The following is a 57,671-nucleotide window of genomic DNA, read 5'->3' as shown; positions in this document are numbered from 1 at the left end:
TGGACGAATTGACTGCGCAGGCGTTAACGGCCTTTACGACACGCTATTGCGATGCATGGCATGAGAAAAATAACAGCTGGCCTCTCAGCGAAGAATTATATGGCGTACCTTCCCCATGCATTATTTCCACGACCAGCGATGCCGTGTACTGGCAGCCTCAGCCGTTTGTGGGCGAAACGAATGTAAACGCGGTTGAACGCGCCTTTGATATTGTGGTACAACCCGCCGTTCACGCTTTTTATACCACCCAATTTGCCGGGGACATGCACGCGCAGTTTGCCGATGAAAAGCTCACGCTGCTGCAAACCTGGAGCGAAGATGACTTCAGGCGCGTTCAGGAAAACCTGATTGGCCATTTGGTCACGCAAAAGCGGCTCAAGCTCTCGCCGACGCTGTTTATTGCGACACAGGAAAATGAACTGGATGTCATTTCGGTGTGTAACCTGTCCGGGGAAGTGTGCAAAGAAACGCTGGGGACTCGTAAACGAACGGTGCTGGCGGCCTCTCTTGCGGATTTCCTGACTCAACTTAAGCCAGTTCTGTAATCCATTTTGCCCGCATGCGTGTGAGAGATCTCTTACAAACCCTGTAGGAGATCGCCAGGTAATAAGTGAAAGCTTAATGCAGGGCCTTCATAGTAAATGTATGTAATTCAGTTAGTTGATGTTTTATTCTCTGCTTTCATATGAAAAAAACCTTAAAGGAATGTCTGTAAGTATCTTGTAAGACAAAGCGAAACAGGCGATTCTATCTCCGTCGACAAGGAGTCGCACAAAGAAGTGAACATCAGGATGATTACACTTCTGCAGGACACACCAGGATGGTGTTACAAGGATAGGCTTCAGGACGAAGCAAAGAGGAAAACGCCGGATGCGTTAAGGGACACCTCCAGGAAGGAGAATGAGAGCCGGGCAGGATGGTCGGCGGGTCAGGATGGCCACGGACACTTCAGGATGAAGTTTTCACATCGGGGTGATGTGAGCAGGATGCAAACGTTCAGGATGAACAGATCGCAAGACCACAGGAAAAGTTGTCATGGATGAGCAGGGAGCACTAAAAGTAGCTGGAATGCTGCGAAACGAACCGGGAGCACTGTTTTTTACAGTGCTCCCTTTTTTTATTTCCTGCCCACAAATGCTATTCTTCGCGCCAGATTTTTCATCAATGAGGTTAATTTCATGACGACTCATGACCGTGTGCGCCAGCAACTCCACGCGCTTGAAGCGCTGTTGCGTGAGCATAATCACTGGCGAATGGATGAGCCTGAGGCGCATTTATTTACCAGCACGCAGCCTTTTTGTATGGATACCATGGAGCCGGTTGAATGGCTGCAATGGGTATTGATTCCCCGCATGCATGCTCTGCTTGATAACGCGCAGCCGCTTCCAGAGGCGTTTGCCATCGCACCGTATTACGAAATGGCGCTGACCGCCGACCATCCACAGCGTGAAGTGCTTCTCGTTGCATTACAGGAGCTGGATGCACTGTTTACCAGCGATAAATCCTGATGCTTGAGATCCTCTATCAGGACGAATGGCTGGTTGCTGTTAACAAACCTTCTGGTTGGCTGGTTCACCGCAGCTGGCTCGACCGCGATGAGAAAGTGGTCGTGATGCAAACGGTGCGTGACCAGATTGGTCAGCATGTTTTTACCGTGCATCGCCTCGACCGACCGACATCCGGCGTGCTGCTGATGGGATTGTCCAGCGAAGCCGGGCGTTTGCTGTCGCAGCAGTTTGAACAGCATCAAATTCAAAAGCGTTATCATGCGATTGTGCGTGGCTGGTTAATGGATGACGCGGTGCTGGATTACCCGCTGGTGGAAGAGTTGGATAAAATTGCCGACAAATTTTCCCGTGAAGATAAAGATCCGCAACCGGCGGTCACCCACTATCGCGGACTGGCAACGGTAGAAATGCCGGTGGCCACCGGGCGTTATCCAACGACTCGCTACGGACTGGTAGAGCTTGAGCCTAAAACCGGTCGTAAACACCAGCTCCGGCGGCATCTGTCCCATTTACGCCATCCTATTATTGGCGACAGTAAGCACGGTGATTTGCGGCAAAACCGCAGTGCGGCGGAGCATTTCGGTTGCCAGCGCTTAATGTTGCATGCCAGCCAGCTTACGCTTACCCATCCGTTCACTGGCGAGCCGTTGGTGATTCGCGCTGGTCTGGATGACGTCTGGATGCAGGCGCTATCGCAGTTTGGCTGGCGTGGACTTCTCCCTGAGAATGAAAGGGTTGAGTTCAGCGAGCGGTCAGGTCAGGATGAGCAAATAGATTCTTAAGTCCCTGGAGAAAAAGGTTATGGCGGAAATTGGTATTTTTGTCGGCACGATGTACGGAAACTCGCTGTTGGTAGCCGAAGAGGCTGAAGCTATCCTTACCGGACAGGGCCATAAGGCTACGGTGTTTGAGGATCCAGAGCTGGCGGACTGGCAGGCGTATCAAGACAAATACGTCCTGGTGGTGACTTCAACGACCGGGCAGGGCGATCTTCCGGACAGCATTGTGCCACTGTTTCAGGGGATCAAAGATAATCTTGGTTTTCAGCCAAATCTGCATTATGGCGTGATCGCACTCGGCGACAGCAGCTACGTTAACTTCTGCAACGGCGGAAAACAGTTCGACGCGTTGTTGCAGGAACAAAGCGCGCAGCGCGTGGGTGAGATGTTGTTGATTGATGCCAGCGAGCACCCTGAGCCGGAAAGTGAATCCAATCCCTGGGTAGAACATTGGGGAACCTTGCTTAAATAACGCCTTATGCGTCGGCGTTTCGCTTGTGCTGCAGACAACTTCATTTCTAACTGTAGGCCGGGTAAGGCCTACAGGTCTTTATGTTTGATATAAGAATAAAATTTCAAACATTATCATTATTGCTATCAAATGATGGGCCTGAAAAGATCAAATTTATTATCAATTGGGAAAGTTCGCTTTAATTTATTTGTATTGTTTATATAACTGTATGGTTTTATTTATTACCAAGATTTATAAAAATTAAATACGGGTTCTTTTGTTGTTTATGAGATCAAAAACACTAACAAGTGATATCATATCATGCTTTAATAAAAAGATAGGTCCGCAATATAGATGTTGTGAATGAATAAAGTTGAAAGAATAGCAACAGGGAATTATTAATCTAAGGAATGCAAATTGTTTTCTTTATATAACACCCCGGATTTTAGCCGAAATGCCAGATTAGAAGACTTTGAACAAATACTGTCACCTAAAGAAGGTCTTAGGTTAGCAAGGGTATACTATGAACTTGATGGCAATAAAAATGATCACTCAACTTTTTTTGGCATGCCACAGATAAAATGGAATGTAAACCGTTATTATTCCAGTGCATATGAAAGACCCCCCATTAGTAGATGTAATCCCATTTATGATGAGATTCAACACAAATTAATACTGGGCTGGATAATTGCGGTTGATTATGATGAGCATTGGTCCTGGAACCGAAATCCTTTTTATTTTGATGAAGACGGGGAGTTAGTTTATGAACCATTTATGCCTGATGTATTCGACAGCATCTTCGAAGAAAGCGTAAGAAGAGCTTATCAGGAAACACTCGACAGAGAACAGGGAAGAAAACCAGGACCCACGCAAAGGGGTCAGTATGGCGCACCTGGTTATATTGAACCAATACCAAAACCGCTTACCGTAGCACTAAGGCCATCCTGTCCAGTTGAGGAGGATACATCACCCCGCGAACCTGTAGATGCAGGATTTTGTATACTGCCCTATGAGGCCACACCATCATCTTTCGAAAATTTGTTTTTCATTAACCCTCCGGATGGTACTCGTGAGTTATACCACAAGCTCAATCCAGATATGAAAAAACAGCCGGGTTCAATTCTGCTTGTAGTTGATCCTGAAAAGCAAGATCAGCAACAGATTGAATCATTACTAAAAGCGCGTGATCGAATTGATAAAGCACTTGCACCATTAACACTGCCAGAAGCTCGTGTGTTACATGAAAACAGAGCTTCCGTGGATATTTTTTCTTCGCAATTATATAGCGATGCTTTAGGACAAAGTGGGGATATATTAGGTTACATAAAGGATACTGGCGGTGGGTACTATGAAGAAATAAATAAAACGCTCAATGAAATACAAAAGCTTTATAAAAAAACATATAGTAGTAATTCCGGTCGCATTTCTGGAGAGGAATTTTTTGGTCAACGAGAACGACTATTTATGAAATTAGATGGTATTTTGAATAGATTTTCAAAAGAACGGTTAAATTTAAAACAATATGAAGATATAAAGCAGACATTAGGTCTATCAACCAAATCAATTATGCATAAGTGGGATCAAACAGGAGTAAAAGATATTGAGGGGTATGCAAGCTACATAGAAAAGTCAGCCAAACTGGTGAAAATAATGAGAGCAACTGGCTATGTAGGAGTCGGTCTTGATTTTGCGAGTTATACAACTAACGTTTACGAAGCTTGCGCAAAAGGGCGTGAAAGCGAATGTAGAAAAGCGGCTATAGTCGAATATAGTAAATTTGGTGGTAAACAAGCAGTAAGTCTTGCTGGCGGTGCTGCCGGGGGAATTATGGGAAGGGCCGCTTGTACGTGGGTTTTAGGATTGATTACATCAGAGGCTGGAGGTATTGGAGCCGGTCTATGTCTGGTGACTGGCATTGTTTCAAGTATTGCAGGAGGGAAAGTTGTCGAAAAATGGGGGGAGCGATACGGGAAAAAAGTGGGAGCTACTATAAATGATAAAGTGGATAGCTCAAATTCTATAATACGTAATCCGGATTCCTTTAATGAAGAAGCAGGAGTGCTATTATATGAAAAGTTATTTAATCACTAATTTTGAAATAATTGGCATGAGTCTTTTTATATCTCTCGTTATTATTATGATGATGTTGATTTTTATGTCTTATATAATCAATAAAGATAACTATAACAAAATAGCCAAATTATATGAAAATAAATTTGGGGATCTTCCTTATACAGCAAGGATGGCAAGAGGTGCTAGTTTAATTGGCTCGCCGGGAATTTACTTGGCAAAAGTAGATTTTATTATGTCTAGCATTTTGCTTCCATATAATAAAATATTTAATTATGGCATGAGCTTTGATGAATATTTTTTTATTCGAACTCTACCCTCAGAGTTAACTACAGGCTTCAAAGTTGAAGCTATATTATGGGTTGTCGAGATCATTGTTCTTGTTTGCTTTATATTATTGAACGTGTTCTTTTACTGAAAAAGCCCACTTGATGTGGGCTATGTTTTTGTTTTTTCAATGCCACATTTGTTTTTTAAGAATCTAGCCATAACTAACGGCAGGTAGTAACCCACTAACAAAAATATTTGGATTTACTTTAGGATAATCAACTGGCGCATGTGGTCTGTTTCCTGAATCACGATAGCCATATGGTTAATCGAATCGATAGAGGTCAGCGTTCCGCCCAAGGCTATATGACCATGCGTTTCTGAACTGTTTAACAGGTCAAATATGGAGTCATCGATGCGTTGTCGTTTACACGCCACTCGGCCACAAAATTCCCGCCAAACGCCAATTCCGTGAAGCATCTTCCATTCCCTTAGGCTTATGCCAAAAACAACCTCGTTCACCTCCTGCAATGTTGTGTTTTTGCACGGTGAGGGAAAGAGGTACTCCTCCCTATACTTTTCCCGTCAGTTACTAACAAGGCAGAGAGTCACAATAAAACGGCCCGAGCTGTACCAAAACTGCCACACACTAACCCCTCATTCTGATCGCCCTACAGGTGCTGTACAGAATGAACTGGCGCAAGCCACGATTCAGGAGTGCAACAATGAGTTCATTAAGTCAGGCGGCGAGCGGCGCGGAAAAGCGCACTAATGCTCGCTACTGGATAGTGGTGATGCTGTTTATCGTCACATCCTTCAACTATGGCGACCGCGCCACCTTATCCATTGCCGGTTCGGAGATGGCCAAAGATATTGGCCTCGATGCTGTCGGTATGGGTTACGTTTTCTCTGCATTCTCATGGGCCTATGTTATCGGCCAGATCCCCGGCGGCTGGTTGCTCGACCGCTTTGGTTCTAAACGTGTCTACTTCTGGTCCATCTTTATTTGGTCCCTGTTTACCCTGCTGCAAGGCTTCGTCGATATCTTCAGCGGCTTTGGCATTATCATCGCGCTGTTTACGTTGCGATTCCTTGTCGGTTTAGCCGAAGCGCCTTCCTTCCCCGGCAATAGTCGCATTGTGGCGGCGTGGTTCCCGGCGCAGGAGAGGGGCACGGCGGTGTCGATTTTTAACTCCGCACAGTACTTTGCCACCGTTATCTTCGCGCCGATCATGGGTTGGCTGACTCACGAAGTGGGCTGGTCGCACGTGTTCTTCTTTATGGGCGGCCTCGGGATCGTTATCAGCTTCGTCTGGCTGAAAGTAATTCACGAACCTAACCAGCACCCGGGCGTGAACCAAAAAGAGCTGGATTACATCGCCGCTGGTGGCGCGCTGATCAACATGGATCAGGCGGCAGCGAAAACGAAAGTCCCGTTCAGCGTGAAGTGGGGACAAATTAAGCAGTTGATTGGTTCGCGCATGATGGTGGGGATCTACATCGGCCAGTATTGCATTAACGCGCTGACCTACTTCTTTATCACCTGGTTTCCGGTTTACCTGGTGCAGGCGCGCGGCATGTCGATTCTGAAGGCCGGTTTTGTGGCGTCGGTTCCGGCTATCTGCGGCTTTGTGGGCGGCGTGCTCGGCGGGATTATTTCCGACTGGCTGATGCGTCGTACCGGATCGCTGAATATTGCGCGTAAAACGCCGATCGTGATGGGTATGCTGTTGTCGATGGTGATGGTGTTCTGTAACTACGTCGACGTTGAATGGATGATTATTGGCTTTATGGCGCTGGCCTTCTTCGGGAAAGGCATTGGTGCGCTCGGCTGGGCAGTGATGGCAGATACTGCGCCGAAAGAGATCAGCGGCCTGAGCGGCGGTCTGTTCAATATGTTCGGCAATATTTCCGGTATCGTCACGCCGATTGCGATTGGCTACATCGTGGGCACCACCGGTTCGTTTAACGGTGCGTTGATTTACGTTGGGGTGCATGCGCTGATTGCGGTGCTGAGCTATCTGGTGCTGGTGGGCGATATTAAGCGTATCGAACTGAAACCTGTGGCAGGGCAATGACGATGACAACACAATCGAGTCCCGTTATCACCGACATGAAGGTTATTCCGGTAGCCGGTCATGACAGCATGCTGCTCAACATCGGCGGTGCGCATAACGCGTATTTTACCCGCAATATCGTGGTACTGACCGACAACGCCGGGAATACCGGCGTCGGTGAAGCGCCGGGCGGTGAAGTGATTTATCAGACGCTCCTTGACGCCATCCCGATGGTATTAGGCCAGGAAGTCGCCCGTCTGAACAAAGTGGTGCAGCAGGTGCATAAAGGCAACCAGGCCGCTGACTTTGACACCTTCGGTAAAGGCGCCTGGACCTTTGAGCTGCGGGTTAATGCGGTAGCTGCGCTGGAAGCAGCGCTGCTCGACCTGCTGGGCAAAGCGCTCAACGTGCCGGTCTGTGAACTGTTAGGGCCGGGCAAGCAGCGCGATGCGGTAACCGTGCTGGGCTATCTGTTCTACGTAGGCGATCGCACGAAGACAGATTTGCCGTATCTGGAGACGACGCCGGGCAACCATGACTGGTATCACCTGCGTCATCAGCAAGCGATGAACAGCGAGGCGGTTGTGCGCCTGGCGGAGGCCTCTCAGGACCGCTACGGTTTTAAAGATTTCAAACTCAAGGGCGGCGTGCTACCCGGTGAGCAGGAAATTGAGACCGCCCGTGCGCTGAAAAAACGTTTCCCGGATGCACGTATTACGGTCGACCCTAACGGCGCCTGGCTGCTGGATGAAGCTATCTCATTGTGCAAAGGGCTGAACGATGTGCTGACCTACGCTGAAGATCCGTGCGGTGCGGAACAAGGGTTCTCGGGTCGCGAAGTGATGGCAGAATTCCGCCGCGCGACTGGTCTACCTGTGGCGACCAACATGATCGCCACTAACTGGCGCGAAATGGGCCACGCGGTGATGCTGAACTCCGTCGATATTCCGCTGGCCGATCCGCACTTCTGGACGCTTTCTGGTGCGGTGCGCGTGGCACAGTTGTGCGACGACTGGGGGCTGACCTGGGGCTGTCACTCGAACAACCACTTCGATATTTCGCTGGCGATGTTTACCCATGTGGGCGCTGCTGCGCCCGGCAAGCCGACGGCGATTGATACCCACTGGATCTGGCAGGAGGGCGATTGCCGCCTGACCAAACATCCGCTGGAGATTAAGCACGGAAAAATTGCGGTTCCGGACGCCCCTGGGCTGGGCGTGGAGCTGGACTGGGAACAGGTTAACAAGGCCCATGAAGCCTACAAGAGACTGCCCGGCGGCGCGCGTAATGATGCGGGTCCGATGCAGTACCTGATCCCTGGATGGACCTTCGACCGTAAACGCCCCGTTTTCGGCCGCCACTAGATTTTGAATAAGGACTTTATTATGAGCACACAATTTACGACCCCCGTTGTTACCGCCATGCAGGTGATCCCGGTTGCGGGCCACGACAGTATGCTGATGAACCTGAGCGGCGCACATGCCCCGTTCTTCACACGTAATATTGTGATTATCAAAGATAACTCTGGTCATACTGGTGTCGGCGAAATCCCTGGCGGCGAGAAAATCCGCCAGACCCTGGAAGATGCGATTCCGCTGGTAGTGGGTAAAACGCTCGGCGAATATAAAAACGTGCTGAACGCGGTACGTAACCAGTTTGCCGATCGCGATGCCGGCGGGCGCGGTTTGCAGACCTTCGATCTGCGTACCACTATTCATGTGGTTACCGGCATTGAAGCGGCAATGCTTGATCTGCTGGGCCAGCATCTGGGCGTCAACGTCGCGTCTCTGCTGGGTGATGGACAGCAACGTAGCGAAGTCGAAATGCTCGGCTATTTGTTCTTCGTCGGCAACCGTAAAGCGACGCCGCTGCCGTATCAGAGCCAGCCAGATGAAAAATGTGACTGGTATCGCCTGCGTCATGAAGAAGCAATGACCCCGGATGCGGTGGTGCGTCTTGCGGAAGCAGCGTATGAGAAATATGGTTTCAACGACTTTAAACTGAAAGGCGGTGTGCTGGCAGGGGAAGAAGAGGCGGAATCGATTGTGGCGCTGGCGAAACGCTTCCCACAGGCACGAGTGACGCTGGATCCTAACGGTGCGTGGTCGCTCAATGAAGCCATTAGCATCGGTAAATATCTGAAAGGCTCTCTGGCCTATGCAGAAGATCCGTGCGGTGCCGAACAGGGCTTCTCCGGGCGTGAAGTGATGGCGGAATTCCGTCGCGCGACCGGGCTGCCGACGGCCACCAACATGATTGCTACTGACTGGCGTCAGATGGGACATACGCTGTCGCTGCAATCCGTTGATATCCCGCTGGCGGACCCGCATTTCTGGACCATGCAGGGTTCGGTGCGTGTGGCGCAGATGTGCCATGAGTTCGGTCTGACCTGGGGCTCACACTCCAACAACCACTTTGATATCTCGCTGGCGATGTTCACTCATGTGGCGGCAGCGGCACCGGGCAAGGTCACCGCCATCGATACCCACTGGATCTGGCAGGAAGGCAATCAGCGCCTGACCAAGGAGCCGTTTGAAATCAAAGGCGGCATGGTACAGGTTCCGGCAAAACCGGGTCTGTGTGTAGAGATCGATATGGATCAGGTAATGAAAGCCCACGAACTGTATCAGCAACACGGCTTGGGTGCGCGTGATGATGCCATGGGAATGCAATACCTGATCCCGAACTGGACGTTTGATAACAAGCGCCCGTGCATGGTTCGCTAAGCGTTATGCCGGTTCTGACAGGAACCGGCACTTCTTCAGGTGTATGATTAACAGAATCAACATGCATAAGGACGGCTTATGAAAATAGTCATTGCTCCGGACTCTTACAAAGAGAGTCTGAGTGCGCTTGAGGTAGCAACTGCGATTGAGCAGGGTTTTCGTGAGATCTGGCCTGATGCGGATTACGTCAAGATCCCGGTTGCCGATGGCGGCGAGGGAACGGTTGAAGCGATGGTTGCCGCAACCGCAGGACGCCTTGTTCATGTTGATGTTACAGGCCCTCTGGGGAGCAGTGTTCAGGCATTTTATGGTTTATCGGGAGATGCGCGCTCGGCATTTATTGAGATGGCTGCAGCCAGCGGGCTGGCGCTGGTACCCTTGGATTCACGTGACCCGCTAAAAACCACCTCCAGGGGAACTGGAGAGCTGATACGTCACGCGCTGGACGCGGGCGTAGAGCATATCGTCATTGGCATTGGCGGTAGCGCAACCAACGATGGCGGCGCGGGGATGGTGCAGGCGCTGGGTGCAAGATTACTGGATGCGCAGAATAACGATATTGCCCATGGTGGTGCGGGGCTGGAAGCGCTTGCCAGGATTGATATCTCGCAGTTAGATGCGCGCCTTGCCGCGTGTCAAATCGAAGTAGCCTGCGACGTGACGAACCGGCTTACCGGTAAAGAGGGCGCGTCGGCGGTATTCGGCCCGCAAAAAGGGGCCACGCCAGAAGTGGTTGCCCGTTTGGATCGAGCGTTAACCCATTATGCTCAGCTGATCTCCCGCGATCTGGACGTTAACGTTCTGGAACTGGCTGGCGGCGGTGCCGCCGGGGGCATGGGCGCGGCACTGTATGCATTTTGCGGCGCGCAGTTGCGTAGCGGTATTGAGATCGTGACCGATGCGTTACATCTTGATGCCTGGGTCGCAGATGCCGATTTAGTGGTGACCGGTGAAGGGCGTATCGACAGCCAGACCATACATGGCAAAGTCCCCGTTGGTGTAGCGAACGTTGCGAAGCGTTATAACAAACCGGTTATCGGTATTGCCGGCAGCCTGACCCCGGATGTGGGCATTGTGCATGACCATGGTATTGATGCTGTTTTTAGCGTGATTTATACCATCTGTACGCTGGAAGATGCGCTGAAGAATGCGAAAGAAAATGTCCGCATGACGGCACGCAACGTGGCTGCAACCCTCAATGCAGGGCTGCAGTTACGCTGAGTTGTAGGCCGGATGAGGCGTTTACGCCGCATCCGGCGAACATCACCCCAATATCCGTTTCGCTTCGCGTGCCACGTTGTCCATCTCATCAAGCAGCTCTAAAAACTCAGGCTCTAGATCTTCTTCCTGGGTTCCACTGCGCAGTTGTTGTTCGATGAGCTGGCACAGGTTCTTCATGCGTGGAACGCCGCTGTAGCCGCAACTACCGTGCAGTTTGTGGATCAAATCGACCAGCCCTTCCGGGTTTTCACCGACCAGCTGTTCCTCGATTTTATTACGCACCTCCGGCAGAAAATCGATCAGCATTTGCAGCATATCGCGCGCCAGATTATTTTTTCCGGCGGCTTGCCGCAACGCCAGCTGCCAGTCGAGCGTCGTGTTCGGGTTGACCACCGGCTCAAGAGGCTCTGTGGCAATAGCCCGGATGGCTGTACCAGTACCAGGTTTGTAGCGCAGCAGCAGATTGTGCAGCTTCTCTTCTTCAATCGGTTTTGCCAGATAGTCAGTCATCCCGGCGCTGAGGAGTTTCTCTTTTTGCCCGGCCATGGCGTGCGCGGTAACCGCAATCACCGGCGTCTGCTGTTGATGAGGGAGTTGATGGATTAGTTCACAGGCGCGAATACCGTCCATATCCGGCATCTGAATATCCATCAAAATCAGATCAAACTGCATCTGTTTGGCGCGATCCACCGCCTGATGCCCGCTGTCGCAAAGTTCGACGTGGCGTACCTTATCCTCCAGTAATGCGCCGATCAGTTTGAGATTCGCCGGGTTGTCATCTACCGCCATGACGGTCATCGCAATTTTGCTCTCGTCGACCAGCAACGGCTCGTTGCTTTGGTTCCGATGACAATACTCCGTCAGGGCAGGCAGCAGGCGGGTTGACGTGAGCGGTTTTAACAGACACGCCGCAGCGCCGCCTTGTTTTAATTTCTCAGCGTTAATCTGCGCATGGCAAGGCAGCGCCAGTAACAAGAAGTCGGTCATTGCCCGGGCGCTTGCCAGCCGTTCATGTTGCATGGTGAGCGGTTCGCGCAGCGTCACCGGTACGCCAAGCAGCAGAATATCGTAGTGTTCTGCCGGCAACGCGGAGAATGACGGGCTATAAATCACCTCCAGCGGCGTTTCGCTCAGGATATCCAGCGTACATTGTGCCGCATTGGCGTTGGGTTCTACGTAGGCTAGTCGTTTCCCGGCCAGACAGCGGGTAGGTGAGCGTTCACTGAGTACGTTAGGATTGAGGTCAAGGCTGATGTGGAACCAGAAGGTTGATCCACGATTGGGCTGACTGTGGAAGGAGATATCCCCGCCCATTTCGTTGACCAGTTTTTGCGTAATCACCAGGCCCAGCCCGGTGCCGCCGTGGCGTCGCGAAATACTGGCATCCGCCTGGCGGAAGGCCTGGAACAGGCGCGACTGATCGCGTTCCGGAATGCCGATACCGGTATCGCGGATTTGCACTTCAATCTGCACTTTGGTGTTACTGAGGGCGCGTTTCTCCACCAGAATATCGATATTGCCGCTCTCGGTAAATTTGATGGCATTGCCGACCAGATTGGTGATGACCTGCTGCAAACGCAGTGGATCGCCAATCACATTGTCTGGCACGTCGTTCTTAATATTGAGCGTTAGCTCCAGCCCTTTATCATGGGAGGAGTGCGCCAACAGCGTCACCACATCGTCCAGCGTGCTACGTAGCGGGAACGGGATACTTTCCAGAATCAACTTGCCTGCTTCCAGTTTGGAGAAGTCGAGCACGTCGTTGATGATGGCCAGCAAATTGTTGGCGGAGCGTTCAATGGTATTCAGGTGATCGCGCTGGGTGGTGTTCAACTCGGTTTTTAGCGTCAGGCGGGTAAAGCCAATCACGCCATTGAGCGGCGTACGCAGCTCATGCGACATGTTTGCCAGAAACTCGGATTTGATACGCGCCGCTTCCTGAGCGCGTTTCTTCGCCAGATCCAGCTCAACGTTCTGGATCTCCATCTGCTCCAGCGTTTCGCGTAGGTCAGATGTGGCCTGATCGATATTGTGCTGCATCTCTTCATGGTAGGCCGCCAGCGACATCGCCATCGAGTTGATGCCGTTTTTCAGCATATCCAACTCGCCCAGCATGAAGCCTTCTACTCGACTGTCGAGCTGCCCTCGTCGTATCCGGTCAACGGTATTCACCATGTTGCGGATAGGGCCGGTCACGTCGCGCATCAGACGCCAGCCAAAAATTAATGCAATACCGATGCAAAACAGCATCATCACGGTTGAAATAAAGATTTCTTTGTACTGCTGTAGCCGCACCGATTTAAGATCTAACTCAAGCGCCACGTACCCCAGCATATTTTTTGTGTTTTTCGCGTCGCTGACTGCAGACTCATCCGGAGAATAACTTTCCGATATAATTGGGGTGCGCAGGATCATGATATCCCCCTGGCGGATGACGCTCAGTTTTCGGGGAAACGGCGCACCGGCAGGCAGCTGCATTTCTGATGGATCGAGATGGAAATTTGACGTGACGAACAGCCGATTATTTTCATCATAGACCGAAATCGCCCGCACAATTTCGGAATGGCGACGGTGCAGCACGCTGATAAGCTGGCCGATAGATTCCCGATTTTGTAGGTTCATGCCATATTCGCTGGAGACTGCGAGTGGCTCAATGATGCTGGCACCAGCATCTTCCAGTTGACGCTGCAAGTCGTTATAGCGATGCACAACAAAAAAGATACTGAGCAGCAAACCTATCAGGACGGTCGGTGCCAGGATCAGAATCATCATGCGAGCGCGCAGGCTGTAGTTGGTCATGGAGTTCCGTTATGGGACAATTAGGGTCACACTGTTAAATAGAGATAACTCTCGTCGATGGCGCAATTCTACTCTGCAAAACGACGCGTGACGACGCGTCAGATCATAACCGTTACCGTCAATGACCTCGATCCTTTTGGTCAGGGCGTCGCTCGCCATAACGGGAAGGCCCTGTTTATACCGGAATTACTGCCCCAGGAAAGCGCTGAGGTGGCAATTACCGAAGATAAAAAACAGTTCGCCCGCGCGCAAGTCAAACGTCGTTTAAACGGCAGCCCAGACCGTGAAGTGCCACGTTGCCCACACTTTGGCGTATGTGGTGGCTGCCAGCAGCAGCATGCCAGCATTTCTTTACAGCAACGTAGCAAAAGCGCGGCGCTGTCACGCTTAATGAAATGTGAAGTGTCAGAGGTTATTGCCGACACGCCATGGGGCTATCGCCGTCGTGCGCGTTTAAGCCTGAACTATCGGGCGAAAGAAAAGCAGTTGCAGATGGGGTTTCGTAAATCTGGCTCCAGTGACATTATCGACGTGAAGCAGTGCCCCGTTTTGGTGCCCCAACTTGAGGCGCTGCTGCCCGATATCAGGGCATGCCTGGAAAGTCTGCAAGGGTTACGCCATCTTGGCCATGTTGAATTAGTGCAGGCTGGCAACGGCACGGTGATGATTTTGCGCCATACGTCGCCGCTAAATACTGCTGATAAAGAAAAACTGGAATGCTTTTCGCATTCTCAGGGACTGTCTTTGTTTCTGGCCCCGCAAGGCGAGATACTGGAACGCGTTTCAGGAGAATCACCCTGGTATGACTCAAATGGGCTACGTTTAACCTTCAGCCCGCGTGATTTTATCCAGGTGAATGCTGGGGTAAATCAACAGATGGTTACCCGAGCGCTGGAATGGCTGGATGTACAACCTGAAGATCGGGTGCTCGATCTGTTTTGCGGCATGGGTAACTTCACGCTGCCGCTAGCAACCCGTGCGGCTAGCGTGGTGGGCGTTGAAGGCGTGCCTGCGCTGGTGGATAAAGGTCGCGAGAACGCTCTGAATAACGGATTACACAATGTGACATTCTTTCATGAGAATCTTGAGGAGGATGTCACCCGGCAGCCGTGGGCAAAGAACGGATTTGACAAAGTTTTACTCGATCCCGCGCGTGCAGGTGCTGCAGGCGTGATGCAACATATTATAAAATTAAAACCGGGTCGCGTTGTTTATGTATCCTGTAATCCTGCTACGCTGGCTCGTGACAGCGAAGCGTTACTCAACGCGGGATACACCATTCAGCGACTGGCGATGCTCGATATGTTCCCGCACACCGGACACCTGGAGTCAATGGTCCTGTTTGAGCATAGGTAATGAATCTTATACCCACTGGATTTCGGCGCGCTGTAGCCTGAAACCCAATGGGTACGGCTTGTCGACTTCGACAGGCCAGGCCCCTTAAGGAGAGGACGATGGTTGCGGTAAGAAGTGCACATATTAATAAAGCTGGTGAGTTTGATCCCAAAAAATGGATCGCCAGTCTGGGGATCACCAGCCAGCAGTCGTGTGAACGCTTAGCCGAAACCTGGGCGTATTGCCTGCAGCAGACACAGGGGCATCCGGATGCGGAGTTGCTGTTGTGGCGCGGCGTGGAGATGGTAGAAATTCTCTCTATGCTGAGTATGGATATGGACACGCTGCGAGCCGCTATGCTTTTCCCTCTGGCGGATGCCAACGTGGTCAGCGAAGACATCCTGAGCGAGAACGCGGGGAAGTCAATCGTCAATCTTATCCATGGCGTGCGTGATATGGCGGCGATACGTCAGCTGAAAGCCACGCATACCGATTCGGTCTCTTCCGAACAGGTTGATAACGTCCGTCGCATGCTGCTGGCCATGGTCGACGACTTCCGCTGTGTGGTCATTAAATTGGCGGAGCGTATCGCGCACCTGCGCGAAGTCAAGGACGCACCAGAAGACGAACGTGTACTGGCGGCAAAAGAGTGCACCAATATCTATGCGCCGCTGGCCAATCGATTAGGTATCGGGCAGTTAAAATGGGAGCTGGAAGATTACTGCTTCCGCTACCTGCATCCGGACGAATACAAGCGAATCGCCAAGCTGTTGCACGAACGCCGTATCGACAGAGAACACTACATTGATGAGTTCGTCGGTCACCTGCGTTCAGAGATGAAAATCGAAGGCGTGAAGGCCGAGGTGTACGGTCGTCCGAAACACATCTACAGCATCTGGCGCAAAATGCAGAAAAAGCAGCTGGCTTTTGATGAGCTGTTCGATGTGCGCGCCGTGCGCATCGTCGCCGAGCGGTTACAGGATTGCTATGCCGCACTGGGGATAGTACATACTCACTATCGGCATCTGCCGGACGAGTTCGATGATTACGTCGCGAATCCCAAACCCAACGGTTATCAATCAATCCATACGGTTGTGTTGGGGCCGGGTGGTAAAACCATCGAAATCCAGATCCGCACTAAACAGATGCACGAGGATGCCGAACTGGGTGTCGCGGCGCACTGGAAGTACAAAGAAGGCACCGCTTCAGGTGCAGCGCGTTCGGGTCATGAAGACCGAATTGCCTGGCTGCGTAAGCTGATCGCCTGGCAGGAAGAGATGGCAGACTCCGGTGAGATGCTCGATGAAGTGCGTAGCCAGGTCTTTGATGACAGAGTTTACGTCTTTACGCCAAAAGGCGATGTGGTGGACTTACCGGCGGGCTCGACGCCGCTAGATTTTGCTTACCATATCCATAGTGATGTCGGTCATCGCTGTATTGGTGCCAAAATTGGTGGGCGCATTGTGCCGTTTACCTACCAGTTGCAGATGGGCGATCAAATTGAAATCATCACCCAGAAGCAGCCAAACCCAAGTCGCGATTGGCTGAACCCTAACCTCGGGTACGTGACCACAAGCCGTGGGCGCTCCAAGATCCATGCCTGGTTCCGCAAGCAGGATCGCGACAAGAATATCCTCGCGGGCAGACAAATCCTTGATGATGAACTGGCGCACTTAGGCATTAGTCTGAAAGAAGCCGAAAAGCATCTGCTGCCGCGCTACAACTTTAACGAGCTGGAAGAGCTGCTGGCGGCGATTGGCGGTGGGGATATCCGTCTTAACCAGATGGTGAACTTCCTGCAATCGCAGTTTAACAAGCCGAGCGCCGCCGAGCAGGATGCCGCCGCGCTGAAGCAGTTGCAGCAGAAAACGCATGCGCCACAAAACCGCCGTAAAGATGATGGTCGCGTGGTGGTTGAAGGGGTAGGTAACCTGATGCACCACATCGCACGCTGCTGCCAGCCGATTCCTGGCGATGAGATTGTGGGGTTCATCACCCAGGGGCGCGGTATATCCGTGCATCGGGCGGATTGCGAACAGCTGGTAGAACTGCGTTCTCATGCGCCGGAGCGTATCGTCGATGCGGTTTGGGGCGAAAGCTACTCGGCGGGGTATTCGCTGGTGGTCCGCGTCCAGGCGAACGATCGTAGCGGTTTATTGCGCGATATCACCACCATCCTCGCCAATGAGAAGGTGAACGTGCTGGGGGTTGCCAGTCGTAGCGATACCAAACAGCAGCTTGCCACCATCGACATGACCATCGAAATCTATAATCTGCAGGTGCTCGGGCGCGTACTTGGCAAGCTCAATCAGGTGCCGGATGTGATCGACGCGCGTCGTCTGCACGGTAATTAATCATTTGTAGGCCGGATAAGGCGTGCCGCCATCCGGCAATATCACCATGCCCGATGGCGCTTTGCTTATCGGGCCTACGTTTTCAGGATCTTGTAATGAACCAAATCGACCGACTGCTCGGTATTATGCAGCGCCTGCGCGACCCAGAAAACGGCTGTCCGTGGGATAAAGAGCAGACTTTCGCCACCATCGCCCCCTATACCCTCGAAGAAACCTATGAAGTGCTCGATGCCATTGCGCGTGAAGACTTCGACGATCTGCGTGGAGAGTTGGGGGATTTACTGTTCCAGGTGGTGTTTTACGCGCAGATGGCACAGGAAGAAGAGCGCTTTAATTTTGATGATATTTGTGCGGCCATCAGCGATAAACTTGAACGCCGTCATCCGCATGTTTTTGCCGATGTTTCCGCCAGCAACAGCACTGAGGTGTTAACCCGTTGGGAGCAAATTAAAAGCGAAGAACGTGCGCAGAAAGCCCAACATTCCGCATTGGACGATATTCCCCGTAGTTTACCGGCGCTGATGCGCGCTCAAAAAATCCAGAAACGCTGCTCAAATGTTGGTTTTGACTGGAAGACGTTAGGACCGGTGGTCGACAAGGTTTATGAAGAGATCGACGAAGTCATGTTCGAAGCGAAGCAGGCCGTCGTCGACCAGGCTAAACTGGAGGAGGAAATGGGCGACCTGCTGTTTGCCACGGTCAATATGGCCCGCCATTTAGGCACAAAAGCCGAGACCGCATTACAGAAAGCGAACGAAAAATTTGAGCGACGTTTTCGTGAAGTCGAACGGATTGTTGCTGAACGCGGTCTGGAAATGACTGGTGTTGATCTGGAAACTATGGAAGAAGTCTGGCAACAGGTAAAACGCCAGGAAATTGATCTCTAAGGGGTTTCGTCGGTCAAGGGCGATTTGTGTGATTTTTTAAATAACAAGCGATTGATTTACGTCAAAAACATTTACCTCAAAGGGGCTATTTTCTCACTCCCGATGTTAATGTGAGCCTGGTGAAGAGGAGGAATAATGAAAGTTTGTGGCGCTCGCCATGTTCGGGTATACTACTTTCCCGTCTTGGTAATTCCATCGTTTCACCCTAACTTCTCAGGTCCAGCATGACAACGAACTATATTTTTGTGACCGGCGGGGTCGTATCCTCTCTGGGAAAAGGCATTGCCGCAGCCTCCCTGGCAGCCATTCTTGAAGCCCGTGGCCTCAATGTAACCATGATGAAACTGGATCCGTACATCAACGTCGATCCAGGTACTATGAGCCCAATCCAACACGGGGAAGTGTTCGTTACCGAAGACGGCGCTGAAACCGATCTGGACCTGGGTCACTACGAGCGTTTCATCCGCACCAAAATGAGCCGCCGCAACAACTTCACCACCGGTCGTATTTACTCTGACGTTCTGCGTAAAGAACGTCGTGGCGACTATCTGGGCGCAACCGTTCAGGTTATCCCGCACATCACGAATGCGATCAAAGAACGCGTTCTGGAAGGCGGTGAAGGTCATGATGTTGTTCTGGTCGAAATCGGCGGAACCGTTGGGGATATCGAATCTCTGCCGTTCCTTGAAGCGATTCGCCAGATGGCCGTGGAAATTGGCCGCGAACATACGCTGTTTATGCATCTGACGCTGGTTCCCTACATGGCAGCGGCAGGTGAAGTCAAAACTAAACCGACTCAGCACTCTGTAAAAGAGCTGCTTTCTATCGGTATTCAGCCTGATATTCTGATTTGCCGCTCCGATCGTGCTGTTCCGGCTAATGAACGTGCAAAAATTGCATTGTTCTGTAACGTCCCGGAAAAAGCGGTGATTTCTCTGAAAGATGTCGATTCTATCTATAAAATTCCAGGCCTGTTGAAATCTCAGGGGCTGGACGATTATATTTGTAAACGATTCAGCTTGAACTGTCCGGAAGCAAATCTGTCAGAATGGGAACAGGTTATCTACGAAGAAGCCAATCCGGCAGGCGAAGTGACTATCGGTATGGTCGGCAAGTACATTGAGCTGCCGGATGCCTATAAGTCAGTTATCGAAGCGCTGAAGCACGGTGGTCTGAAGAATCGTGTCACCGTCAACATCAAGCTGATCGATTCGCAGGATGTTGAAACGCGCGGTGTTGAGATCCTGAAAGGTCTCGACGCTATCCTGATCCCAGGTGGCTTCGGCTACCGTGGTGTTGAAGGTAAAATCGCGACGGCACGCTTTGCGCGTGAGAACAATATTCCTTATCTGGGCATTTGCCTGGGTATGCAGGTAGCGTTGATTGAGTTTGCTCGTAACGTCGTGGGTATGGACAACGCCAACTCCACGGAATTTGTGCCAGACTGTAAGTACCCGGTGGTGGCCCTGATTACCGAATGGCGTGATGAAGACGGCAACGTCGAAGTCCGTACCGAGAAGAGCGATCTGGGCGGCACGATGCGCCTTGGTGCGCAGCAGTGTCAGCTGGACGACGAGAGTCTGGTGCGTAAGCTGTACGGCACGCCGACAATTGTTGAACGCCATCGCCACCGCTACGAAGTCAACAATATGCTGTTGAAACAAATTGAAGCTGCGGGTCTGCGTGTTGCAGGCCGCTCCGGTGATGATCAGTTGGTCGAGATCATTGAGGTACCGAATCATCCGTGGTTCGTGGCCTGTCAGTTCCACCCGGAATTTACTTCCACGCCACGTGATGGGCACCCGCTGTTTGCCGGCTTTGTGAAAGCCGCCAGTGAACATCAGAAGCGTCAGGCGAAGTAAGAAGTAAAAAGTTAGAACGGCAATGCACCCATCCGGGTGCATTGTTTGTCTGGAGTTTTAGTTTAACTTGTACTGAGGAAAACCTAATGTCCAAAATCGTTAAAATCATCGGTCGTGAAATCATCGACTCCCGTGGTAACCCGACTGTTGAAGCCGAAGTACACCTGGAAGGTGGTTTCGTTGGTATGGCAGCAGCGCCGTCAGGTGCTTCTACTGGTTCCCGCGAAGCACTGGAACTGCGCGATGGCGACAAATCCCGTTTCATGGGTAAAGGCGTACTGAAAGCGGTTGGCGCGGTAAACGGCCCAATTGCTCAGGCTCTGCTGGGTAAAGATGCTAAAGATCAGGCTGGCATCGACAAGATCATGATCGATCTGGACGGTACTGAAAACAAATCCAACTTCGGTGCAAACGCCATTCTGGCTGTGTCCCTGGCGAACGCCAAAGCAGCAGCTGCTGCTAAAGGCCTGCCGCTGTATGCACACATCGCAGAACTGAACGGTACTCCGGGCAAATTCTCTATGCCGGTTCCGATGATGAACATCATCAACGGTGGTGAGCACGCTGACAACAACGTCGACATCCAGGAATTTATGATTCAGCCGGTTGGCGCTAAATCCCTGAAAGAAGCCGTACGTATGGGTTCTGAAGTGTTCCACAACCTGGCTAAAGTTCTGAAAGCCAAAGGTATGAACACTGCAGTTGGTGACGAAGGTGGCTACGCGCCGAACCTGGGTTCCAACGCAGAAGCTCTGGCTGTTATTGCTGAAGCGGTTAAAGCAGCAGGCTACGAGCTGGGCAAAGACATCACTCTGGCGATGGACTGTGCAGCATCTGAATTCTACAAAGACGGTAAATACGTTCTGGCTGGCGAAGGCAACAAAGCATTCACCTCCGAAGAATTCACTCACTTCCTGGAAGAACTGACCAAACAGTACCCGATCGTGTCCATCGAAGATGGTCTGGACGAGTCTGACTGGGATGGTTTCGCATACCAGACTAAAGTACTGGGCGACAAAATCCAGCTGGTTGGTGACGATCTGTTCGTAACCAACACCAAGATCCTGAAAGAAGGCATCGACAAAGGCATCGTTAACTCCATCCTGATCAAATTCAACCAGATCGGTTCTCTGACCGAAACTCTGGCTGCGATCAAAATGGCGAAAGACGCTGGCTACACGGCTGTCATCTCTCACCGTTCTGGCGAAACTGAAGACGCAACCATCGCTGACCTGGCTGTTGGTACCGCTGCAGGCCAGATCAAAACCGGTTCTATGAGCCGTTCTGACCGCGTTGCTAAGTACAACCAGCTGATTCGTATCGAAGAAGCGCTGGGTGAACAAGCGCCGTACAACGGTCGTAAAGAGATCAAAGGTCAGGCGTAATCCTGCTCTTTAGCTCTTAACGTAAAAACCCGCTTCGGCGGGTTTTTTATGTCTTTAAAGTAGCAGCGGCAGCGTCGCACTGGCGGTTTGCTGACTCACATCGCTGTACTTTTCATCCAGCGCGATAAGCGATGTGGTGAGCAATTCAACTAATAACATTACGCCCACTTTGGCATTGAGCGCCCCAGCACTCAGGGGCCCTTCGGGTTTGGCTGCAACCAGTTGGATATCACTCAGTGAAGCCAGCGGACTGCGCGGCGTGTTGCTCAGCGCCAGTACGGGGACGCCATGCTTACGCGCAAGTTTAACGACATGAAGCAGATCGCGAGTGGAGCCTGAACTGGAAATTGCCACCACCAGCGAGTTTTTGGAAAGCGTAGTGGCATTCATGGCGGCACGATGCATGTCGCTGAACAGTTGTGCGGGCTTGCCCAGACGTAACAGTTTGTAATGCAGATATTCCCCCAGAATCGCACTGGCCGCCACGCCATAAATCTGTACCGACTGGGCCTGGTGCAGCGCGAGGGCGGCAGCTTCGAGTAATGTCCTGTCGAGTAATTTTGCGGTGTCCTGCAAGGCCTGTACGGATTCATTGACCACATTGTCAATCTCATCGCCGCCGTGTTCGATCGGCTGTCCGTGCTGGAGATCAAGCGCCAGCGCCATCTTAAATTCGTTATAGCCCTTACATCCTAGCGTGCGGCACAGACGCGTGACGCTGGCCTCGCTGGTGTCGCTTTCGCGCGCCAGTTCGGTAATCGTTAGATAGACAACTTTTGCCGGATCGCTCAGCACAAACTCACCCAGCTTCTGCTGTGTACGGCTGTATCCGTCTACGCCCTGGCGCAGTCTCAGCAGCAGGTTTTCATTTTCAGGCATGCAAAATCCTTAATACGTTTCTCTGGCGATAGTGTGGCGGAAAGCGGGGGAGAGATGCCAGTCATTTCAAAAAAGTATGATCGACTTCCAGAATTTTGATGATAATTTTCATTTATAAAATTATTTATGGTAAAAATTTTCATCAATTGTCAGGGGAATGAAAAAATGATGAATATGTTTAGCGGCGCGTCGTCAGGGGCGTGGTTTGAAAAGGCACAGCGGTTTGGCAAATCGTTTATGCTGCCAATTGCGATATTACCCGCTGCGGGGCTGTTACTGGGTATTGGTGGTGCATTATCAAACCCCAATACGTTGACGGCCTACCCGTTTTTAGATGTTGACTGGTTGCAGGCTATCTTCACTATCATGACCAGCGCGGGATCCATTGTGTTCGCCAACTTGTCGGTGCTTTTTGCGGTGGGTGTAGCAGTGGGTCTGGCGAAGACGGATAAAGGCACTGCGGGGCTTGCCGCGCTGCTGGCGTTTCTGGTGATGAATGCCACTATCAACGCTTTGCTGATCCTGAACGGGACGCTGGCGCATGAGAACCCAGGTGCTGTTGGTCAGGGAATGACGCTGGGTATCCAGACGCTGGAAACGGGTGTGTTTGGTGGTGTGGTGATAGGCCTTGTTACCTGCGCGCTGCACAGTCGCTTTAATAAAGTCTCGCTACCGCAGTTTCTGGGTTTCTTTAGCGGCTCGCGCTTTGTTCCGATCATTAGCTCGCTTGCGGCGATTGCAGTCGGTGCCGCAATGACGGTGGTCTGGCCCCATTTCCAGAAACTCATATTTGGACTGGGTGGCCTTGTTGATGCAACGGGTTATCTGGGAACTCTGTTGTACGGTTTTATCCTGCGTATGCTTGGTCCACTGGGTCTGCATCATATCTTTTATCTGCCATTCTGGACGACGGCACTCGGTGGCAGTGAAATCGTTAACGGCCAATTAGTGGAAGGTACACAACGTATTTTCTTCGCTCAGCTTGCCGATCCGAACACTCAGCAGTTCTATGTGGGTACCTCGCGCTTTATGTCCGGGCGCTTCATTACCATGATGTTCGGTCTGCTTGGGGCATGTCTGGCGATGTACCACACGGCGAAGTCAGAGAACAAAAAAGTTGTCGCGGGTCTGCTGCTGTCTGCTGCGCTGACTTCCTTCCTGACCGGCATCACTGAGCCTATTGAGTTCTCCTTCCTGTTCGTGGCACCCGTGTTATATGTCATTCACGCCTTCTTCGATGGCCTGGCATTTATGATTGCCCATATTTTACATATCACCATCGGGCAAACCTTCTCGGGAGGACTGATCGATTTCATCCTCTTTGGCGTATTGCAGGGCGAAGCGAAAACCAACTGGATGTACGTGCCTATGGTGGGCGTGCCGTGGTTCTTCCTGTACTACTTCACCTTCCGCTATTTGATCAACCGCTTTGGCTGGATGACGCCGGGTCGTGAGAACGCAACGTTAGTAGAAAATGCGTTGCCTCAAAGCGAACGTGCCGCAGCAGTGGTTGCCGGACTGGGGGGCAAAGAGAATCTGGAAGAGGTGGATTGTTGCGCCACGCGACTACGCGTGACGGTGAAAGATGGCAGCAAGGTTGATGAAGCCGCACTGAAAGCAACCGGGGCGCGTGGCGTGATTATTCGTGGCAATGGTGTTCAGGTGATTTATGGCCCGCACGTCACCATTATCAAAAATGAAGTTGAAGAGATTTTATCGTAATGAAAACTGTACTGGATACGCTGAAAGGTAAGTTAATTGTCTCCTGTCAGGCGCTGGAAAATGAGCCTCTGCACAGCCCGTTTATCATGTCACGGATGGCATTGGCGGCAGCACAGGGAGGGGCTGTCGGTATCCGTGCGAACAGCGTTGTGGACATTCGCGCCATTAAAGAAAGCGTCGCACTGCCGATCATTGGGATCATCAAACGTGATTATCCGGGTAGCGACGTGTTTATCACCGCCACTATGAAGGAAGTGGATGAGTTAATGACCGTTGAGCCGGAAATTATTGCCCTTGATGCGACTGCGCGCCCACGTCCCGGTGGGCAAACGCTGGACGCGTTGGTTATGCAGATTCGCGCGCGCTACCCATCTGTGCTGTTGATGGCGGACATCGCCAGCGTAGACGAAGCCGTCACCGCAGAACGACTGGGTTTTGACTGCGTGGGTACGACGCTTTATGGCTACACGGCAGAGACGCGTGGGCATGTGCTCGCGGATAACGACTGTGGTTTTTTACGTGAGGTACTGGCTGCAGTCAGCCTGCCGGTAGTGGCAGAGGGGAATGTCGACACCCCTGAACGGGCTGCACACTGTCTGGCATTAGGCGCGCATACCGTAGTGGTAGGGGGCGCAATCACCCGTCCGCAACAAATAACGGCACGCTTTGTCACGGCGATCGCCTCGTAAAGCAACGATCGGGCATGATACTTTGGCGGGGATCTGCGATAATTATCGTTTATCCCCACATTGAGAAGACTATGCAGTACCCGATTAATGAGATGTTCCAGACCCTGCAAGGTGAGGGTTATTTTACCGGCGTCCCCGCCATTTTTATTCGTTTACAGGGATGCCCGGTTGGCTGTGCCTGGTGCGATACCAAACACACCTGGGATAAGCTTGAGGATCGGGAAGTCTCGCTTTACAGCATCCTGGCCAAGACTAAAGAGAGCGATAAATGGGGCGCGGCGAGCGGCGAAGATCTGCTGGCTGTGATTCAGCGTCAGGGCTATACCGCCCGCCATGTGGTGATCACCGGTGGTGAACCCTGCATTCACGACCTGATGCCGCTGACCGACTTGCTGGAAAAGAATGGCTTTAGCTGCCAGATTGAAACCAGTGGCACGCATGAAGTCCGCTGTACGCCGAACACCTGGGTGACTGTCTCTCCCAAGGTGAATATGCGCGGCGGCTATGACGTGTTATCTCAGGCGCTGGAACGCGCCAATGAAATCAAGCACCCGGTGGGGCGTGTTCGCGACATTGAAGCACTGGATGAACTGCTGGCGACGTTGACCGATGATAAGCCGCGCATCATTGCTTTACAGCCGATCAGTCAGAAGGATGATGCCACGCGCCTGTGTATTGATACCTGCATTGCGCGTAACTGGCGTCTGTCGATGCAAACGCATAAATATCTGAATATTGCCTGATAAATTTTGCCGGGTGCGCTTCGCTTGCCCGGCCTACGCTTGTAGATACGTGTAGGCCGTATAAGGCGCTCCGCCATCCGGCAATGACTCTGAATCACTCGCCGCGATAGACGCAGCCCGCCGTGCAGGTCTCTTTTACCATCACCGCGCTCAGCAGCGGAACCAGCGGTTTCATCTCATCCCAGATCCACTTCGCCAGTACTTCACTGGTCGGATTCTCAAGACCCGGAATATCATTCAAATAGTAGTGATCAAGGCGATTGTACGTCGGCTTAAATGCCGCTTTTAACTCGGAAAAGTCCATAATCCAACCGGTATGGGGATCGACTTCACCCGTAATTTCAAGACGCACCATAAATGAGTGACCATGCAGACGGCCACATTTGTGCCCTTCTGGTACGTGCGGCAGGTGGTGAGCGGCTTCGAAGGTGAAATCTTTAAACAGGGTGGTGGACATTATCTACTCTCAAGAATGCAAAAAACCGCCGTAGGGTACCTTATAATACGAATTTTATCATTAGTTAAACGGGCGCTGGGTATCCTGATAGTGCATTTGCGCAATCAATATCAAATAACTATTTATATATCATATGGTTATTAAATCTGTTTTGCCGTTAATAACTATAGCTAAAACAGGTTAGTCCATTTGGTTATTTGTTATTTCTATCCCTTCTTTAATTGTTACTATTCTCGCCGTTAACCTTATCTTCAGTTTGGGTTTTATTGCTTAAATCCGCTTTGCTTACTGGAACATGACAACGCATGACGACACAGGCCCCACTTTCCGCTTTGCTTCCGCTAAACCCGGAACAGCTGGCACGCCTTCAGGCGGCCACGACCGATCTCTCGCCCGCGCAGCTTGCGTGGGTTTCTGGCTATTTCTGGGGCGTGCTGAATCAGCAGCCGGGCGCTAATGCGGTTATTCCTGCACCTGCTGCCGAAATGCCGGGGATCACGCTCATCTCCGCCTCGCAGACCGGTAATGCGCGCCGTGTGGCGGAAGCCCTGCGTGACGATCTTATTGCCGCGAAGCTCAATGTCACCCTGATCAATGCCGGCGACTATAAATTTAAAAATATTGCCAACGAGAAATTGCTGGTCGTGGTGGCCTCGACGCAGGGAGAGGGTGAGCCGGCGGAAGAAGCGGTGGCGTTGCATAAATTCCTGTTCTCTAAAAAAGCGCCGAAACTTGAAAATACCGCCTTCGCCGTGTTTGGCCTTGGCGATACCTCTTATGAGTTTTTCTGCCAGTCTGGCAAAAACTTCGACAGCAAACTGGCGGAGCTTGGCGGTGAACGCTTGCTGGATCGTGTAGATGCAGATGTTGAATATCAACCGGCAGCTGCGCAGTGGCGCGCCCGTCTGGTTGATGTGTTGAAGGCACGAGCGCCTGCTGCACCTTCTGTACAGGCCGCTGCGAGCGGTGCGATTAACGAGGTGCATACCAGTCCGTACACTAAAGAAGCGCCGCTTAGCGCGTCGCTTTCCGTGAATCAGAAAATCACCGGTCGAGACTCCGAAAAAGACGTGCGTCATATCGAAATCGATCTGGGCGATTCCGGCCTGCGCTATCAGCCCGGCGACGCCCTCGGCGTGTGGTATCAAAACGATCCGGCGCTGGTCAAAGAGATTGTTGAACTGCTGTGGCTGAAAGGCGACGAGCCGGTCACGGTTGATGGCAAATTGCTACCGCTTACCGACGCGCTGCAGTGGCACTTCGAACTGACGGTTAACACAGCCAATATTGTAGAAAATTACGCCACCTTAACGCGCAGTGAAACGTTGCTGCCGCTGGTGGGCGATAAAGCGCAGTTGCAACACTATGCCGCCACCACGCCTATCGTCGACATGCTGCGCTTTTCTCCGGCGCAGCTGGACGCGGAAGCGTTAATCGGTCTGCTGCGTCCGTTGACCCCGCGCCTGTACTCAATAGCCTCCTCACAGGCGGAAGTCGAAAGCGAAGTACACGTGACCGTCGGTGCCGTGCGGTTTGACGTCGAAGGCCGTGCGCGTGCTGGCGGAGCCTCGAGCTTCCTCGCCGACCGCGTTGGCGAAGAAGGAGAAGTACGTGTGTTCATTGAACATAACGACAACTTCCGTCTGCCAGCCAATCCTGAAACACCGGTCATTATGATTGGGCCGGGGACGGGAATTGCACCGTTCCGCGCCTTTATGCAGCAGCGTGCTGCCGATGAAGCGACGGGTAAAAACTGGCTGTTCTTTGGCAATCCGCACTTTACCGAAGATTTTCTCTACCAGGTGGAGTGGCAGCGCTACGTCAAAGAGGGCGTACTTACCCGGATCGATCTCGCCTGGTCACGCGACCAAAAAGAAAAAGTCTACGTACAAGATAAACTGCGCCAACAAGGTGCGGAACTGTGGCGCTGGATTAATGACGGGGCGCACATTTATGTCTGCGGCGACGCCAATCGCATGGCGAAAGACGTTGAGCAGGCTTTGCTGGAAGTGATTGCCGAATTCGGTGCGATGGATACCGAAGCGGCGGATGAATTTTTAAGTGAGCTGCGCGTTGAGCGCCGTTATCAGCGAGATGTCTACTAATGAGTGAAAAACATCCAGGGCCACTGGTGGTCGAAGGTAAGCTGTCCGACGCTGAACGTATGAAGCTGGAAAGCAACTATCTGCGCGGCACCATTGCGGAAGATTTAAATGACGGCCTCACCGGCGGTTTTAAAGGTGATAACTTTCTGCTGATCCGTTTTCACGGTATGTACCAGCAGGATGACCGCGATATTCGCGCCGAGCGCGCCGAGCAGAAGCTGGAGCCACGTCATGCAATGCTGCTGCGCTGCCGTCTGCCGGGTGGGGTCATCACCACTAAACAATGGCAGGCGATCGATAAGTTTGCTCATGACAACACGATTTACGGCAGCATCCGTCTGACCAACCGTCAGACCTTTCAGTTTCACGGCATTCTGAAGAAGAACGTCAAGCCGGTGCATCAGATGCTCAACTCGGTCGGACTGGACGCGCTGGCGACCGCCAACGACATGAACCGTAACGTGTTGTGTACCTCCAACCCGTACGAGTCCGAGTTACACGCGGAAGCCTACGAGTGGGCGAAGAAAATCTCTGAACACCTGTTGCCGCGCACCCGGGCGTATGCAGAGATTTGGCTGGATCAGAAAAAAGTCGCCACCACCGATGAAGAGCCGATCCTCGGTCAAACTTATCTGCCGCGTAAGTTCAAAACGACGGTGGTTATTCCGCCGCAGAACGATATCGATCTGCATGCCAACGACATGAACTTCGTCGCGGTGGCAGAAAACGGCAAACTGGTGGGGTTCAACCTGCTGGTTGGCGGTGGGCTGTCTATTGAGCACGGTAACAAGAAAACCTACGCGCGTACCGCCAGTGAATTTGGCTATTTGCCGCTGGAGCACACGCTGGCCGTTGCGGAAGCAGTGGTGACTACCCAGCGCGACTGGGGTAATCGTACCGACCGTAAAAACGCCAAAACCAAATACACGCTGGAGCGCGTCGGCGTTGAGACCTTTAAGGCAGAAGTGGAACGCCGGGCGGGCATCAAATTTGAATCGATTCGCCCGTATGAGTTTACCGGTCGCGGCGATCGTATCGGCTGGGTGAAGGGCATCGACAAAAAATGGCACCTGACGCTGTTTATTGAGAATGGCCGTATTCTGGATTATCCGGGACGTCCGCTGAAAACCGGGTTACTGGAGATAGCAAAGATCCACAAAGGCGAGTTCCGTATTACCGCCAACCAGAACCTGATCATTGCCGGTGTGCCGGAAAGCGAGAAGGCGAAGATCGAGAAGATTGCGCAGCAGAGCGGCTTAATGAATGCCGTGACTCCGCAGCGTGAAAACTCGATGGCCTGCGTCTCGTTCCCGACCTGTCCGCTGGCGATGGCGGAAGCAGAGCGCTTCCTGCCGACGTTTATCGACAGCATTGACGCTCTGATGGCGAAATACGCGTTGAGCGACGAAAACATTGTGCTGCGCGTGACGGGCTGCCCGAACGGTTGTGGTCGTGCCATGCTGGCAGAAGTCGGCCTGGTCGGGAAAGCGCCGGGACGTTACAACCTGCACCTGGGGGGTAACCGTATCGGGACGCGTATTCCACGGATGTTCAAAGAGAACATCACCGAGACAGAAATTCTGGCCTTGCTGGATGAACTGATTGGGCGCTGGGCAAAAGAGCGTGAAGTGGGTGAAGGCTTCGGCGATTTTACGGTGCGTGCGGGCATTATTCGCCCGGTGCTCGATCCCGCCCGGGATTTCTGGGAATAACCTGAATTGCCGGATGGCGGCATAAATGCCTTATCCGGCCTACCGACTGCGTAGGCCGGATAAGCGCAGCACCATCAGGCATAGGATGAGGTAATCATGTCCGTACTCGATCTACACGCATTAAACGACCTACCAAAAGTTGAGCGCGTCATGGCGCTGGCGGAAACCAACAGCCAGCTGGAAAAACTGAGCGCGCAGGATCGTGTGGCGTGGGCGCTGGAGAATCTGCCCGGCGACTACGTGCTCTCTTCAAGCTTTGGTATTCAGGCGGCGGTTAGCCTGCACCTGGTGAATCAGATTCGCCCGGATATCCCGGTGATCCTTACCGATACCGGCTATTTGTTCCCGGAAACCTACCAGTTTATTGACGAGTTAACGGACACGCTCAAACTCAATCTGCAGGTTTACCGGGCAAAAGAGAGTGCCGCCTGGCAGGAAGCGCGCTATGGCAAACTGTGGGAACAGGGCGTTGAAGGCATTGAGAAATACAATGACATCAACAAAGTCGAGCCGATGAACCGGGCGCTGCAAGAACTCAATGCGCAAACCTGGTTTGCCGGCCTGCGTCGTGAGCAATCCGGCAGTCGTGCCCATTTGCCGGTACTGGCTATCCAGCGTGGCGTGTTCAAACTGCTGCCGATCATCGACTGGGACAACCGCACGGTGTACCAGTACCTGCAACAACACGGGCTGAAGTATCATCCGCTGTGGGAGCAAGGCTATCTGTCGGTAGGCGATACCCACACCACCCGTAAATGGGAACCGGGCATGGCGGAAGAAGATACGCGCTTCTTCGGACTGAAGCGGGAGTGCGGATTGCACGAAGGGTAATCGGTAACATGCCCGGTAAGCATCTGCATGCTACCGGGCAGGATACGGGTGAATTAGCCCGCCTTTGCCAGCTCTTTGACCAGTGGCAGCATAATGCGTACCACGTCGCGACTGCGGTGCTCAATACGGCCGGGTAACGCTTTATCAATATGCTGCTGGTTATCAAGTCGAACGTCGTGCCAGCTGTTGCCTGCAGGGAATGAGGCGGTTTTGGCTCGCTGCTGATAGCCGTCTTTGTTACCCAGATTCCAGTTGGTGGCTTCGACGGAGAGCACGGCAATCCCCGCTTTGTCGAACACCTCCGCATCGTTACAACATCCAGTGCCTTTCGGGTAGTTCTTGTTCAGACCGGGATTAGTGCTGGCGGAGATACCGCGACTGCGTGCAATAGCCAGCGCCCGGTCGCGCGTGAGCTTACGAACCGCTTCAGGTGTTTTTTGCCCGCTGTTGAAATAGAGCTTATCGCCGACGATCAGGTTATCGAGATTAATCACCAGCAGCGTATTTTTCTTCTCGGCGGCGCTCATGCGTTTGAGTACGTTCTCTGCGCCGAGCTTGCCTTCTTCTTCTCCGCTGGTGGCGATAAAGCGAATGCCGTACTCGGTCGGGACATTCTTGAGTTTTTCTGCCAGTTCCAGCATCACGCCGAGACCCGCCGCGTTATCGTCAATCCCTTGCAGCGTTAATCCACCGAGATTAGCATCGGAGTCGGCATCGCTTTGCGGCGCGTAGGTATCAAGGTGCGCCATAATAATAATCTGCTGCGGTGCCTTACCTTCATGTGCTGCAATTACCGTGCTACCCGTTACGTTATGCCAGTTTTTATGGTTATTTTTGGCGGTATACACATAGCGGCTATTAAACGTCCGAATATCACTGCTGTATCCCATCTGCTGAAACTGCTGACGTAAATAATCGGCAGACAACATTTCTGCAGGCGAGCCCGTCACGCGGCCAGGAAAAAACGTTGCAATATGGCGGGCCTGGAAGTTGGCGATATCTCCGGGCTTCGAAGAGGTTGCCTGTGCGGGAAGGATAAAGCACACGCCGAGCGCCAGGGCAGCAGGAAAGTGGCGCAATGCGGAAAACATAGTGAGTCCTTAAATACCAAGCATAAATTTTTACCCGCTAGTATGAAACCGTGATCGGGGTAAAACAATTTCATTTGCTCCTAAATGCCCGAAATCCGGCGGCTTAAGCACTTTTTGATATTTGCTTTTCCAGATCGTTATTCCTTTGAGGAACTACTCATTCCAATTCGTAATTTCATTCGTTCTCTTGCCCTCCCTATAGTCGAGTTATCTGAGCATCGTTAGAACAATAACGGCATTACATAGGAACGGTTATGGATCAAAAACGACTTACCCACCTGCGGCAACTGGAAGCGGAAAGCATCCATATTATTCGTGAGGTGGCCGCCGAGTTTTCTAATCCGGTGATGATGTATTCCATCGGCAAAGACTCCAGCGTAATGCTGCATCTGGCGCGCAAAGCGTTTTATCCCGGCACGCTGCCGTTCCCGTTGCTACATGTGGACACCGGCTGGAAATTCAGCGAGATGTATGAATTCCGTGACCGTACAGCCAAGGCTTACGGCTGCGAGTTGTTGGTGCATAAAAACCCGGAAGGGGTGGCGATGGGGATTAACCCGTTTGTCCACGGCAGCGCCAAGCATACCGACATCATGAAAACCGAAGGGCTGAAGCAGGCGCTGAACAAATACGGCTTTGACGCCGCGTTCGGTGGTGCCCGCCGCGATGAAGAGAAATCGCGTGCCAAAGAGCGAATTTATTCCTTCCGCGATCGTTTTCATCGCTGGGACCCGAAAAACCAGCGTCCGGAACTGTGGCACAACTACAACGGGCAGATTAACAAAGGCGAAAGCATTCGCGTGTTCCCGCTTTCGAACTGGACTGAACAGGATATCTGGCAGTACATCTGGTTGGAAAATATCGACATTGTACCGCTGTACCTGGCCGCGGAGCGCCCGGTGCTGGAACGTGATGGCATGCTGATGATGATCGATGACGACAGGATCGATCTGCAACCCGGTGAGGTTATCAAAAAACGCATGGTGCGTTTCCGCACGCTTGGCTGCTGGCCGCTTACCGGCGCCGTGGAGTCAAACGCGCAGACGCTGCCGGAAATTATCGAAGAAATGCTGGTCTCAACCACCAGTGAACGTCAGGGCCGCGTGATTGACCGCGACCAGGCGGGCTCCATGGAGCTGAAGAAACGTCAGGGGTATTTCTAAGGAGCCGCCATGAACACGACACTTGCACAACAAATTGCTAATGAAGGCGGCGTTGAAGCCTGGATGGTTGCCCAGCAACACAAAAGCCTGCTGCGCTTTTTAACCTGCGGCAGCGTGGATGACGGGAAAAGCACGCTGATTGGCCGCCTGCTGCACGACACGCGCCAGATTTACGAAGATCAGCTCTCAACGCTGCATAACGACAGCAAACGTCATGGTACCCAGGGTGAGAAACTGGATCTGGCGCTGCTGGTTGACGGGTTACAGGCCGAGCGTGAGCAGGGGATCACCATCGACGTGGCCTACCGCTATTTCTCCACGGAGAAACGCAAATTTATTATCGCCGATACGCCAGGGCATGAGCAGTACACCCGGAACATGGCCACCGGTGCATCCACATGCGATCTGGCGATCCTGCTGATTGATGCACGTAAAGGTGTGCTGGACCAGACTCGCCGCCACAGTTTTATCTCCACGCTGCTGGGGATCAAACATCTGGTGGTGGCGATCAATAAAATGGATCTGGTGAGCTTCAGCGAAGAAACATTTACCCGCATTCGCGAAGATTATCTGACCTTTGCCGAACAGTTGCCGGGCAATCTGGATATTCGCTTTGTGCCGCTTTCTGCGCTGGAAGGCGACAACGTGGCCTCCCAGAGTAAAAACATGCCATGGTATAGCGGCCCGACGCTGCTGGAGGTACTGGAAACGGTAGAGATCCAGCGTGCTGTTGAGGCCCAACCGATGCGTTTCCCGGTACAGTATGTGAATCGCCCGAACCTGGATTTTCGTGGTTATGCCGGAACTCTTGCCTCCGGTCGCGTAACGGTAGGCCAGCGAATCAAAGTGCTACCGTCTGGCGTTGAATCAAGCGTCGCGCGGATCGTCACCTTTGACGGCGACCTCCAGGAAGCGCATGCGGGCGAAGCGATTACTCTGGTACTGAAAGATGAAATCGACATCAGCCGTGGCGACCTGTTGCTGGATGCTCGCGAAGTCTTGCCTGCGGTACAGCATGCTGCCGTTGACGTGGTATGGATGGCGGAACAACCGCTGTCGGAAGGTCAGAGCTATGACATCAAAGTCGCGGGCAAAAAGACGCGTGCCCGCGTAGATAACGTGCAGTATCAGGTTGATATCAATAACCTGACTCAGCGTGAGGTCGACGCGTTGCCGCTGAATGGTATTGGCCTGGTTAATTTGACGTTTGATGAACCGCTGGTACTGGACACCTATCAGCATAACCCGGTGACGGGCGGCCTGATTATTATTGACCGCCTGACCAACGTCACCGTGGGTGCGGGACTGATCCGCGAACCCATCGAGCAGCAACAGGCCACGACATCCCCGTTCAGCGCGTTTGAACTGGAACTGAATGCACTGGTACGTCGTCACTTCCCGCACTGGAATGCACGCGACTTGCTGGGAGGAAAGTAATGGCGCAGCATGACGAAAACGTCGTCTGGCATGCCCATCCCGTTACGCCGCAACAGCGAGAGCAACGCCACGGTCACCGTGGTGTTGTGCTGTGGTTTACCGGGCTCTCCGGCTCGGGTAAATCGACGGTGGCAGGGGCGCTGGAAGAAGCACTATACAATCTGGGCGTCAGTACCTATCTGCTGGATGGCGACAACGTGCGCCATGGCCTGTGCAGCGATCTGGGTTTTAGCGACGCCGATCGCAAAGAGAACATCCGGCGGGTGGGGGAAGTCGCTAGCCTGATGGTGGATGCCGGGCTGGTGGTGCTGACGGCATTTATCTCCCCGCATCGCGCTGAGCGGCAAATGGTCCGCGAGCGCGTCGGCGAGGGGCGTTTTATCGAGGTGTTTGTCGATACGCCGCTGGTGACATGCGAAGCCCGCGATCCGAAAGGGCTGTATAAAAAAGCGCGAGCGGGTGAACTGCGCAATTTCACCGGAATTGACGCGGTGTACGAAGCGCCTGAATCGCCAGAGATTCACCTTGATGGTGAACAATTGGTAACAAATTTGGTTCCTCAATTATTAGACCTGCTGAGGCAGCAAGATATTATCAGATCCTGAGACATCCCCGAGCTTATCGGCTCGGTCAGTCAAGGTCACAGGATTAGCTATGCGTAACAGCCATAACATTACTATTGCAGAGTCAGACACCTTCAATGCCGACGACGAAACCATCTGGTCACTACCGGGGGCCGTGGTCGGTTTTGTTGCGTGGTTGCTGGCGCTGGGCATTCCATGTCTTATGTATGGCCCTAACACGCTGTTTTTCTTCCTCTATACCTGGCCGTTTTTCCTTGCATTGCTGCCTGTCGCGATTGTGGCGGGAATCGCCCTGCACTCGTTATTGAAGGGACGACTGTTCCTGAGCATGACGTGTACCCTGCTGACGGTGGGGCTGATGTTCGGGGCATTGTTTATGTGGCTGCTGGGCTAGGCTATATCCCTTCTCTTTATATGGCTACTGAGGCTGAAACGCGGACTGGTCATAATTCAAACCGTAACCAACAATGAGATTATGTTCTCCTTACACGGGGTATACGTAACAACGAGCAAATGTGGTACATTTGCCCGCGTTGTCGCGGTATTCCCGCCTGTAGACGGAGAGTCGTCTGCGGATGTTTTGGGATGATGATGCCGTTTTTCAGGGGGCAGGATGGGTAAACTAACGCTGCTGTTGCTGGCTTTATTGGTCTGGCTTCAGTATTCGCTGTGGTTCGGTAAGAACGGCATACATGACTATAGCCGCGTCAACGATGATGTGGCTGCGCAGCAAGCGACAAATGCGAAACTTAAAGCGCGTAACGATCAGCTGTTTGCCGAAATTGACGATCTCAATGGCGGTCAGGAAGCGATTGAAGAGCGTGCGCGCAACGAACTCAGCATGACCAAGCCGGGCGAAACCTTTTATCGTCTGGTGCCTGACGCGTCTAAACGCGCTCAGACTGCAGGGCAAAACAATCGATAAACCAGCCAAGGATTTAACATGGCAGCCACTTTATTGGACGTTTGCGCCGTGGTACCGGCTGCCGGATTTGGCCGCCGAATGCAATCGGAGTGTCCTAAGCAGTATCTCTCCATCGGCAATAAAACCATTCTTGAACACTCGGTTGCTGCGCTACTGGCGCATCCCCGGGTGACGCATGTCGTCATTGCTATCAGCCCTGGCGACAGCCGCTTTGCAGAACTTCCTCTGGCAGCGCACCCGCAAATCACCGTGGTAGATGGCGGCAATGAGCGCGCCGATTCAGTGCTGGCCGGTTTGCAGGCCACCGGAAATGCCCGCTGGGTGCTGGTGCATGATGCAGCCAGACCGTGCCTGCATCAGGGCGATTTATCTCGTTTACTGGCGATAAGCGAAACCAGTCGTACAGGTGGGATCCTTGCCGCACCGGTGCGCGATACCATGAAACGCGCGGAACCGGGCAAAACTGACATTGCCCATACGGTCGAACGCACTGACTTATGGCACGCGTTGACGCCGCAGTTTTTCCCCCGCGAGTTATTACACCACTGCCTGGCCCGAGCACTCAACGAAGGCGCGACCATTACTGATGAGGCCTCGGCGCTGGAATATTGCGGCTTTCATCCACAGCTTGTCGAAGGACGCGCTGATAATATTAAAGTTACTCGTCCGGAAGATCTGGCGCTTGCGGAATTTTATCTGACCCGAAGAATCTAGACACAAAATCATTCAAGCTGCATCGAGGCGGAATCCCCAGGAGCTTACATAAGTAAGTGACTGGGGTGAACAAAGGCAGCCAACAAAGAGGCCGCTTGAAGGATGATGTGTATATCAGGAGAATGCATAATGCGAATTGGACACGGTTTTGATGTACACGCCTTTGGCGGCGTAGGCCCAATTATCATTGGTGGCGTGCGCATCCCGTACGAAAAGGGGCTGCTGGCGCATTCTGATGGCGACGTCGCGTTACATGCGCTGACTGATGCGCTGCTGGGCGCGGCAGCGCTGGGCGATATCGGTAAGCTGTTCCCGGACACCGATCCGGCCTTTAAAGGGGCAGATAGCCGCGAATTATTACGTGAAGCCTGGCGTCGTATTCAGGCCAAAGGCTACACGCTCGGCAATGTGGATGTGACCATTATTGCGCAGGCACCGAAGATGCTGCCGCACATTCCACAAATGCGCGTGTTTATTGCCGAAGATCTTGGCTGTCATATGGATGATGTTAACGTGAAAGCGACCACCACGGAGAAACTCGGTTTTACCGGGCGTGGGGAAGGGATTGCCTGTGAAGCGGTGGCGTTACTCATAAAGGCTGCAAAATGACAGAGTTTGAAAATCTGACGTATCTCCACGGTAAACCGCAGGGCCGTGGCGTATTGAAGGCGAATCCAGAAGACTTTGTGGTGGTCGAAGATTTAGGCTTTGAACCGGACGGAGAAGGCGAACACGTTCTGGTACGCATCCTGAAGAACGGCTGTAACACTCGTTTTGTCGCCGATGCACTGGCAAAGTTTTTGAAAATTCATGCCCGTGAAGTCAGCTTCGCCGGGCAGAAAGATAAGCATGCGGTCACTGAACAGTGGCTGTGTGCGCGCGTGCCGGGCAATGTCATGCCTGATTTAAGCAAATTTGAGCTTGAAGGCTGTAAAGTGCTGGAGTACGCCCGTCACAAGCGTAAGCTGCGTTTAGGTGCCCTGAAAGGTAACGGCTTTACGGTGGTGCTGCGTGAAGTCAGCGATCGCGCTGACGTTGAAGCACGTTTGCAGGCTATTCTCGAGCGCGGCGTACCGAACTATTTTGGTGCCCAACGTTTTGGCATCGCCGGCAGTAACCTGCAAGGGGCGCTGCGCTGGGCGCAAAGCGATGCACCGGTGCGCGATCGCAATAAACGCAGTTTTTGGTTGTCGGCAGCCCGCAGTGCGTTGTTTAATCAAATAGTCAATGAACGATTGAAAAAAACAGACTTTAATCAAGTTGTTGACGGCGATGCGCTACAATTGTCTGGACGCGGAAGTTGGTTTGTTGCCACTCCTGAAGAACAGGCTGAATTACAGCGTCGCGTTAATGAAAGAGAGTTAATGATTACAGCGGCATTACCCGGCTGCGGTGAGTGGGGAACTCAGCGCGATGCGCTGGCGTTTGAACAGGCCGCCATTGTCGATGAAAGCGTGCTGCAGTCTTTATTATTGCGTGAGAAAGTCGACGCATCGCGTCGCGCTATGCTGCTGTACCCACAACAATTAAGCTGGAACTGGTGGGATGACGTAACCGTTGAGTTACGCTTCTGGCTACCGGCAGGTAGCTTTGCCACCAGTGTAGTAAGGGAACTTATTAACACAACGGGTGATTATGCGTATATTGCTGAGTAACGATGATGGGGTCCACGCGCCCGGTATACAAACGCTGGCGAAAGCGCTGCGTGAGTTTGCTGACGTACAGGTAGTTGCCCCGGATCGTAACCGCAGTGGCGCGTCTAACTCGCTGACGCTGGAATCTTCGCTTCGCACCTTCACCTTTGAAAACGGTGATATCGCCGTGCAAATGGGCACGCCTACCGACTGCGTCTATCTGGGCGTAAACGCGTTAATGCGTCCGCGTCCGGACATCGTAGTTTCCGGGATTAACGCCGGTCCTAATCTGGGTGACGATGTTATCTATTCTGGAACCGTTGCGGCAGCGATGGAAGGTCGGCACCTGGGCTTTCCCGCGCTGGCGGTCTCACTGGATGGTCATAAACACTACGATACCGCAGCCGCGATTACCTGCCGCATTTTACGTGCGCTGAGCCGCGAACCGCTGCGTACCGGGCGTATTCTGAATATCAACGTCCCGGACTTGCCGCTGGATCAGATTAAAGGTATTCGCGTTACCCGCTGCGGCAGTCGCCATCCGGCGGATCAGGTTATTCCACAGCAGGACCCGCGCGGTAACACGTTGTACTGGATTGGGCCGCCGGGCGAAAAATGCGATGCCGGGCCGGATACGGACTTTGCTGCCGTCGATGAAGGCTATGTTTCTGTCACGCCGCTGCATGTTGATTTAACCGCATACGGCGCGCATCAGGTTGTTTCTGATTGGTTAGACAGCGTGGGAGTCGACACGCAATGGTAAGCAGACGCGTACACACTCTTCTTGAACAATTACGTGCGCAGGGCATCAGAGATGAGCTTGTCCTTGATGCGCTCGCCGCCGTGCCGCGTGAAAAATTCATTGATGAGGCGTTTGAACATAAGGCCTGGGAAAACATCGCCCTGCCCATTGGTCAGGGGCAGACGATTTCGCAGCCTTATATGGTCGCACGTATGACAGAGTTACTTGAGCTGACGCCACAATCGCGGGTGCTGGAAATCGGCACCGGTTCCGGTTACCAGACAGCGATTCTGGCGCATCTGGTGCAGCATGTGTGTTCTGTCGAGCGCATTAAAGGTTTGCAGTGGCAGGCGCGTCGTCGCCTGAAGCAGCTTGATTTACATAATGTTTCGACCCGTCATGGTGATGGATGGCAAGGCTGGCAGGCACGAGCGCCGTTTGACGCCATCATTGTGACAGCAGCACCGCCGGAAATCCCTACCGCGTTAATGACGCAGTTGGATGAAGGCGGCATTCTCGTCTTACCCGTGGGCGACGAGCACCAGTATTTGAAACGGGTGCGTCGTCGGGGAGGCGAATTTATTATCGATACCGTGGAGGCTGTACGCTTCGTACCCTTAGTTAAAGGGGAGTTAGCGTAGATATAGGTTCTGAATACCTGGAGTTTTCCTGGATATTCTGGAATTAGTAAGCGTATCGTGGTCACGTTTTCCAGTGTCCAGCCCGATGCCTTGCACGGTGATTACGTCACTGGTTGTTAACCAAATTTTCCTGGGGGATAAATGAGCGCGGGAAGCCACAAATTTACCGTTCGCCGCATGGCGGCATTGTCACTGGTTTCGTTATGGCTGGCAGGCTGTTCTAACACCTCGAATCCGCCTGCGCCGGTCAACTCTGTTGATGGCGGTGCGCCAACGAACACCAATTCTGGCATGCTAATCACGCCTCCACCTAAAATGGGCACGACGGCGACCGCACAGCAAACGCCGCAGATCCAACCGGTGCAGCGTCCAACCACGCAGTCAACACAAATTCAGCCCGTTGCGCAGCAGCCAGTGCAGACGGAAAACGGACGCATTGTGTACAACCGTAAGTATGGGAACATTCCGAAAGGGAGCTATACCGGCGGCAGCACCTATACAGTTAAGAAAGGTGACACACTTTTCTATATTGCCTGGATAACCGGGAACGATTTCCGTGACCTCGCACAACGCAATAACGTTCCGGCCCCGTATGGCCTGAATGTGGGACAAACTCTGCAAGTGGGCAACGCATCGGGTGCGCCGATTACCGGCGGCAATGCCATCACCCAGGCGGATGCAGCACAGCAAGGAGTTGTGACCAACCCTGCACAAAATTCCACCGTCGCTGTTGCTTCGAAACCAACAATTACGTATTCTGAGGATTCAGGTGAACAAAGTGCTAACAAAATGTTGCCGAACAACAAGCCTGCTGGGACAGTTGTCACAGCGCCAGTAACGGCACCAGCAGTTAGCGCAACCGAATCGACTGCAAGCTCAACGTCTACCAGTGCGCCAATCTCCACCTGGCGTTGGCCGACTGACGGTAAAGTGATTGAAAACTTTGCGGCTACCGAAGGTGGCAATAAAGGGATCGACATTGCAGGCAGTAAGGGACAGGCTATTGTCGCGACCGCAGATGGACGCGTCGTATATGCCGGTAACGCACTGCGCGGTTACGGTAATCTTATTATCATCAAACACAACGATGATTACCTGAGTGCCTACGCCCATAACGATACAATGCTGGTTCGGGAGCAACAAGAAATCAAGGCGGGGCAGAAAATAGCTACCATGGGTAGCACCGGAACCAGCTCTACACGCTTGCATTTTGAAATTCGTTACAAGGGGAAATCCGTAAACCCGCTGCGCTATTTACCGCAGCGATAATTCGGCGGAACCAGGCTTTCACTTGCTTGTTCCGTTTAGGGATCACGGGTAGGAGCCACCTTTATGAGTCAGAATACGCTGAAAGTTCATGATTTAAATGAAGACGCGGAATTTGATGAGAACGGAGTAGAGGCTTTTGATGAAAAAGCCTTGAGTGAAGAGGAACCCAGTGATAACGACTTGGCTGAAGAGGAGCTGTTATCGCAAGGGGCCACACAGCGTGTGTTGGACGCGACTCAGCTTTACCTTGGTGAGATTGGTTATTCGCCACTGTTAACAGCCGAAGAAGAAGTGTATTTCGCGCGTCGCGCATTGCGTGGAGATGTAGCCTCTCGCCGTCGCATGATTGAAAGTAACCTGCGTCTGGTGGTTAAAATTGCCCGTCGTTATGGCAATCGTGGTCTGGCATTGCTGGATCTGATTGAAGAGGGCAATCTGGGGCTTATCCGTGCCGTCGAGAAGTTTGACCCGGAGCGCGGGTTCCGCTTCTCAACATACGCAACCTGGTGGATCCGCCAGACGATCGAACGGGCGATTATGAACCAAACCCGTACGATCCGACTGCCGATCCATATAGTAAAAGAGCTGAACGTCTATCTGCGTACCGCGCGTGAGTTGTCGCATAAACTGGACCACGAACCGAGCGCAGAAGAGATTGCTGAACAACTGGATAAACCGGTTGATGACGTCAGCCGTATGCTCCGACTCAACGAGCGCATTACCTCGGTAGACACCCCGCTGGGTGGCGATTCCGAAAAAGCGTTGCTGGATATTCTGGCCGACGAAAAGGAAAACGGTCCGGAAGACACCACGCAAGACGATGATATGAAACAGAGCATCGTCAAATGGCTGTTCGAACTGAACGCCAAACAGCGTGAAGTGCTGGCACGTCGTTTCGGTCTGCTGGGGTATGAAGCTGCGACACTGGAAGATGTGGGCCGTGAAATTGGTCTCACTCGTGAACGTGTTCGTCAGATTCAGGTTGAAGGTCTGCGTCGTCTGCGTGAAATCCTGCAGACACAGGGACTGAATATCGAAGCGCTGTTCCGCGAGTAAGCACAGTTCTATCAAGAAAGGCCAGTCTCAGTGAGGCTGGCCTTTTTCTTGGTTTATTGCCATCCGGCAGAATTACTCCATCATCTTGCGTACCAGTTGCGTGAACTGTTCACGCTCTTCCTCGCTCAACCTGCCCAGAAACTCATCATCAACGCTATCGCCCAGCGGCGCTGCGCTTGCCAGTAGTGCCTCACCTTGCTCAGTCAAATAGACAAACCGACGACGCTTATCCGCCGGGAAGTGTTCACGCCTGACCAGCTCACGCTTTTCCATACGGCTCAGCAGCTCGGCAAGCGTGGCCTTGGTGCAGACCGCGGCTTCGGTGAGAGCAACCTGTTCAATGCCGGGATGCTCGGCAATAGCGCGCATCACTGCGTACTGCGGCTTGGTGAGCTCCGGTAATTCGTGCTGCCAGCGTGACGTATGCTGCTGGAAAAGCTGACGTAACAGGTGAAAGGCTTTATTTCGTAACGGCATAGGGACTCCGGGATCGCGGTCGGCTTCTATCATAGCGGGTAATGCGCCATTTTTTAACGATCGTTTCTTTAGCTATCTGTGCGAGTCACCCTTGCCTGAAATGTATCGAGAGCGTATTTTAGCTAAAATGTTCGTACACGAACAAATATTGAGGGGCTGAATGAGACTGATCGTAGGGATGACCGGTGCAACGGGAGCACCGCTTGGTGTGTCGCTGCTACAGGCGCTGCGGGAAATGCCGGAGGTGGAAACACATCTGGTGCTGTCGAAGTGGGCGAAAACCACCATTGAACTGGAAACGCCTTATAGCGTCCGCGAGGTGTCTGCGCTGGCGGATTATTGTCACAACCCGGCGGACCAGGCGGCGACGATCTCTTCCGGCTCATTTCACACCAACGGCATGATTATTATCCCCTGCAGCATGAAAACGCTGGCCGGAATTCGCGCAGGCTATGCCGAAGGGCTGGTGGGCCGTGCTGCCGACGTGGTGCTGAAGGAAGGGCGCAAACTGGTGCTGGTGCCGCGTGAAATGCCGCTGAGTACCCTCCATCTGGAAAATATGCTCGCACTTTCCCGCATGGGCGTCGCGATGGTGCCGCCGATGCCCGCGTTTTATAACCATCCCCAAACGATCGACGACATCACGCAGCACATTGTGGCGCGCGTACTCGATCAGTTTGGTCTGGAACATCCGAACGCCCGTCGCTGGCAGGGTTTACGACCGGCGCAGAATTTTTCACAGGAGAATGAATAATGGCATTTGATGATTTGCGCGGTTTCTTGCAGGCGCTGGACGACCAGGGGCAATTGCTGAAAATCAGCGAAGAGGTGAACGCTGAGCCGGATCTGGCCGCGGCCGCTAATGCGACCGGGCGTATCGGCGATGGCGCACCGGCATTGTGGTTTGACAATATTCGTGGCTTTACCGACGCCCGTGTGGCGATGAACACCATCGGTTCATGGCAAAACCATGCCATTTCGATGGGGCTGCCGATCAATACGCCGGTCAGAAAACAGATTGATGAGTTTATCCGACGCTGGGATAAATTTCCGATTGCCCCGGAGCGCCGTGCGAACCCGGCATGGGCTGAGAATACCGTCGACGGCGAAGACATTAATCTGTTCGACATTCTGCCGCTGTTTCGTTTGAACGACGGCGACGGGGGCTTCTATCTCGACAAAGCTTGCGTGGTGTCGCGCGATCCGCTGGATCCGGATAACTTCGGCAAGCAAAACGTCGGCATCTACCGCATGGAAGTGAAGGGCAAACGTAAGCTTGGCCTGCAGCCGGTACCGATGCACGACATCGCGCTGCATCTGCATAAAGCCGAAGAACGCGGTGAAGATCTGCCGATTGCGATCACCCTGGGTAACGATCCGATCATTACCCTAATGGGCGCTACGCCGCTGAAGTACGATCAGTCTGAATATGAGATGGCGGGTGCGCTGCGTGAAAGCCCATACCCGATCGCCACCGCGCCACTGACCGGTTTTGACGTGCCGTGGGGTTCTGAGGTGATCCTCGAAGGTGTTATCGAAAGCCGCAAACGTGAAATCGAAGGGCCGTTTGGTGAGTTTACCGGTCACTATTCCGGGGGGCGCAATATGACGGTGGTGCGTATTGATAAAGTCTCTTATCGCACCAAACCGATTTTTGAATCGCTGTATTTGGGTATGCCGTGGACCGAAATCGACTACCTGATGGGGCCTGCGACCTGTGTGCCGTTGTATCAGCAACTGAAAGCGGAATTCCCGGAGGTACAGGCGGTGAATGCCATGTACACCCACGGTCTGCTGGCGATTATCTCGACTAAAAAACGCTATGGCGGCTTTGCCCGCGCGGTCGGCCTGCGGGCGATGACCACCCCGCACGGTCTGGGCTACGTGAAGATGGTGATTATGGTGGATGAGGACGTTGACCCGTTCAACCTGCCGCAGGTGATGTGGGCGCTGTCGTCGAAGGTCAACCCGGCAGGCGATCTGGTGCAGTTACCGAACATGTCGGTGCTGGAGTTGGATCCGGGTTCCAGCCCGGCAGGGATCACCGATAAGCTGATCATTGATGCCACTACCCCGGTTGCACCGGATAACCGTGGTCACTACAGCCAGCCGGTATGCGATTTACCGGAAACCAAAGCCTGGGCTGAAAAGCTGACCGCCATGCTCGCCAACCGTAAATAAGGAGTAGCAGATGATTTGTCCACGTTGTGCTGATGAACATATTGAAGTGATGGCAACCTCGCCGGTGAAAGGCGTCTGGACGGTATACCAGTGCCAGCACTGCCTGTACACCTGGCGTGATACCGAGCCGCTACGCCGTACCAGTCGCGAACATTACCCGCAGGCGTTTCGCATGACGCAAAAAGATATCGATGACGCGCCAATGGTGCCGAGCATCCCGCCGCTGCTGGCGGAAGGTAAGCGCTAATCAAAATGCCGGGTGCGGCTTTGCCTTGCCCGGCCTATAATTGCTTAAATTCTTTTTTGCAGTATGACAGCAAGGACGTCATCAGAAACATGTCATTCTATCGGCGAGTCGTTTTATTATTTTTACTGGGAATGAGTTCTGGTGTGCATAGCGCATCACATGAACAAATTATGCAAATCTATAATAGCGAGTCCGTTGGCTCTGTTGTTAAATGTCAGGCCCATATGGATGTTAAGAGTGGCGATAGCACAATCCCAGTCCAGATTATGTCTGTAATGACGGTAACTGGTCGGCAATTTAATTATCTATATTATAATAGCGAGATAACTTATTCACTCGTTAATGCGTCAAAGCCTTATATGTATGTGTCTGTTTCGGCAGAAGAAAGTATTAAAGAAGAGCAGCGAAAAATACGTGTTGAGCTCGACCTTTCAACCCTGAGTGTCGATTTTCCTGGAAACCCTGAAATGGCGAATACAGTGCGCGAACTTTTTCGGGAACAACGCGTTACGTACGCTGATTATACAGATATTACCGTCAATGAACCGCCGAGCTATACGATCAGGCAATATACCAAAGATTCTATTTCTGGCGTCATTCTCCAGATATGTACGCCGATGGCGCAACGTTGAGGGCCAGGAAATGGCAGTTCATGTAGGCCCGATGAGCGCAGCGACATCGGGCACAACGAGTGTTACACCAGGCTCTTCAACCGATAAATCCATTCCAGCGCCTGACGCGGCGTCAGGGAATCCGGGTCGAGATTTTCCAGCGCTTCTACAGCGGGAGACGTTTCTTCCGGTGCTGAAAGTAGCGACATTTGCGTCCCGTCTACCTGGGTTGCGGCGGCATTTGGCGTAATGCTTTCCAGTTCGCGCAGTTTTTGCCGCGCACGTTTGATGACGTCTTTCGGCACACCGGCCAGCGCAGCGACGGCCAGACCATAGCTTTTGCTTGCCGCACCATCCTGCACACTATGCATAAAGGCAATCGTATCGCCGTGCTCTAATGCGTCCAAATGCACATTGGCAACGCCTTCCATCTTCTCTGCTAACTGAGTCAGTTCAAAGTAGTGGGTTGCGAACAGCGTCAATGCTTTGATTTTATTGGCAAGATTTTCTGCGCACGCCCATGCCAGCGACAGACCGTCATAGGTGGAGGTGCCGCGCCCAATCTCATCCATCAACACCAGGCTGTTTTCGGTGGCGTTATGCAAAATATTGGCGGTTTCGGTCATCTCAACCATAAAGGTTGAACGACCGGACGCCAGGTCATCCGCTGCGCCCACGCGGGTAAAGATGCGATCGATCGGACCTATCTCAACCTTTTGTGCCGGAACATAGCTGCCGATGTAGGCCAGCAGGGCGATCAGTGCGGTCTGGCGCATATAGGTACTTTTACCGCCCATATTCGGCCCGGTGATGATCAACATCCGGCGCTGAGGTGAAAGATTCAGCGGGTTGGCAATAAACGGTTCGGTCAGCACCTGTTCAACCACCGGATGACGGCCTTCGGTAATACGAATGCCGGGTTTGTCGGTGAAGGTCGGGCAGGTGTAATTCAGGGTATAAGCCCGTTCGGCCAGATTGACCAGCACGTCGAGCTCGGCTAGCGCGCTGGCGCTCTGCTGTAAATCCGCCAGGTGTGGTAACAGCATGTCGAAGAGTTCGTCGTACAGCTGTTTTTCCAGCGCCAACGCCTTACCCTTCGAGGTCAGGACTTTGTCTTCGTACTCTTTGAGTTCAGGAATGATGTAGCGTTCGGCATTTTTTAGCGTCTGGCGGCGCACGTAGTTAATGGGCGCCAGATGGCTTTGACCGCGGCTGATCTGAATGTAGTAACCGTGTACACCGTTAAATCCAACCTTAAGCGTGTCCAGCCCGGTGCGTTCACGCTCGCGGATTTCCAGTCGGTCAGCGCCCGCCACTCGTCCAGTTCATCGTTATAGCCTGGCGCAATGACGCCACCGTCGCGTACCAGTACCGGCGGGGCTTCAACGACGGCGCGTTCCAGCAGTTCACGCAGTTCGCTGAACTCGCCCATTTTCTCGCGTAGCATCTGTACCGGCGCGCTGTCGACGCCTTCCAGCTGTGCACGCAGTTCAGGTAATTGCTGAAAGGCGTGGCGCATACGGGCCAGATCGCGTGGACGCGCGGTACGCAGTGCCAGGCGAGCCAGAATACGCTCCAGATCGCCGACCTGACGCAGAACCGGCTGTAATTCGCTGGTGACATCCTGCAGGGCGCCGATCGTCTGCTGACGTTCGGTGAGGATTTTGGTGTCGCGAACCGGCATATGCAGCCAGCGCTTAAGCATACGGCTGCCCATCGGGGTGACGGTGCAGTCGAGCACCGAGGCCAGCGTATTTTCGATACCGCCGGCCAGATTCTGGGTAATCTCCAGATTCCGGCGTGTGGCGGCATCCATAATGATGCTGTCCTGCTGGCGCTCCATGGTGATGGAACGAATATGCGGCAGCGAGGTGCGCTGGGTATCTTTCGCATATTGCAGCAGACAGCCTGCGGCACATAAGCCGCGCGGTGCGTTTTCGACACCAAAGCCAATCAGGTCCCGCGTGCCAAACTGTAAGTTAAGCTGCTGGCGGGCGGTATCAATTTCAAATTCCCACAGCGGACGGCGACGCAGTCCGCGACGGCCTTCGATCAGCGAGGTCTCGGCGAAATCTTCGGCATACAGCAGTTCTGCCGGGTTAGTGCGCTGTAATTCTGCCGCCATGGTCTCACGGTCGGCTGGTTCACTGACGCGAAAGCGCCCGGAGCTGATGTCTAGCGTGGCATAGCCGTAGCCTTTGCTGTCCTGCCAGATAGCGGCCAGCAGGTTGTCCTGACGCTCCTGCAACAACGCTTCATCGCTGATGGTACCGGGCGTGACGATGCGGACAACTTTGCGCTCAACCGGACCTTTGCTGGTGGCAGGGTCGCCAATTTGTTCGCAAATGGCAACCGACTCCCCCTGATTCACCAGTTTTGCGAGGTAGTTTTCTACCGCGTGGTGGGGAATGCCCGCCATCGGGATCGGTTCGCCCGCGGATGCGCCGCGCTTGGTCAGCGAGATATCCAACAGCTGCGACGCACGTTTGGCATCGTCATAAAACAGTTCGTAAAAGTCGCCCATGCGGTAAAACAGCAGGATCTCCGGGTGCTGAGCCTTCAGCTTAAGATACTGCTGCATCATGGGGGTGTGGTTGGTGAAGTCCGTATCAAGTGACTCTTTCATATTGATTATGCTCGTTTTTTAATATTTTTAGGTACTCGGGCAGTCTCATGTGAACCCCCTGTAGACTCACACAAACCCATAAATTTCACTATCGAAAGCAGCCTGAAGGGCTGCAACGGCAAGCCTCAGTTCAGCCACAATAGAGTATCTTATCACCGACTACCCCAGACATTCACCCGTCACTTTGGCGCAAAAATACGGTGTCACTATTCACTCTCGGGCAAGTCATAATTCTGACAGTACAGGTAGGGGATGCCTTCTTTAGTGATCAGGTAGGTTTCTTTATTCAGAGAGAAAAGATCGACATTAGAGACGCTGGTATTGGTCAGGAAGAAATCGGGCAGGAGTTGCTGGATGATACTGACAGGGGCGGTTTCACGATTTGATATATGGATGTTCTGCGATACCCATACCGGGCTTGAGCCATAGCTGGAGTGGGTAAACAACACCATGCGTTGCACGGTTTGCTCGCTGTTGTTTGCATCTTTGATGATGCCATCAATATTCACAATACCTTTACTGTCCCCACTTTTGATATCGATGATCCCGCGAAACGAGGCAGTATCGCGTACGATCTCGATCGTAGCACGACAGGCTAGATTATGTAGATGGCTATGATTTTTACCCTGCTGCCAAAAACTCACAATACTGATAACCACAAGACAAAGCAGCAGGATAATACCTGTTTGTGTTCTGATTTTGGGCGCGCGGGAAGGTAAGTTCATTAGCTATCGTACCGTGGGTAATAGACCGACTGACAGGTATTCTTCTTCTGCTCTCCGTTTATAGGGGAGCGACACTGGATCACTGACAGTTTTTTGGACTCAGGATACGTCGTTATATAGATAAATTTATTGTCCTGGTACAACCCTGGGTTCTTATCGATAAAAGCAGTGTGTCGGGAGAAATCGCTGGCATCGTTATTAAAATAATACTTACAGTTTGAGTGGGTATTTTGGGTGGCAATATAACCGGAAAAATAATTATCACGGGTGTTCCACGGATACAGTATCAGACCGCAGATGATAATAGTCAGTAAGACCAGTACAGATTCTGTCCTGGTTATCCGTGTTTTATGTGCGGTATTATCTGAAAACTCAGTGAGGTCGGTATTGGGCGGCCAATCTTCTTCTATTGCCGCAGGGCAATTCTCCGGCGTGTCAATTTCCTCAATGCTAAATGTGTCCTGGATGATCAGCCCTTTACGGGTAATGGTTGTGATAAAGGATGCTTCCAGTTCTAACTGAAGTAAACTTTTACGCAGCGAGAGAATACTCTGATAAAAGGCATTGAAGCTTGCCTGACGATGGTTTTCACCCCAGCCAAATTCCAGTAGTTCGTTTTGCGAAACCACTTTTCCGTGATTTTGGATGAGTAATAAAAGACATAATGATGCTGAGTGCTTGAGCTTTATCTGTAGCTCGGGTTGATCCACTCTCGCCAGGCATTGAGTCGCTGGTGTAAAGATGATTTTTCTTTCAATCAGATAACTGATGTTACCAGTCTCAGACATGATGTCTCTACTCTTGATGATGCTTTCATTGGTGGGGCGGCATTAAAAACATCCCGGCCATCAGGACCACCAATGTCTGTCAGATTCTGCAGCCAGAACCGCGAAATGTTGCAATTTAGTATCATAGCACAACAACAGTAATGGTTTGTTAATGAAAATAAAACATATAGGAATCAGATAATTGTATCTTTCTGGCTATTGCGAAAAGAAGAGAAAGAAGAAATAATGATGACAAAGGCGATAAGCATTAATTCTCTTTGGACTGCGCAATATACTGTTCGGCATCACCACGCGAGAACACGGTTCACACCGAAAACGCGCCAAAGCACCTGGGAATGCGGGTGGTGAAACCATGATGGTTGCGATGTTTGTCGTACCTGTAGTGCGTAGCATCCGGATTAACATAAAAATATAAACGGAAATAAATGTCAGCATGTTATTAAGCTGGCATTTATTTTTGTTTCTGTTTTTTTGTCAGGCATAAATTTGTAGCAGAGATATCCATGTTCCAGAATGAAATAGAGAAGTCGGTAGTACTTATTGGTGATGAAATTAAGAAATCAGATAACGCCTGGCTCTCCTTACGGAAAAAACGCCAGCGTATTGACCTGAAGGTCGATGGACATATCTTATTTCTGGAGAAAGGGACGGTCTCTGTTTATCGTGTAGAAAATGACCTGGTCACGGTCAGTATTTCAGCACCCGCTATTCTCGGGCTACCGCAAATGCGCACCGAAGTGGCAGGACATTATTTACGCTGTGACACCGATTGTGAAATGTGGGCAATGAGCGTGCAGAATGCCGATCTCCTGTTCACCGCTAAAAATTTATGGAAGCAGGCGTTTGATATCTTAACGCACCATCTGCAACGCTATTTTCAGCGCGAGACCCTGCAATCGCACCGTACTATTCGCGAGCTGATTATTGAACATGTGAAGTATATTTGGGCGATGGCACCTGAGGTGCGCGAAAAAACGTCGGTGTATACCTTTATTCTGGCGCGTAACCATATCTCGCGCAGTGCCATCCACAAGGTATTACAGGAACTGGTTAGCGATGGAAAAATTAGCCTGAATCGCGGAAAGCTCACTTCTTATATCCCATCATAACCGCGTACGCCCCCAGGGCTATGACTGAGGGCGCAGAGCCATTAACGTTCTCTCAGTGCTTCCGCACGTGCGCGGATAATCGGTTTGAGTAGATAGCTAAGAATCGTCTTTTTACCGGTGAGAATATCGACGCTGGCCACCATACCGGGAATAATCAACATCGGGTGCTCTTTCGTCCCCAGATAGTTTTTATCCGTTTGCAAACGGACAATATAGAAACTCCGCCCCTGTTTATCCGTAACCGTATCCGGGCTTATCTGTACCACTTCACCTTGCAGGCCACCATAGATGGTGTAGTCGTAGGCGGTAAATTTCACCATCGCGTGCTGGCCCGGATGAAGGAAGGCAATATCGCGCGGTTGTATTTTGGCTTCAACCAACAGCTTGTCATCAAGCGGGACGATCTCCACCAGATCGCTACCGGGTTGAATCACCCCACCGATGGTATTCACCATGACCTGCTGGACGATACCGCGGACCGGCGAGGTGACCATAGTACGATTCACGCGGTCTTCCAGTGCTTTGACGCTGGCCTGCGCCTTACTCAGATTGGTACGGGCTTCGTTTAACTGGGCCAGCGCATCGCTTTGAAAGCGACCGCGACTTTCGCCAATTTTGTTCTCAATCTCTTTTATTTCTGAAGCGACTTTAGGCAACGTCAGGCTGATAGAATTTAACTGCCCGGCGGTTTCTACTTCAGTACGGCGCAGACGCAGCAGCTCGACTTTCGAGATCGCCCCGGAGGCAAGCAGTGGCTCGGACATTTTGATTTCCTGGCGAATTAACCCGAGACTGCGCTTAAACTGATCTTCTTTTGATTCAACATCGCGCAGTTCCTGTTTCTTCTGTACCAACTGCTCTTCAAGTCCGGAGATTTCGTTGTGAAATTGCGCGCGACGGCTGTTGTACAGTTCTGTTTCTCCGCGGGCGACGTCCGGTGCTTTGCTGGCTATCTCTTCTGAGATAACAAAGTCCCGGTTTTCAACCTCTGCCGTCAGGCGTTCCACCTTCGCCCGCAGGCCGAGTTTATCGGCTTCTGTTTCACCGACGTTAGAGGCAAAACGGGTATCGTCGAGATGCAACAGTGGCGTACCGGCGTTAACGATTTGTCCTTCATGCACGTACAGCTCGGTAACAATCCCGCCTTCCAGGTTCTGTATCTTTTGCAGTTTTGACGAGGGGATCGCTTTACCTTCGCCGCGCGTCACTTCGTCGATGCTGGCAAAGCCCGCCCACACAAAGGCCAGCAGCACCAACGCCAGAATCACCCACAGCGTCAGGCGAATCACCCTTGGGGCGTCATCAATAATGGCGTGGCTGACGTCATTGATACTGTCAGTTTGATTTTCATCGCGGGCACGAAAGTAGGGCTGTACAGAGCGGCGGGCGCGAGCCAGGAAATCAGCGAGACACATTTATCTGCCCCTTTTTTAACGCATCCATCACGACCGCTTTCGGGCCGTCGGCAATGATGCGTCCTTTATCAACAATAATCAGGCGGTCAACCAACGACAGCATTGAGGCGCGATGAGTAACCAGTAATAGCGTTTTACCTGCAATGCAGGGGGCCAGCGCGTGTTTAATCTGCTCTTCGCTGGTGTTGTCCATCGAACTGGTGGGTTCATCCAGCAGCAGCAAAGGGGGATCGAGTAATAACGCACGTGCGAGCGCGACGGCCTGGCGTTGCCCGCCAGAAAGCCGCGAGCCACGCTCGCCGACCTGCAGGTTATAGCCGTCAGGGTGCAGGCGGGCGAAGTCGTTCACTCCCGCAAGTTCTGCCGCGCGCAGCATAGTTTCGTCATCGACATAGCGCGCGCCGCAAAGCAAGTTGTCGCGCAGCGTTCCGCTGAATAACTGGATGTCCTGCGGGACGTAGCCGATGCTGTGGCGCAGATCGTTGACGTCCAGCTGGCGCGCATCGACACCGTCGATCAGGATGTTACCGGCGCTGGGCGGGTACAAATTAACGATCAATTTACTCAGTGAGCTTTTACCGGAGCCGCTACGACCGATAATGCCTACACGCTCACCGGGCGAAATGGTCAGGTTGATCTTGTTGAGCGACAGGCTTTTTTGTTCCGGGTAGCTGAAGTCCACATCGCGAAATTCTATGCTGCCCTGCAGTTGTTCACGTTTGAGCGGCGTTTCATCCGCCCGGCGTTCCTGCGCCAGCGACATCATTTTCTCAGTACTTTTGATGGTCAGCTTCGCCTGTTGATAGCGGGCAATCAGGCCAGTTAACTGGCCCAGCGGCATTAAGGCGCGACCGTTGAGCATGTAGCAGGCGATCAGGCCGCCCATACTCAGCTTGCCGCCGATTATCATGTATACGCCGACGATGATCATTACCACGCCAGAGATCTGCTGGAACCAGCCGGTCAGGTTGCTTGCCAGGCTGGACAAGGTTTTCACGCGCAGTTCCAGACGACTCAGGCTACCCAGCGTTTGCTCCCACAGATACTGGCGCTCGCTCTGGGCATTATTCACTTTGATGGCATCCAGGCTGCTTAATGTTTCAATCAGCAGCGCCTGGCGTTCGCTGGCCAGGCTCATGGTTTTTTCCACCGCGGCGTTAACCGGTTTTTGCAATGCCCAGCTGCACAGCAGCGCAACCGGCAGCGTGAGGACCGGGATCCACGCCAGCGCCCCGCCGATAATGCCGATGACAACCAGCAGCAGCAGGGTAAAGGGCAGGTCAATAATGGTGGTTAGGGTGAGCGAGGAGAGAAAATCGCGCAGCGATTGAAACTCGTGGATGTTTTGCGCGAAGCTGCCCACGCGCGCAGGGCGCTCCTTCATCTCCATACCGATAATGCGTTCAAACAGGGTCGAGGAGATAATGAGATCGCTTTTTTTGCCAGCAATATCCAGGCAGATGCTGCGCAGCATTTTTAAGATCAGATCAAAGACAAAAGCCAGGCAGATACCGACCGCCAGCACCCACAGGGTTACCGTCGCCTGATTCGGCACCACGCGGTCGTAAACGTTCATGGTAAATAGCGGCGTGCCGAGCGCAATCAGGTTGATCAGCAGACTGGCCAGCACAGCATCCATATACAGAAAGCGCGACAGCTTGAGCGTATCTTTAAACCAGGATTTTGTGCGCGGTAAAAATGCTTCTGCCTGCAAATCGAATTCGTGGCGCGGGTGAGCAAAAATTACTTTTCCGGCATAGTTCTGCGTAAGTGTGGTGGCATCGACGGTGATTTCGCCTCCTTCGCTTTCGCTGGGCATAAAGCGGGCGCTACCGTCATCATTCCAGCCAAGTAACACCCCGGTTCCCCCGGAGCGCAGTAATAGAACGGCGGGCAGGGACATGGCGGGGATTTTATCGAGCGCGCGCGTCACCACCCGGGCTTTTAAACCGGCGCGTGCAGCGGCACGGGGGAATATATTCAGTGTGAGCCGATCGTTTTCTAATGGCAGGCCGCTGCTTAATGTTGCTCGACTGGCGGGTTTACCGTGCAAAGAACACAGAATGAGTAAGCTATCTAATAAAGGGTCGTCATTATAGCTACGGGGATCATGATATTGAGAATTTGTGCTATCAGAATTCTCCGGGACTTCATTTAATAATTCAGCTTGTGCACTCATTTTAGCAACCATTTCTGACTGCACGACTTAAAAATAGCATGCTAATAATAAGTGTGCAGCTCAGATGTTTATTTGTATAAATAATGATTAATGAAGTTCCGGCAGGTTATTTCCTGCTGCGGTATCTACAGGTTGCCCCGATGGCGGCGGTGAGATTTTTAGAATACTCATTAATTCACCGGTGCGTTCGCTAATTCGATACCCGCTGGTCATGGCCAGGTAACGTAATTCAACCAGACGACGTTTAGAGGAGAACACTTCATTCTCACTGTCGAGTAAATCCAGCAGCGTACGTTCACCCAGACTAAATTGGTCCTGATAGGCGGTGCGAACTTTCACGCTTCGGTCGGCATATTCTTCCGCCGACGGCAGCTGGGCGCGCGCATTTTGTAATGCAGTCCACGCCAGGCGCAGCTCCTGATTCAACTGGCGCAGGGTGTTATTGCGCACATCCTGAGCCTGTTTATGCAGGTAGGCGCGAGACTCCATGTTGGCTTTGTCGCTGCCGCCCTGGTACAGGTTGTAATGCAGCTTTACCATCGCTTCCCACTCTTCAGTGTGCGCGCGGGTGGTATCGGTGTTATTGCTGATACCCCGAGACAGCTCAACGTCGACACGCGGGTAGAAGGTCGATTTTGACGCTTCATACTGCTGATGTGCGGCTTCGATGTCGGCGTTGGCAGACTTCAGTAACGGGTTGTTGTTTTCCATCCGGTTTTTGGCGTCGGCAAGTGAGGTCGGGAGCTGCGCGTCAATGCTTTCCGGCAGGCTTAACCCTTCAGGATCTTGACCGCTTACACTGACAAACGTGGTCTTCGCGTCTTCCAGGTTGGTTTGCTCAGTGAGCAAATTGTTCCGTGCCTGCGCCAGACGAGCTTCCGCTTGCATAAAGTCGCCGGAGCGGCCCACGCCCTGATCGGTACGCAGTTTTATCTGGTCGTAAATGCGCTCGTGGTTAGCGAGATCATCTTCTGCCAGGCGAACAAACTCCTCGCGCTGCAGCACATCAAAATAGGCCTGAATTACCGTGTAAGCGGTGCTTTCGCTGGTGTTCATCACGCCAAATGCCCGTGAATCAACGGTCGCTTTTTGTCGTGCAACGTCGCTATGGGTGGCAAAACCATTAAACACATTTTGCTCCAGGCTGAGCGTCGCGCCATTGGGGGATTGAGTCAGCCCGTTTGTGCTGCCTGCGGCACGGGTGGTCGCATCATCAATATTTTTACGCCCGGTTTCGGCATTTAAATTCAATGCGGGTAAATATCCACCTTGTGCCGCACGGAGTTCTTTTTCTGCTGAATAGCGACTATTTATAGCCGCATTAACTTCAGGGTGATTGGCTAATGCGTCTTTAACGGTATTGTGTAAGTCTTCTGCATACACGGAATTTATTGAAAACCATGAAAGCAGAAAAACGAAAAACTTCTTCATGACAGGAATGCCTTATATCACACGGTTATGACATCCAGTTGTCGTCGCCATCATCCATTTTCACAAACACGTTATATTAATTAACAAATATGAATTATCTTAATTGACGCTTGCAATCAGCTATTCAGAGATATGTTTTGTCACATCGTGTTTTATTTTTGGTTATTTTTTATTATATTCATTTGCCAGTCAAGTCTCATGTATATGCATTCTAAAAAATGTGTTTTTTTCCACATTGAATATTAATGTTTACATTAAAAGAATGTGTTTTTTGTTCGTTAATATATTAACGAGTTTATAAAAATAATGATGGTATTTAAGTGAGGTTACGGTGAGCAAATTACTCGGTGTGATCAAAGCAATTATTGGACAGGTCTATGTTGTTGAAGCCAATGGCACACAACGACTTGTTCATGAAGGCGACAGGATCTCTCTCGGTGAAGAAATTGTGACCGGTGCCGGCGGCGCGGTCAGTATCTCTCTACCTAACGGGCAGACGGTAGATATTGGGCGTAATAGCCACTGGGGAGAGCACGGGATACAGGTAAGCCATAATCCGAATCATGATGCCCAGGATATTGCCGCCGTACAAAAAGCCATCGCCGATGGTGCGGATCCGACGCAGATACTTGACGCGACCGCAGCGGGCAACGACGAACCGGTGCCGATGGAAGGTGGCGGTGGCGGTCACACGCGGGTTCAGCTTGAACTGACCGGGCAGGTGGTTGATCCTACTGCGGGTTTTGACACCAAGGGACTGGGTAGCCCAAACGGCGATATCAACCTGCCGGTGGCGGGGATCCTGTCCGGGTCTGCCAGTCTTTTCCCACCAGAAGTGACTATTGCGGAGTTTGCAGGCAACGACGGCTACATTAACAAGAATGAATTCCACCGGACGCATTTAAGCGGCACCAGTAACCAGAACCACGTCACGCTGACCTTCACCGATAGCCAAAAAAACACATTCACCGTCGATGTCCCTGTGAGGAACGGTCACTGGTTTATCGATACCGATCTGGGTGGATTACAGCCAGGGAACGTCACCGTGGTGGCAACGGCCACCGATGTGTCGGGTAGAACGGCACAAACTTTCGACAATGCGCTGATTGATATCACCGGCCCGCGCATCGATATTACGGTAGATAACGTCACGCCAGACAACCTGATTAACTACGAAGAATCTCTCCATACGCAAACCATCATCCATGGGCATGTAGGCGGCGACGCCAAACCTGGCGATATCGTGACCTTACTGGTCGATGGCAAAGAATATACCGGCATTGTGACCGATCCTGGCAATGGCCCGCTGACGTATAACATCCCGGTATTAACTCACGGGTTGCTGAATGACCCAACTTTCCACGCCACGCTAACGTCAACCGATGATGCCGGGAATACCACGACAGTTTCTACGGAGCATTATGTCGAGAGCGATCTGCTGGCACAGAATGCTGTGACCATCGAGACAGTGGCGAATGATGATGTTGTTAACGCCAGTGAAAACCGCATGCCAACGCTGATTACCGGCGTCGCCAGTGGCGATGCCAAAGCGGGCGATCCGGTGACGTTGACTGTTCAGGGAAAAGAATTCCACGGCACGGTTTTCGACGATCATGGTCAACTCCGGTACGAAATTGAGGTGCCAAGGGGAACGCTTAAAGAAGGCGTCAATGATGTGCAGGTGAAGGTGGTTAGCCATGATGATGTGGGTAACGAAGCGACTGCCGTCACACACAAAAACGTGGTGCTGGACACCGTGGCGGCAAACGCCATCAGCATCGACACCG

Annotated in this window: 50 protein-coding genes and 2 pseudogenes (1 of these 52 running past the window's edge); 39 read left to right on the top strand and 13 right to left on the bottom strand. The window is 52.4% G+C overall.

What is annotated here, in order from left to right; all coding sequences use genetic code 11:
* On the top strand, window positions 1-545 hold the 3' portion of the coding sequence (gene syd / locus FDW88_RS19150; protein ID WP_115257591.1) for a SecY-interacting protein. Its footprint begins 1 nt before the window's first position; the window shows 545 of its 546 coding nt (coding positions 2-546); its start codon straddles the left edge of the window (only 2 of its three bases are visible, at window positions 1-2); its stop codon occupies window positions 543-545.
* A 417-nt stretch (window positions 546-962) separates the two neighbouring features.
* Here the strand turns inward: syd and FDW88_RS22500 are convergent, their stop codons facing one another.
* Complete coding sequence (locus FDW88_RS22500; RefSeq protein WP_170974183.1) at window positions 963-1,190, bottom strand: hypothetical protein; 228 nt, start codon at window positions 1,188-1,190, stop codon at window positions 963-965.
* Between FDW88_RS22500 and FDW88_RS19140 the strand changes: the two genes are divergently transcribed.
* The 5 genes from FDW88_RS19140 (at window position 1,179) to FDW88_RS19120 (ending at window position 5,226) form a co-directional block, all read left to right on the top strand.
* Window positions 1,179-1,508, top strand: coding sequence for a YqcC family protein (locus tag FDW88_RS19140; RefSeq protein ID WP_096759337.1), 330 nt, complete (start codon window positions 1,179-1,181; stop codon window positions 1,506-1,508). The two genes, FDW88_RS22500 and FDW88_RS19140, sit on opposite strands and share 12 nt — an antisense overlap.
* Window positions 1,508-2,290, top strand: coding sequence for a tRNA pseudouridine(65) synthase TruC (truC, locus tag FDW88_RS19135; protein WP_096755894.1), 783 nt, complete (start codon window positions 1,508-1,510; stop codon window positions 2,288-2,290). Before FDW88_RS19140 ends, truC begins: the two co-directional genes overlap by 1 nt.
* 19 nt (window positions 2,291-2,309) lie before the next feature.
* Window positions 2,310-2,759 carry a flavodoxin gene (locus FDW88_RS19130; RefSeq protein WP_137363169.1) on the top strand — a complete coding sequence of 150 codons (450 nt, stop codon included), beginning with the start codon at window positions 2,310-2,312 and terminating at the stop codon, window positions 2,757-2,759.
* Window positions 2,760-3,155: 396 nt separating this feature from the next.
* Entirely contained in the window at window positions 3,156-4,829 is a 1,674-nt protein-coding gene (locus FDW88_RS19125; protein WP_137363168.1) for a hypothetical protein, read from the top strand.
* A complete protein-coding gene (locus FDW88_RS19120; RefSeq protein ID WP_137363167.1) occupies window positions 4,807-5,226 on the top strand; it encodes a hypothetical protein in 420 nt (139 codons plus the stop codon). The genes FDW88_RS19125 and FDW88_RS19120 overlap by 23 nt, the downstream gene beginning before the upstream one ends.
* A 63-nt stretch (window positions 5,227-5,289) precedes the next feature.
* Here the strand turns inward: FDW88_RS19120 and FDW88_RS22760 are convergent.
* A pseudogene (locus FDW88_RS22760) lies at window positions 5,290-5,512 on the bottom strand (penicillin binding protein PBP4B); the annotation flags it as partial.
* Between the two features lie 288 nt (window positions 5,513-5,800).
* Here FDW88_RS22760 and gudP point away from each other — a divergent pair.
* The 4 genes from gudP (at window position 5,801) to FDW88_RS19095 (ending at window position 11,079) form a co-directional block, all read left to right on the top strand.
* Window positions 5,801-7,153, top strand: a complete 1,353-nt coding sequence (gene gudP, locus FDW88_RS19110) for a galactarate/glucarate/glycerate transporter GudP (protein WP_096755896.1) — start codon at window positions 5,801-5,803, stop codon at window positions 7,151-7,153.
* 2 nt (window positions 7,154-7,155) lie between these two features.
* Window positions 7,156-8,496 carry an enolase C-terminal domain-like protein gene (locus FDW88_RS19105; protein WP_137363166.1) on the top strand — a complete coding sequence of 447 codons (1,341 nt, stop codon included), beginning with the start codon at window positions 7,156-7,158 and terminating at the stop codon, window positions 8,494-8,496.
* A 21-nt stretch (window positions 8,497-8,517) separates the two neighbouring features.
* Window positions 8,518-9,858, top strand: a complete 1,341-nt coding sequence (gudD, locus tag FDW88_RS19100) for a glucarate dehydratase (protein WP_137363165.1) — start codon at window positions 8,518-8,520, stop codon at window positions 9,856-9,858.
* A 78-nt stretch (window positions 9,859-9,936) separates the two neighbouring features.
* Window positions 9,937-11,079: a glycerate kinase gene (locus FDW88_RS19095; RefSeq protein ID WP_137363164.1), complete on the top strand. Its 1,143-nt coding sequence runs from the start codon at window positions 9,937-9,939 to the stop codon at window positions 11,077-11,079.
* Window positions 11,080-11,121: 42 nt separating this feature from the next.
* Here the strand turns inward: FDW88_RS19095 and barA are convergent, their stop codons facing one another.
* Entirely contained in the window at window positions 11,122-13,878 is a 2,757-nt protein-coding gene (barA, locus tag FDW88_RS19090; RefSeq protein WP_135911482.1) for a two-component sensor histidine kinase BarA, read from the bottom strand.
* Window positions 13,879-13,935: 57 nt separating this feature from the next.
* On the opposite strand from barA, the gene rlmD reads away from it, so the two are divergent.
* The 5 genes from rlmD (at window position 13,936) to eno (ending at window position 21,701) form a co-directional block, all read left to right on the top strand.
* Window positions 13,936-15,234 carry a 23S rRNA (uracil(1939)-C(5))-methyltransferase RlmD gene (gene rlmD / locus FDW88_RS19085; RefSeq protein WP_137363163.1) on the top strand — a complete coding sequence of 433 codons (1,299 nt, stop codon included), beginning with the start codon at window positions 13,936-13,938 and terminating at the stop codon, window positions 15,232-15,234.
* Window positions 15,235-15,332: 98 nt separating this feature from the next.
* Entirely contained in the window at window positions 15,333-17,567 is a 2,235-nt protein-coding gene (relA, locus tag FDW88_RS19080) for a GTP diphosphokinase (RefSeq protein WP_115257597.1), read from the top strand.
* Window positions 17,568-17,662: 95 nt separating this feature from the next.
* Window positions 17,663-18,454, top strand: a complete 792-nt coding sequence (gene mazG / locus FDW88_RS19075) for a nucleoside triphosphate pyrophosphohydrolase (RefSeq protein WP_137363162.1) — start codon at window positions 17,663-17,665, stop codon at window positions 18,452-18,454.
* 224 nt (window positions 18,455-18,678) lie between these two features.
* Entirely contained in the window at window positions 18,679-20,316 is a 1,638-nt protein-coding gene (gene pyrG, locus FDW88_RS19070; RefSeq protein ID WP_096755904.1) for a glutamine hydrolyzing CTP synthase, read from the top strand.
* Between the two features lie 86 nt (window positions 20,317-20,402).
* Window positions 20,403-21,701, top strand: coding sequence for a phosphopyruvate hydratase (gene eno / locus FDW88_RS19065; RefSeq protein WP_115257599.1), 1,299 nt, complete (start codon window positions 20,403-20,405; stop codon window positions 21,699-21,701).
* 54 nt (window positions 21,702-21,755) lie between these two features.
* Here eno and FDW88_RS19060 read toward each other — a convergent pair whose 3' ends face one another.
* A complete protein-coding gene (locus FDW88_RS19060; protein ID WP_137363161.1) occupies window positions 21,756-22,580 on the bottom strand; it encodes a MurR/RpiR family transcriptional regulator in 825 nt (274 codons plus the stop codon).
* Window positions 22,581-22,745: 165 nt separating this feature from the next.
* Between FDW88_RS19060 and FDW88_RS19055 the strand changes: the two genes are divergently transcribed.
* The 3 genes from FDW88_RS19055 (at window position 22,746) to queE (ending at window position 25,734) form a co-directional block, all read left to right on the top strand.
* Window positions 22,746-24,302 (top strand): PTS transporter subunit EIIC, encoded by a 1,557-nt coding sequence (locus tag FDW88_RS19055; protein ID WP_117343232.1) that lies wholly within the window; start codon window positions 22,746-22,748, stop codon window positions 24,300-24,302.
* Entirely contained in the window at window positions 24,302-24,991 is a 690-nt protein-coding gene (locus tag FDW88_RS19050) for an N-acetylmannosamine-6-phosphate 2-epimerase (RefSeq protein WP_135911489.1), read from the top strand. Before FDW88_RS19055 ends, FDW88_RS19050 begins: the two co-directional genes overlap by 1 nt.
* Window positions 24,992-25,062: 71 nt before the next feature.
* The gene (queE, locus tag FDW88_RS19045; RefSeq protein WP_115257603.1) at window positions 25,063-25,734 is read left to right on the top strand and encodes a 7-carboxy-7-deazaguanine synthase QueE; all 672 of its coding nucleotides are present in this window, start codon (window positions 25,063-25,065) and stop codon (window positions 25,732-25,734) included.
* A 94-nt stretch (window positions 25,735-25,828) separates the two neighbouring features.
* Here the strand turns inward: queE and queD are convergent, their stop codons facing one another.
* Window positions 25,829-26,191: a 6-carboxytetrahydropterin synthase QueD gene (queD, locus tag FDW88_RS19040; RefSeq protein WP_096755909.1), complete on the bottom strand. Its 363-nt coding sequence runs from the start codon at window positions 26,189-26,191 to the stop codon at window positions 25,829-25,831.
* Between the two features lie 305 nt (window positions 26,192-26,496).
* On the opposite strand from queD, the gene cysJ reads away from it, so the two are divergent.
* The 3 genes from cysJ (at window position 26,497) to cysH (ending at window position 30,839) form a co-directional block, all read left to right on the top strand.
* On the top strand, window positions 26,497-28,296 hold the full coding sequence (gene cysJ, locus FDW88_RS19035) for an NADPH-dependent assimilatory sulfite reductase flavoprotein subunit (RefSeq protein ID WP_115257606.1): 1,800 nt from the start codon (window positions 26,497-26,499) through the stop codon (window positions 28,294-28,296).
* On the top strand, window positions 28,296-30,008 hold the full coding sequence (cysI, locus tag FDW88_RS19030) for an assimilatory sulfite reductase (NADPH) hemoprotein subunit (RefSeq protein ID WP_137363160.1): 1,713 nt from the start codon (window positions 28,296-28,298) through the stop codon (window positions 30,006-30,008). Before cysJ ends, cysI begins: the two co-directional genes overlap by 1 nt.
* A gap of 96 nt (window positions 30,009-30,104) precedes the next feature.
* Window positions 30,105-30,839, top strand: coding sequence for a phosphoadenosine phosphosulfate reductase (gene cysH / locus FDW88_RS19025; RefSeq protein ID WP_137363159.1), 735 nt, complete (start codon window positions 30,105-30,107; stop codon window positions 30,837-30,839).
* Between the two features lie 53 nt (window positions 30,840-30,892).
* On the opposite strand, the gene FDW88_RS19020 is transcribed toward cysH, so the two are convergent.
* Window positions 30,893-31,930, bottom strand: coding sequence for an aminopeptidase (locus tag FDW88_RS19020; RefSeq protein WP_096755914.1), 1,038 nt, complete (start codon window positions 31,928-31,930; stop codon window positions 30,893-30,895).
* Between the two features lie 254 nt (window positions 31,931-32,184).
* Here FDW88_RS19020 and cysD point away from each other — a divergent pair, with 254 nt between their 5' ends.
* The 12 genes from cysD (at window position 32,185) to rpoS (ending at window position 42,095) form a co-directional block, all read left to right on the top strand.
* The gene (gene cysD / locus FDW88_RS19015) at window positions 32,185-33,093 is read left to right on the top strand and encodes a sulfate adenylyltransferase subunit CysD (protein WP_003034152.1); all 909 of its coding nucleotides are present in this window, start codon (window positions 32,185-32,187) and stop codon (window positions 33,091-33,093) included.
* 9 nt (window positions 33,094-33,102) lie between these two features.
* Window positions 33,103-34,530 carry a sulfate adenylyltransferase subunit CysN gene (gene cysN, locus FDW88_RS19010; RefSeq protein WP_115257609.1) on the top strand — a complete coding sequence of 476 codons (1,428 nt, stop codon included), beginning with the start codon at window positions 33,103-33,105 and terminating at the stop codon, window positions 34,528-34,530.
* Window positions 34,530-35,135 carry an adenylyl-sulfate kinase gene (cysC, locus tag FDW88_RS19005; protein WP_137363158.1) on the top strand — a complete coding sequence of 202 codons (606 nt, stop codon included), beginning with the start codon at window positions 34,530-34,532 and terminating at the stop codon, window positions 35,133-35,135. The genes cysN and cysC overlap by 1 nt, the downstream gene beginning before the upstream one ends.
* A 49-nt stretch (window positions 35,136-35,184) precedes the next feature.
* A complete protein-coding gene (locus FDW88_RS19000) occupies window positions 35,185-35,508 on the top strand; it encodes a DUF3561 family protein (protein WP_117343149.1) in 324 nt (107 codons plus the stop codon).
* 219 nt (window positions 35,509-35,727) lie between these two features.
* Complete coding sequence (gene ftsB / locus FDW88_RS18995; RefSeq protein ID WP_003034163.1) at window positions 35,728-36,039, top strand: cell division protein FtsB; 312 nt, start codon at window positions 35,728-35,730, stop codon at window positions 36,037-36,039.
* An 18-nt stretch (window positions 36,040-36,057) separates the two neighbouring features.
* A complete protein-coding gene (gene ispD / locus FDW88_RS18990) occupies window positions 36,058-36,753 on the top strand; it encodes a 2-C-methyl-D-erythritol 4-phosphate cytidylyltransferase (protein ID WP_137363157.1) in 696 nt (231 codons plus the stop codon).
* Between the two features lie 129 nt (window positions 36,754-36,882).
* Window positions 36,883-37,362, top strand: coding sequence for a 2-C-methyl-D-erythritol 2,4-cyclodiphosphate synthase (gene ispF, locus FDW88_RS18985; RefSeq protein WP_096755920.1), 480 nt, complete (start codon window positions 36,883-36,885; stop codon window positions 37,360-37,362).
* On the top strand, window positions 37,359-38,408 hold the full coding sequence (gene truD / locus FDW88_RS18980) for a tRNA pseudouridine(13) synthase TruD (RefSeq protein ID WP_137363156.1): 1,050 nt from the start codon (window positions 37,359-37,361) through the stop codon (window positions 38,406-38,408). Before ispF ends, truD begins: the two co-directional genes overlap by 4 nt.
* Window positions 38,389-39,150, top strand: a complete 762-nt coding sequence (gene surE / locus FDW88_RS18975; RefSeq protein ID WP_096755922.1) for a 5'/3'-nucleotidase SurE — start codon at window positions 38,389-38,391, stop codon at window positions 39,148-39,150. The genes truD and surE overlap by 20 nt, the downstream gene beginning before the upstream one ends.
* A complete protein-coding gene (pcm, locus tag FDW88_RS18970; protein WP_096755923.1) occupies window positions 39,144-39,770 on the top strand; it encodes a protein-L-isoaspartate O-methyltransferase in 627 nt (208 codons plus the stop codon). The genes surE and pcm overlap by 7 nt, the downstream gene beginning before the upstream one ends.
* A gap of 186 nt (window positions 39,771-39,956) precedes the next feature.
* Entirely contained in the window at window positions 39,957-41,039 is a 1,083-nt protein-coding gene (nlpD, locus tag FDW88_RS18965; RefSeq protein ID WP_342593413.1) for a murein hydrolase activator NlpD, read from the top strand.
* A 63-nt stretch (window positions 41,040-41,102) separates the two neighbouring features.
* A complete protein-coding gene (rpoS, locus tag FDW88_RS18960) occupies window positions 41,103-42,095 on the top strand; it encodes an RNA polymerase sigma factor RpoS (protein ID WP_000081498.1) in 993 nt (330 codons plus the stop codon).
* Window positions 42,096-42,167: 72 nt separating this feature from the next.
* On the opposite strand, the gene FDW88_RS18955 is transcribed toward rpoS, so the two are convergent.
* Window positions 42,168-42,572 (bottom strand): MarR family winged helix-turn-helix transcriptional regulator, encoded by a 405-nt coding sequence (locus FDW88_RS18955; RefSeq protein WP_135911496.1) that lies wholly within the window; start codon window positions 42,570-42,572, stop codon window positions 42,168-42,170.
* Between the two features lie 160 nt (window positions 42,573-42,732).
* Between FDW88_RS18955 and FDW88_RS18950 the strand changes: the two genes are divergently transcribed.
* The 4 genes from FDW88_RS18950 (at window position 42,733) to FDW88_RS18935 (ending at window position 45,632) form a co-directional block, all read left to right on the top strand.
* Entirely contained in the window at window positions 42,733-43,326 is a 594-nt protein-coding gene (locus FDW88_RS18950) for a non-oxidative hydroxyarylic acid decarboxylases subunit B (protein WP_117343153.1), read from the top strand.
* Entirely contained in the window at window positions 43,326-44,753 is a 1,428-nt protein-coding gene (locus tag FDW88_RS18945; protein WP_117343154.1) for a non-oxidative hydroxyarylic acid decarboxylases subunit C, read from the top strand. Before FDW88_RS18950 ends, FDW88_RS18945 begins: the two co-directional genes overlap by 1 nt.
* A gap of 10 nt (window positions 44,754-44,763) precedes the next feature.
* Entirely contained in the window at window positions 44,764-45,000 is a 237-nt protein-coding gene (locus FDW88_RS18940) for a non-oxidative hydroxyarylic acid decarboxylases subunit D (protein ID WP_096755928.1), read from the top strand.
* An 89-nt stretch (window positions 45,001-45,089) separates the two neighbouring features.
* On the top strand, window positions 45,090-45,632 hold the full coding sequence (locus FDW88_RS18935) for a hypothetical protein (RefSeq protein WP_170974182.1): 543 nt from the start codon (window positions 45,090-45,092) through the stop codon (window positions 45,630-45,632).
* Window positions 45,633-45,694: 62 nt separating this feature from the next.
* Here the strand turns inward: FDW88_RS18935 and mutS are convergent.
* The 3 genes and pseudogenes from mutS to FDW88_RS18920 all read right to left on the bottom strand — a co-directional run bounded on the left by mutS (window position 45,695) and on the right by FDW88_RS18920 (window position 49,750).
* Window positions 45,695-48,237 (bottom strand): annotated as a pseudogene (gene mutS, locus FDW88_RS18930) (DNA mismatch repair protein MutS).
* Window positions 48,238-48,443: 206 nt separating this feature from the next.
* A complete protein-coding gene (locus tag FDW88_RS18925) occupies window positions 48,444-48,962 on the bottom strand; it encodes a hypothetical protein (RefSeq protein WP_117343157.1) in 519 nt (172 codons plus the stop codon).
* On the bottom strand, window positions 48,962-49,750 hold the full coding sequence (locus FDW88_RS18920; RefSeq protein WP_137363153.1) for a winged helix-turn-helix domain-containing protein: 789 nt from the start codon (window positions 49,748-49,750) through the stop codon (window positions 48,962-48,964). Before FDW88_RS18920 ends, FDW88_RS18925 begins: the two co-directional genes overlap by 1 nt.
* 503 nt (window positions 49,751-50,253) lie before the next feature.
* On the opposite strand from FDW88_RS18920, the gene FDW88_RS18915 reads away from it, so the two are divergent.
* Window positions 50,254-50,859, top strand: a complete 606-nt coding sequence (locus FDW88_RS18915; protein WP_096755932.1) for a helix-turn-helix domain-containing protein — start codon at window positions 50,254-50,256, stop codon at window positions 50,857-50,859.
* Between the two features lie 41 nt (window positions 50,860-50,900).
* Here FDW88_RS18915 and FDW88_RS18910 read toward each other — a convergent pair whose 3' ends face one another.
* The 3 genes from FDW88_RS18910 to FDW88_RS18900 all read right to left on the bottom strand — a co-directional run bounded on the left by FDW88_RS18910 (window position 50,901) and on the right by FDW88_RS18900 (window position 55,884).
* Window positions 50,901-52,274 carry an HlyD family type I secretion periplasmic adaptor subunit gene (locus FDW88_RS18910; protein ID WP_137363152.1) on the bottom strand — a complete coding sequence of 458 codons (1,374 nt, stop codon included), beginning with the start codon at window positions 52,272-52,274 and terminating at the stop codon, window positions 50,901-50,903.
* Window positions 52,261-54,465 (bottom strand): type I secretion system permease/ATPase, encoded by a 2,205-nt coding sequence (locus tag FDW88_RS18905; protein WP_137363151.1) that lies wholly within the window; start codon window positions 54,463-54,465, stop codon window positions 52,261-52,263. The genes FDW88_RS18910 and FDW88_RS18905 overlap by 14 nt, the downstream gene beginning before the upstream one ends.
* 75 nt (window positions 54,466-54,540) lie before the next feature.
* On the bottom strand, window positions 54,541-55,884 hold the full coding sequence (locus FDW88_RS18900; RefSeq protein ID WP_117343161.1) for a TolC family outer membrane protein: 1,344 nt from the start codon (window positions 55,882-55,884) through the stop codon (window positions 54,541-54,543).
* 331 nt (window positions 55,885-56,215) lie between these two features.
* On the opposite strand from FDW88_RS18900, the gene FDW88_RS18895 reads away from it, so the two are divergent.
* Window positions 56,216-57,671 (top strand): retention module-containing protein (locus FDW88_RS18895; protein WP_137363150.1); only part of this gene is annotated, 1,456 nt, incomplete at its 3' end.

It is taken from the genome of Citrobacter sp. wls829, from assembly GCF_005280825.1.
Lineage (GTDB): Bacteria > Pseudomonadota > Gammaproteobacteria > Enterobacterales > Enterobacteriaceae > Citrobacter > Citrobacter gillenii.
This window is presented reverse-complemented; position numbering and strand designations above follow the sequence as displayed.

Bases quoted from the DNA above. Each gene is read 5' to 3' on its own strand.
- FDW88_RS19020 (WP_096755914.1), bottom strand. From the start codon at position 31,930: ATGTTTTCCGCATTGCGCCACTTTCCTGCTGCCCTGGCGCTCGGCGTG.
- truD (WP_137363156.1), top strand. From the start codon at position 37,359: ATGACAGAGTTTGAAAATCTGACGTATCTCCACGGTAAACCGCAGGGC.
- FDW88_RS18940 (WP_096755928.1), top strand. From the start codon at position 44,764: ATGATTTGTCCACGTTGTGCTGATGAACATATTGAAGTGATGGCAACC.
- pyrG (WP_096755904.1), top strand. From the start codon at position 18,679: ATGACAACGAACTATATTTTTGTGACCGGCGGGGTCGTATCCTCTCTG.
- FDW88_RS18900 (WP_117343161.1), bottom strand. From the start codon at position 55,884: ATGAAGAAGTTTTTCGTTTTTCTGCTTTCATGGTTTTCAATAAATTCC.
- eno (WP_115257599.1), top strand. From the start codon at position 20,403: ATGTCCAAAATCGTTAAAATCATCGGTCGTGAAATCATCGACTCCCGT.
- FDW88_RS22500 (WP_170974183.1), bottom strand. From the start codon at position 1,190: ATGAGTCGTCATGAAATTAACCTCATTGATGAAAAATCTGGCGCGAAG.
- cysN (WP_115257609.1), top strand. From the start codon at position 33,103: ATGAACACGACACTTGCACAACAAATTGCTAATGAAGGCGGCGTTGAA.
- FDW88_RS19055 (WP_117343232.1), top strand. From the start codon at position 22,746: ATGATGAATATGTTTAGCGGCGCGTCGTCAGGGGCGTGGTTTGAAAAG.
- relA (WP_115257597.1), top strand. From the start codon at position 15,333: ATGGTTGCGGTAAGAAGTGCACATATTAATAAAGCTGGTGAGTTTGAT.
- ispF (WP_096755920.1), top strand. From the start codon at position 36,883: ATGCGAATTGGACACGGTTTTGATGTACACGCCTTTGGCGGCGTAGGC.
- truC (WP_096755894.1), top strand. From the start codon at position 1,508: ATGCTTGAGATCCTCTATCAGGACGAATGGCTGGTTGCTGTTAACAAA.
- FDW88_RS18950 (WP_117343153.1), top strand. From the start codon at position 42,733: ATGAGACTGATCGTAGGGATGACCGGTGCAACGGGAGCACCGCTTGGT.
- mazG (WP_137363162.1), top strand. From the start codon at position 17,663: ATGAACCAAATCGACCGACTGCTCGGTATTATGCAGCGCCTGCGCGAC.
- FDW88_RS18925 (WP_117343157.1), bottom strand. From the start codon at position 48,962: ATGAACTTACCTTCCCGCGCGCCCAAAATCAGAACACAAACAGGTATT.
- cysD (WP_003034152.1), top strand. From the start codon at position 32,185: ATGGATCAAAAACGACTTACCCACCTGCGGCAACTGGAAGCGGAAAGC.
- FDW88_RS18955 (WP_135911496.1), bottom strand. From the start codon at position 42,572: ATGCCGTTACGAAATAAAGCCTTTCACCTGTTACGTCAGCTTTTCCAG.
- gudD (WP_137363165.1), top strand. From the start codon at position 8,518: ATGAGCACACAATTTACGACCCCCGTTGTTACCGCCATGCAGGTGATC.
- FDW88_RS19140 (WP_096759337.1), top strand. From the start codon at position 1,179: ATGACGACTCATGACCGTGTGCGCCAGCAACTCCACGCGCTTGAAGCG.
- cysJ (WP_115257606.1), top strand. From the start codon at position 26,497: ATGACGACACAGGCCCCACTTTCCGCTTTGCTTCCGCTAAACCCGGAA.
- FDW88_RS18915 (WP_096755932.1), top strand. From the start codon at position 50,254: ATGTTCCAGAATGAAATAGAGAAGTCGGTAGTACTTATTGGTGATGAA.
- barA (WP_135911482.1), bottom strand. From the start codon at position 13,878: ATGACCAACTACAGCCTGCGCGCTCGCATGATGATTCTGATCCTGGCA.
- FDW88_RS19095 (WP_137363164.1), top strand. From the start codon at position 9,937: ATGAAAATAGTCATTGCTCCGGACTCTTACAAAGAGAGTCTGAGTGCG.
- FDW88_RS19120 (WP_137363167.1), top strand. From the start codon at position 4,807: ATGAAAAGTTATTTAATCACTAATTTTGAAATAATTGGCATGAGTCTT.
- FDW88_RS18920 (WP_137363153.1), bottom strand. From the start codon at position 49,750: ATGTCTGAGACTGGTAACATCAGTTATCTGATTGAAAGAAAAATCATC.
- cysI (WP_137363160.1), top strand. From the start codon at position 28,296: ATGAGTGAAAAACATCCAGGGCCACTGGTGGTCGAAGGTAAGCTGTCC.
- FDW88_RS19060 (WP_137363161.1), bottom strand. From the start codon at position 22,580: ATGCCTGAAAATGAAAACCTGCTGCTGAGACTGCGCCAGGGCGTAGAC.
- pcm (WP_096755923.1), top strand. From the start codon at position 39,144: ATGGTAAGCAGACGCGTACACACTCTTCTTGAACAATTACGTGCGCAG.
- FDW88_RS19130 (WP_137363169.1), top strand. From the start codon at position 2,310: ATGGCGGAAATTGGTATTTTTGTCGGCACGATGTACGGAAACTCGCTG.
- cysH (WP_137363159.1), top strand. From the start codon at position 30,105: ATGTCCGTACTCGATCTACACGCATTAAACGACCTACCAAAAGTTGAG.
- FDW88_RS19050 (WP_135911489.1), top strand. From the start codon at position 24,302: ATGAAAACTGTACTGGATACGCTGAAAGGTAAGTTAATTGTCTCCTGT.
- ispD (WP_137363157.1), top strand. From the start codon at position 36,058: ATGGCAGCCACTTTATTGGACGTTTGCGCCGTGGTACCGGCTGCCGGA.
- FDW88_RS18910 (WP_137363152.1), bottom strand. From the start codon at position 52,274: ATGTGTCTCGCTGATTTCCTGGCTCGCGCCCGCCGCTCTGTACAGCCC.
- ftsB (WP_003034163.1), top strand. From the start codon at position 35,728: ATGGGTAAACTAACGCTGCTGTTGCTGGCTTTATTGGTCTGGCTTCAG.
- queE (WP_115257603.1), top strand. From the start codon at position 25,063: ATGCAGTACCCGATTAATGAGATGTTCCAGACCCTGCAAGGTGAGGGT.
- rpoS (WP_000081498.1), top strand. From the start codon at position 41,103: ATGAGTCAGAATACGCTGAAAGTTCATGATTTAAATGAAGACGCGGAA.
- queD (WP_096755909.1), bottom strand. From the start codon at position 26,191: ATGTCCACCACCCTGTTTAAAGATTTCACCTTCGAAGCCGCTCACCAC.
- gudP (WP_096755896.1), top strand. From the start codon at position 5,801: ATGAGTTCATTAAGTCAGGCGGCGAGCGGCGCGGAAAAGCGCACTAAT.
- surE (WP_096755922.1), top strand. From the start codon at position 38,389: ATGCGTATATTGCTGAGTAACGATGATGGGGTCCACGCGCCCGGTATA.
- FDW88_RS18945 (WP_117343154.1), top strand. From the start codon at position 43,326: ATGGCATTTGATGATTTGCGCGGTTTCTTGCAGGCGCTGGACGACCAG.
- FDW88_RS19000 (WP_117343149.1), top strand. From the start codon at position 35,185: ATGCGTAACAGCCATAACATTACTATTGCAGAGTCAGACACCTTCAAT.
- FDW88_RS19105 (WP_137363166.1), top strand. From the start codon at position 7,156: ATGACAACACAATCGAGTCCCGTTATCACCGACATGAAGGTTATTCCG.
- rlmD (WP_137363163.1), top strand. From the start codon at position 13,936: ATGGCGCAATTCTACTCTGCAAAACGACGCGTGACGACGCGTCAGATC.
- cysC (WP_137363158.1), top strand. From the start codon at position 34,530: ATGGCGCAGCATGACGAAAACGTCGTCTGGCATGCCCATCCCGTTACG.
- FDW88_RS18935 (WP_170974182.1), top strand. From the start codon at position 45,090: ATGTCATTCTATCGGCGAGTCGTTTTATTATTTTTACTGGGAATGAGT.
- FDW88_RS18905 (WP_137363151.1), bottom strand. From the start codon at position 54,465: ATGGTTGCTAAAATGAGTGCACAAGCTGAATTATTAAATGAAGTCCCG.